43 protein-coding genes and 4 tRNA genes (1 of these 47 running past the window's edge) are annotated in these 57671 nt (G+C 39.1%); 14 read left to right on the top strand and 33 right to left on the bottom strand.

Annotation, left to right across the window (positions count from 1 at the left end; all coding sequences use genetic code 11):
• A protein-coding gene (locus tag J2X77_RS19470; protein WP_209580431.1) for a GH3 auxin-responsive promoter family protein crosses the window boundary here: on the top strand, positions 1-911 show its 3' portion. 604 nt of this gene lie to the left of the window's left edge; the window shows 911 of its 1515 coding nt (coding positions 605-1515); its start codon lies beyond the left edge, outside the window; it ends in the stop codon at positions 909-911.
• Positions 912-1124: 213 nt separating this feature from the next.
• Here J2X77_RS19470 and J2X77_RS19465 read toward each other — a convergent pair whose 3' ends face one another.
• On the bottom strand, positions 1125-1283 hold the full coding sequence (locus J2X77_RS19465) for a hypothetical protein (RefSeq protein ID WP_209580429.1): 159 nt from the start codon (positions 1281-1283) through the stop codon (positions 1125-1127).
• A gap of 324 nt (positions 1284-1607) precedes the next feature.
• Here J2X77_RS19465 and J2X77_RS19460 point away from each other — a divergent pair, with 324 nt between their 5' ends.
• Positions 1608-2678, top strand: a complete 1071-nt coding sequence (locus tag J2X77_RS19460; protein WP_209580427.1) for a branched-chain amino acid aminotransferase — start codon at positions 1608-1610, stop codon at positions 2676-2678.
• A gap of 81 nt (positions 2679-2759) precedes the next feature.
• On the opposite strand, the gene miaA is transcribed toward J2X77_RS19460, so the two are convergent.
• Genes miaA through pdxA form a run of 4 tightly spaced genes read right to left on the bottom strand, consistent with a single transcriptional unit; the run spans position 2760 to position 6924 of the window.
• Positions 2760-3695, bottom strand: a complete 936-nt coding sequence (gene miaA, locus J2X77_RS19455; RefSeq protein ID WP_209580425.1) for a tRNA (adenosine(37)-N6)-dimethylallyltransferase MiaA — start codon at positions 3693-3695, stop codon at positions 2760-2762.
• A gap of 45 nt (positions 3696-3740) precedes the next feature.
• Positions 3741-4334: an IS1096 element passenger TnpR family protein gene (locus J2X77_RS19450; protein ID WP_209580423.1), complete on the bottom strand. Its 594-nt coding sequence runs from the start codon at positions 4332-4334 to the stop codon at positions 3741-3743.
• Between the two features lie 46 nt (positions 4335-4380).
• Positions 4381-5814 carry a CCA tRNA nucleotidyltransferase gene (locus tag J2X77_RS19445; protein WP_209580421.1) on the bottom strand — a complete coding sequence of 478 codons (1434 nt, stop codon included), beginning with the start codon at positions 5812-5814 and terminating at the stop codon, positions 4381-4383.
• 54 nt (positions 5815-5868) lie between these two features.
• On the bottom strand, positions 5869-6924 hold the full coding sequence (gene pdxA, locus J2X77_RS19440) for a 4-hydroxythreonine-4-phosphate dehydrogenase PdxA (protein ID WP_209580420.1): 1056 nt from the start codon (positions 6922-6924) through the stop codon (positions 5869-5871).
• Positions 6925-7085: 161 nt separating this feature from the next.
• Between pdxA and rsmA the strand changes: the two genes are divergently transcribed.
• From rsmA to J2X77_RS19425, 3 genes are read left to right on the top strand one after another with little or no spacing between them, the layout of a single operon-like run.
• Positions 7086-7865, top strand: a complete 780-nt coding sequence (rsmA, locus tag J2X77_RS19435; protein ID WP_209580418.1) for a 16S rRNA (adenine(1518)-N(6)/adenine(1519)-N(6))-dimethyltransferase RsmA — start codon at positions 7086-7088, stop codon at positions 7863-7865.
• Position 7866: 1 nt separating this feature from the next.
• Complete coding sequence (locus tag J2X77_RS19430; protein ID WP_209580415.1) at positions 7867-9066, top strand: FAD-dependent monooxygenase; 1200 nt, start codon at positions 7867-7869, stop codon at positions 9064-9066.
• Between the two features lie 41 nt (positions 9067-9107).
• The gene (locus J2X77_RS19425; protein ID WP_209580413.1) at positions 9108-10040 is read left to right on the top strand and encodes an NAD(P)-dependent oxidoreductase; all 933 of its coding nucleotides are present in this window, start codon (positions 9108-9110) and stop codon (positions 10038-10040) included.
• Between the two features lie 95 nt (positions 10041-10135).
• Here the strand turns inward: J2X77_RS19425 and J2X77_RS19420 are convergent, their stop codons facing one another.
• On the bottom strand, positions 10136-11014 hold the full coding sequence (locus J2X77_RS19420; RefSeq protein ID WP_209580411.1) for a hypothetical protein: 879 nt from the start codon (positions 11012-11014) through the stop codon (positions 10136-10138).
• A gap of 185 nt (positions 11015-11199) precedes the next feature.
• On the opposite strand from J2X77_RS19420, the gene acs reads away from it, so the two are divergent.
• Entirely contained in the window at positions 11200-13116 is a 1917-nt protein-coding gene (gene acs, locus J2X77_RS19415; RefSeq protein WP_209580409.1) for an acetate--CoA ligase, read from the top strand.
• A 165-nt stretch (positions 13117-13281) separates the two neighbouring features.
• On the opposite strand, the gene J2X77_RS19410 is transcribed toward acs, so the two are convergent.
• The 17 genes from J2X77_RS19410 to J2X77_RS19330 form a co-directional block, all read right to left on the bottom strand.
• Entirely contained in the window at positions 13282-14274 is a 993-nt protein-coding gene (locus tag J2X77_RS19410) for an energy transducer TonB (RefSeq protein ID WP_209580408.1), read from the bottom strand.
• Between the two features lie 409 nt (positions 14275-14683).
• Positions 14684-15115 carry a nuclear transport factor 2 family protein gene (locus tag J2X77_RS19405; protein WP_209580406.1) on the bottom strand — a complete coding sequence of 144 codons (432 nt, stop codon included), beginning with the start codon at positions 15113-15115 and terminating at the stop codon, positions 14684-14686.
• A 2382-nt stretch (positions 15116-17497) separates the two neighbouring features.
• The gene (locus J2X77_RS19400) at positions 17498-17803 is read right to left on the bottom strand and encodes a hypothetical protein (protein ID WP_209580404.1); all 306 of its coding nucleotides are present in this window, start codon (positions 17801-17803) and stop codon (positions 17498-17500) included.
• 19 nt (positions 17804-17822) lie between these two features.
• A complete protein-coding gene (locus tag J2X77_RS19395; protein ID WP_310082094.1) occupies positions 17823-18626 on the bottom strand; it encodes a hypothetical protein in 804 nt (267 codons plus the stop codon).
• Between the two features lie 79 nt (positions 18627-18705).
• A complete protein-coding gene (locus J2X77_RS19390; RefSeq protein ID WP_209580402.1) occupies positions 18706-20016 on the bottom strand; it encodes a DUF4302 domain-containing protein in 1311 nt (436 codons plus the stop codon).
• Entirely contained in the window at positions 20013-21011 is a 999-nt protein-coding gene (locus J2X77_RS19385; protein WP_209580400.1) for a substrate import-associated zinc metallohydrolase lipoprotein, read from the bottom strand. Before J2X77_RS19385 ends, J2X77_RS19390 begins: the two co-directional genes overlap by 4 nt.
• A 3-nt stretch (positions 21012-21014) precedes the next feature.
• The gene (locus J2X77_RS19380) at positions 21015-22484 is read right to left on the bottom strand and encodes a RagB/SusD family nutrient uptake outer membrane protein (protein ID WP_209580399.1); all 1470 of its coding nucleotides are present in this window, start codon (positions 22482-22484) and stop codon (positions 21015-21017) included.
• 11 nt (positions 22485-22495) lie between these two features.
• Positions 22496-26122: a SusC/RagA family TonB-linked outer membrane protein gene (locus tag J2X77_RS19375; protein WP_209580397.1), complete on the bottom strand. Its 3627-nt coding sequence runs from the start codon at positions 26120-26122 to the stop codon at positions 22496-22498.
• Positions 26123-26374: 252 nt separating this feature from the next.
• The gene (locus tag J2X77_RS19370) at positions 26375-27532 is read right to left on the bottom strand and encodes a FecR domain-containing protein (RefSeq protein WP_209580395.1); all 1158 of its coding nucleotides are present in this window, start codon (positions 27530-27532) and stop codon (positions 26375-26377) included.
• 46 nt (positions 27533-27578) lie between these two features.
• On the bottom strand, positions 27579-28418 hold the full coding sequence (locus J2X77_RS19365; protein ID WP_310082092.1) for a sigma-70 family RNA polymerase sigma factor: 840 nt from the start codon (positions 28416-28418) through the stop codon (positions 27579-27581).
• Between the two features lie 209 nt (positions 28419-28627).
• Positions 28628-29290 (bottom strand): hypothetical protein, encoded by a 663-nt coding sequence (locus J2X77_RS19360; protein WP_209580393.1) that lies wholly within the window; start codon positions 29288-29290, stop codon positions 28628-28630.
• 178 nt (positions 29291-29468) lie between these two features.
• Positions 29469-30761, bottom strand: coding sequence for a DUF4302 domain-containing protein (locus J2X77_RS19355; RefSeq protein WP_209580391.1), 1293 nt, complete (start codon positions 30759-30761; stop codon positions 29469-29471).
• 6 nt (positions 30762-30767) lie between these two features.
• Entirely contained in the window at positions 30768-31658 is an 891-nt protein-coding gene (locus J2X77_RS19350) for a putative zinc-binding metallopeptidase (protein WP_209580389.1), read from the bottom strand.
• Between the two features lie 2 nt (positions 31659-31660).
• Positions 31661-33256, bottom strand: a complete 1596-nt coding sequence (locus J2X77_RS19345) for a RagB/SusD family nutrient uptake outer membrane protein (protein WP_209580386.1) — start codon at positions 33254-33256, stop codon at positions 31661-31663.
• 24 nt (positions 33257-33280) lie between these two features.
• The gene (locus J2X77_RS19340) at positions 33281-36886 is read right to left on the bottom strand and encodes a SusC/RagA family TonB-linked outer membrane protein (protein WP_310082088.1); all 3606 of its coding nucleotides are present in this window, start codon (positions 36884-36886) and stop codon (positions 33281-33283) included.
• A 228-nt stretch (positions 36887-37114) separates the two neighbouring features.
• Complete coding sequence (locus J2X77_RS19335) at positions 37115-38254, bottom strand: FecR family protein (RefSeq protein ID WP_209580383.1); 1140 nt, start codon at positions 38252-38254, stop codon at positions 37115-37117.
• 52 nt (positions 38255-38306) lie between these two features.
• A complete protein-coding gene (locus J2X77_RS19330; RefSeq protein WP_209580379.1) occupies positions 38307-38828 on the bottom strand; it encodes an RNA polymerase sigma-70 factor in 522 nt (173 codons plus the stop codon).
• A gap of 426 nt (positions 38829-39254) precedes the next feature.
• Here J2X77_RS19330 and J2X77_RS19325 point away from each other — a divergent pair, with 426 nt between their 5' ends.
• The 7 genes from J2X77_RS19325 (at position 39255) to mnhG (ending at position 45004) form a co-directional block, all read left to right on the top strand.
• On the top strand, positions 39255-41564 hold the full coding sequence (locus J2X77_RS19325; protein WP_209580378.1) for a putative monovalent cation/H+ antiporter subunit A: 2310 nt from the start codon (positions 39255-39257) through the stop codon (positions 41562-41564).
• Positions 41565-41627: 63 nt separating this feature from the next.
• Positions 41628-42050, top strand: a complete 423-nt coding sequence (locus J2X77_RS19320) for a Na+/H+ antiporter subunit B (RefSeq protein ID WP_209580377.1) — start codon at positions 41628-41630, stop codon at positions 42048-42050.
• Positions 42050-42406 (top strand): Na+/H+ antiporter subunit C, encoded by a 357-nt coding sequence (locus J2X77_RS19315; RefSeq protein WP_209580376.1) that lies wholly within the window; start codon positions 42050-42052, stop codon positions 42404-42406. Before J2X77_RS19320 ends, J2X77_RS19315 begins: the two co-directional genes overlap by 1 nt.
• The gene (locus J2X77_RS19310; RefSeq protein ID WP_209580374.1) at positions 42403-43911 is read left to right on the top strand and encodes a proton-conducting transporter membrane subunit; all 1509 of its coding nucleotides are present in this window, start codon (positions 42403-42405) and stop codon (positions 43909-43911) included. Before J2X77_RS19315 ends, J2X77_RS19310 begins: the two co-directional genes overlap by 4 nt.
• Position 43912: 1 nt before the next feature.
• On the top strand, positions 43913-44389 hold the full coding sequence (locus J2X77_RS19305; protein WP_209580364.1) for a Na+/H+ antiporter subunit E: 477 nt from the start codon (positions 43913-43915) through the stop codon (positions 44387-44389).
• Positions 44386-44661 (top strand): monovalent cation/H+ antiporter complex subunit F, encoded by a 276-nt coding sequence (locus J2X77_RS19300; RefSeq protein WP_209580362.1) that lies wholly within the window; start codon positions 44386-44388, stop codon positions 44659-44661. Before J2X77_RS19305 ends, J2X77_RS19300 begins: the two co-directional genes overlap by 4 nt.
• A complete protein-coding gene (gene mnhG / locus J2X77_RS19295) occupies positions 44654-45004 on the top strand; it encodes a monovalent cation/H(+) antiporter subunit G (protein ID WP_209580360.1) in 351 nt (116 codons plus the stop codon). The genes J2X77_RS19300 and mnhG overlap by 8 nt, the downstream gene beginning before the upstream one ends.
• A gap of 42 nt (positions 45005-45046) precedes the next feature.
• Here the strand turns inward: mnhG and J2X77_RS19290 are convergent, their stop codons facing one another.
• Positions 45047-46138 carry a lactonase family protein gene (locus J2X77_RS19290; protein ID WP_310082085.1) on the bottom strand — a complete coding sequence of 364 codons (1092 nt, stop codon included), beginning with the start codon at positions 46136-46138 and terminating at the stop codon, positions 45047-45049.
• A gap of 477 nt (positions 46139-46615) precedes the next feature.
• Between J2X77_RS19290 and J2X77_RS19285 the strand changes: the two genes are divergently transcribed.
• Positions 46616-47962 (top strand): peptidylprolyl isomerase, encoded by a 1347-nt coding sequence (locus J2X77_RS19285; protein WP_209580356.1) that lies wholly within the window; start codon positions 46616-46618, stop codon positions 47960-47962.
• 78 nt (positions 47963-48040) lie between these two features.
• Here the strand turns inward: J2X77_RS19285 and J2X77_RS19280 are convergent, their stop codons facing one another.
• The 9 genes from J2X77_RS19280 to J2X77_RS19240 all read right to left on the bottom strand — a co-directional run bounded on the left by J2X77_RS19280 (position 48041) and on the right by J2X77_RS19240 (position 57573).
• A complete protein-coding gene (locus tag J2X77_RS19280) occupies positions 48041-48925 on the bottom strand; it encodes a DUF4440 domain-containing protein (RefSeq protein ID WP_209580354.1) in 885 nt (294 codons plus the stop codon).
• A 43-nt stretch (positions 48926-48968) separates the two neighbouring features.
• Entirely contained in the window at positions 48969-50435 is a 1467-nt protein-coding gene (gene cysS / locus J2X77_RS19275) for a cysteine--tRNA ligase (protein WP_209580352.1), read from the bottom strand.
• Between the two features lie 20 nt (positions 50436-50455).
• The gene (gene der, locus J2X77_RS19270) at positions 50456-51757 is read right to left on the bottom strand and encodes a ribosome biogenesis GTPase Der (protein WP_209580350.1); all 1302 of its coding nucleotides are present in this window, start codon (positions 51755-51757) and stop codon (positions 50456-50458) included.
• Positions 51758-51931: 174 nt separating this feature from the next.
• On the bottom strand, positions 51932-53653 hold the full coding sequence (locus J2X77_RS19265) for a RagB/SusD family nutrient uptake outer membrane protein (protein WP_310082080.1): 1722 nt from the start codon (positions 53651-53653) through the stop codon (positions 51932-51934).
• A gap of 23 nt (positions 53654-53676) precedes the next feature.
• Positions 53677-56766 carry a TonB-dependent receptor gene (locus tag J2X77_RS19260; RefSeq protein ID WP_310082078.1) on the bottom strand — a complete coding sequence of 1030 codons (3090 nt, stop codon included), beginning with the start codon at positions 56764-56766 and terminating at the stop codon, positions 53677-53679.
• 349 nt (positions 56767-57115) lie between these two features.
• Positions 57116-57188 (bottom strand) — tRNA-Met (locus J2X77_RS19255).
• Between the two features lie 55 nt (positions 57189-57243).
• Positions 57244-57316 (bottom strand) — tRNA-Met (locus J2X77_RS19250).
• A gap of 55 nt (positions 57317-57371) precedes the next feature.
• Positions 57372-57444 (bottom strand) — tRNA-Met (locus J2X77_RS19245).
• Between the two features lie 56 nt (positions 57445-57500).
• A tRNA-Met gene (locus J2X77_RS19240) sits at positions 57501-57573 on the bottom strand.
• Between the last annotated feature and the right edge of the window lie 98 nt (positions 57574-57671).

The raw sequence follows: 57671 nt of genomic DNA, 5'->3' as shown, positions 1-57671 counted from the left end.
TTGCTCAAATCACGCTTAAAGAAAACGTAACGAGCCTAGCGGGTGTACCCACTTGGAATATTGTTATGGCCAAACGTATACTTGAAATTACAGGTAAAGACAACTTACTGGAGATATGGCCAAATCTCGAATTTTATGGACACGGGGGCGTGAGCTTCAAACCTTACCGTGAACAATTCCAAAAATTGATCCCGTCAGACAACATGTATTATTTGGAGAATTATAATGCTTCAGAAGGCTATTTTGGTTTACAGGACCAATCTGATTCGGAAGATCTCCTACTCATGTTAGATTATGGTATTTATTACGAGTTTTTACCTACAGAGCGAATGCAGGAAGAAAATCCGTCAACGCTACGCTTGGATCAGGTTGAACTAGGTAAAAATTATGCATTGATCATCTCGACCAACGCAGGTCTTTGGCGTTATAAAATCGGGGATACCATAAAATTTACATCATTATCCCCTTATCGTTTTCAGATCTCCGGACGCACCAAACAATACATTAATACTTTTGGGGAAGAAGTTATCGTCGACAATGCCGAACAGGCACTGGCCGAAGCGAGCAAACTGACTCAAGCTCGAATAAAAGATTATACGGCAGGACCGGTATATTTTAAAGATGCCCAAGCTGGCGCACATGAATGGGTGATCGAATTTGAACAACAGCCCAATGATTTTAAGCGTTTCTGTGAAATATTAGACGCAAAGCTCCGTGAAATCAATTCGGATTATGACGCCAAGCGTTTTAAAGATATGGCTCTCCGCCAGCCCATCGTTCATAATGCACCCGAAGATACATTTTACAAATGGATGAAATCACGCGGTAAGCTCGGGGGGCAAAATAAGGTTCCTAGATTGAGTAATAATCGCGAATATATCGACCCGCTCTTAAAACTACTCGCTAGCTAAATGATATTTTAAGTATGATTACTTCATGATACAACATGAAACATGATGAAGCATACGGCCGAAATAATAGCCTAGCCTCCGGCTGGAGATTAGCCAAAATTTCCTGGACTTTTTATTTTGGCTAATCTCATGGTACTCAATCGTTTTTGAAAAAACTACTGTGAGTTCATTTGATGTGATAAGCCCAAAAGCTTACACAATTGAGGAGGTTTGTTAGGGTTTAATTGCTGTTTTATATAAAAACACAAAAAAACCGAGGATAAAATTCATCGAAATACCTTTCTTCTGAACTTCAACGTCACGCGGTAACAATGTGTGTACATCGCCAGATGTTACTTCATTACCTTTGTCAAGACTGTGAGTCAATTCCATACTTAGTTTATTTTATGATAAGTGATTTTATAGCGTTACTGCAAACCACAAAGCCCATCAAAATGGTTGCATCCTTTACAGCCAAACTTTATGCCATACTATTGAAACCCAACATTAATTAATAAAAAATTAACACTATTAATTATGAATACTTATGCGCATTAAAAAATGCATCGAAATTCTTCCATTTCAAAAAAAAGTGTAGTAAAATGGGGAACAACTGTCCGAAATAAAAGGCATATCCATACCTGCAAATTATCCAGCTATACGTGCGACTTATATTTCATTTTTTTCCTAACTTAGCCTATGTAATTAAAAAATAAGATGAACGCGACAGAGAACTATTCAATTCGCGTAGAGCCAACTCAAAATTCAAGACTCTCGCAAGTAGATTTCGACAATCTAAAATTCGGAAAGATTTTATCCGACCACATGCTGGTCGCAAACTATGATGACGGTGAATGGAAAGATGTCAGCATCGTTCCTTATGGAGATATCAGTATTAGCCCTTCAATGTCCGCTTTACATTATGGTCAAGCGATTTTCGAAGGAATCAAAGCTTACAAATTTGCCGATGGAACAGTAAGCATTTTCCGTCCGGACAGGAACTGGGAAAGATTCAACAAATCTGCAGCTCGTTTACAAATGCCCGAGGTACCTGAAGAGATTTTTATGGATGGCTTAAGCAAGCTATTGGACATCGACCGCAATTGGATTCCAGCAAAAGAAGGCTCATCCTTGTATATACGCCCTTTTATGTTCGCAACAGAAGCAGCATTAGGTGTGCACCCTTCTAAATCATACAAATTTATTGTTATCACAGGTCCAGTTGGCGCATATTACAGCAAAGCAATTAGTTTAAAAGTAGAAACTTACTATACACGCGCTGCTGAAGGTGGTGTCGGTTTTTCTAAGAATGCCGGTAACTATGCGCTATCACTTTATCCAACACAATTGGCAAATGATGAAGGTTATGACCAAATTATGTGGACAGATGCTTCCGAGCACAAATACATTGAAGAAGCCGGTACAGCGAATCTTATTTTCCGCATTGGAGATACGATCATCACTCCACATGGCGACACAATCCTACATGGTGTTACGCGTCGGACAATCATGGAATTGGCAGAAAAATGGGGCTATAAAACTGAGCAGAGAAAGGTATCTGTACAAGAACTAATTGACGGTATAAAAGCAGGTATCGTGACAGAAGCTTTCGCAGCGGGCACTGCAGCCACCATTACAGATATCAGCCGTATCGGTTTTGAAGGACAGGATTATAATTTGCCGCCAGTCGAAGGCCGCGAGTTTTCAAATCGTGTTTTGAATTACCTTAATGATTTACGCTACGGCAAAGTAGAAGATCCGTATGGATGGAACTACCTAGTAAAATAGTCCTCCAGGAAAAATAAAAAAGCCTTGGTTATGAATAACCAAGGCTTTTTTATTTCCTATTCGTATAGCTTTTACAAAACCCTACCTCAACGCATCCCTATGGATGTGCCCAGCCAGTTCCTTTTGGATAAATTCAATAATAGCTGCAGTCTCATGGGCTAGAAACCAATGTGTACGACCATATTTTTTAAACCAGGTGATCTGTCTTTTGGCGTAACGCCTAGAATTTTGCTTGATTTTCGCTATTGCTTCCTCCAAAGACTGCTTACCATCAAGATAATCAAACAATTCCGCATAACCTACTGTAAGCAGAGCAGGTTTCGTCTTGAAAGGAAGTAAAGCTTTCACTTCATCCAGTAAGCCTTTGGTCATCATCAGATCTACACGTGAATTGATCCTTTCGTACAACTTCGCCCGGTCCATATTCAGCCCTATCGTAAGGACATCAAAAGGCCTTCTCTCAACATCTTTCTTGTGGTAGAAAGACATCGGTTTACCGGTTGCCTCAAAAACTTCAAGGGCCCGCACGACACGTTGCGGATTATCCATATCGGCCGTTTCAAAATATATCGGGTCGATACTCTTCAATCGATCTTTTAAGACTTCCAGTCCTAAAACTGCAAGTTCATGATTAAGCCTCTCGCGGACATCATCCCCTGCCTTAGGCAAATCGTCCAATCCTTCGCAAAGCGCCCGCACAAATAAGCCGGAGCCGCCTACCATAATCACGACGTCATGTAATTGAAATAGTTCTTCTAACTTCAGCAACGCCTCACGTTCAAAATCCCCTGCCGAATAATCTTGCGTGATCGTATGTGAATCGATAAAATAGTGGGGAGCAGCAGCTAATTCCTCTGGATCTGGCTTTGCAGTACCAATGGACATCTCTCGGTAAAACTGACGAGAATCTGCAGAAATTATTGCTGTTTTAAAATATTGTGCCAATGAAATAGCCATTGCAGTCTTACCAACAGCTGTTGGCCCCACAATGGCTATCAATGTTTTTCTATTTGCCATATTTTAACACTTTAAAAGCTGAAACAACCTCTAAAGTCTTCTTAATTAATATTCGTCTTCGTAGCCAGTGGATTCTTCACGCTCTTCACCTTCTTCCCCCTCTTCCTCGTCGTCACCATCACTATCGAAGCCATCCAATTCATCTTCATCATCCACGCCATATTGCGTATCATCTTCCTCTACAAATTCATCCTCTTCAACAGCATCTGCTACCGGGAAATTAGCCGCAGTCATCGTCTTAGGAACCTGTCCAATAGATTTAAATAAAGCAGGATAAACCTTTCCGTCCTCTTCTTTCAAAATCTTGATCAATTCAACCTGAAAGTCATAAGGGCGATCAAAATTGTAAACGTAGTAAAATTTCTGATGTGGGTCATCAATAAACTTGCTTAAACGGATATTCTCCATCAACAATACCTCAGCATCTTTTTTACGTTGAGTAGGCTTGAATGCAATTTCAGTTCCCTTTTTCCATTGATCATTGCTTACATAAAAAGAGGAAGATGCATCTGCATTATATCCTGTCGATTTATGGATTTCCTCATGTAGGTCTATAAATGTACTTTTAGAAGGCATGTCAATCTCACGGTACACATCTTCATAATCTTCAAAAGTAACTCTAAATCTATAAATTGCCATCTCTACTATTTTCTTCTTTTAACCTTTTTAAAAATAATACTATATTTTAAGAATTGGAAATTTCCAATGGGATTTCTTGTTTGATTGTCAAGTTCATTTCCACTGCTTTTTGAACCAGAAATTGATAGGCTTCTATTCGGGAGTTTGGAATCTCGCCCTCCAGAATAGCTTCACGAATCAAATTTTTAAGCTGTCCAACGGTACGTCCTGGTGCCAAGCCGAATAAGAGCATAATATCCTCCCCACTGATTGGTGGCTGCCAATTTCGCACCTTGTCCCGCTCTTCGACATCCTTCAGTTTTTGTTTGACAAGTTCAAAATTCTGTCGATATTTTTTCTTTTTAAACTCATTCTTTGTTGTCACATCCGCATGGCACAGCATCATCAGTGCTTCAATGTCGTCACCAGCCTCAAATAACAAACGGCGTACGGCCGAATCTGTTACAATATCTTGTGCCAATACAATCGGCCGAAGATGCAATTGTACCAGCTTCTGAACAAATTTCATTTTCTCGTGGAGCGGAAGCTTCAATTCAGCAAATAGCTTGGGAACCATCCGGGCACCACGATCTTCATGGCCATGAAAAGTCCAGCCGAGCTTTTTATCGAAACGTTTCGTTGCTGGTTTAGCAATATCATGCATAATCGCCGCCCAACGTAACCAGAGATCATCTGATAATTCGCATACATTATCAAGGACTTCCAACGTATGATAGAAATTATCTTTATGCCCCTTGCCATCAATAATATCCACACCATGTAGATTATACATCGCCGGAAATATCAATTCCAATAGACCGGTATCAAACAAGTATTTGAATCCTACCGAAGGTTTTGGGGAAAGAATAATCTTATTGATTTCATCAATAATCCGCTCTTTGGAAATAATTTGTATCCGCTCTTTGGTATCGGTAATTGCTGTAATTGCTTCGATAGCAATTTTAAAATTCAACTGCGTGGCGAATCGAATGGCGCGCATCATACGCAATGGGTCGTCCGAAAACGTTTCTATCGGATCCAAGGGGGTTCTAATGATCCGCTGTTCAAGATCTTGTACACCTCCGAACGGATCGACTAAAGTACCATAGTCAGCTTTATTCAGTGAAAAGGCCATTGCATTGATCGTAAAATCACGTCTATTTTGATCATCGGATAGGGAGCCATCTTCTACGATAGGCTTGCGCGAATTCGCGCGGTAGGATTCCCTTCGTGCACCCACAAATTCCACATTGAGGCCCTCATACACAAGCATTGCTGTGCCGAAATTCTTATATACGGCAACTTTAGTATGTAGCTTTTCACCCAGTGAAGTCGCAAATTCAATTCCACTCCCGACAACAACAATATCCACATCATTCTTAAAAGGACGCTTCATGATATAGTCGCGGACATACCCACCAATGACATAACATTCGGTATGTGTTGTCTCGGCGAGTTCCTTAATGATGGTAAAGATTGGATGTTGTAAATTATCGTACATAGTCAAAACAGCAGGTAAAAAACCAAACAGTTTGCAAAAGTAACAATTTTTTCCCTAATCCCTATCTTTGGATAATTTACGGAAAGCAAGTGGATTTTTAAGCAATTCAGCTTGTTCACGGCGACGCTTTACAATATGCAATGCGGAAAAAATAGCTTCTACAAAAGAACTTTCGGAAGCTAGATTTTTTCCGGCAATATCATATCCTGTGCCATGATCTGGCGAGGTTCTTACAATAGGTAGACCAGCGGTATAATTTACACCGGCACCTTTAGCGATATGTTTAAAAGGAATCAACCCTTGGTCATGGTACATCGCCAATACCGCATCAAATTTCTCATATGCCCCTTTCGCGAAAAATCCATCGGCCGGATAAGGACCAAAACAGAAGATCCCCAGTTCGTTGGCCTTTTCTACGGTAGGCCTGATGATCTGATCATCTTCGGTACCAATAATGCCATGATCTCCCGCATGTGGATTGAGCCCTAAAACAGCTATTTTAGGCTTTTCTACCCAAAAATCTTTCTTCAGCGAATCATTCATCAGCGCAAGTTTTTTAAGAATGGCCTCTTCGGTAATTTGAGCAGCAACCTCATGTAAAGGAATATGACCGGTCACCACGCCGATACGCAGTTCATCACATACCATAAACATCAATACATCATCGGCTCCAACTTTGGCTTGCAGATATTCGGTATGCCCCGGAAATTGAAACCCTTCCTGCTGGATGTTGTGCTTATTAATTGGAGCCGTCACCAAAGCATCGATTTTACCCGCTTTTAAATCTTCAACGGCTTTCTCTAAGGACAAGAAAGCATATTTACCGCCAATTTCGTTTTCTTCACCCAGCGAAATCTTGACGTCTTCCTGCCAGCAATTGATCATATTTGCTCTTTTGGAATGCGCCTGCTCAGCATCATTAATAACATTAAAGCTAAAATCATTTACGCCGATCGCTTTACGATGAAAAGAAGCAACCTTTGTGTTTCCATAAACCACTGGTGTAAAGAAGTCACACAAACGTTGATCCACCAAAGATTTAATGATTACTTCAAGTCCAATGCCGTTAATATCGCCTACGGTAATTCCGATTTTTAATTTATCGCTCATTCTGTTTAAATGCTTTGATTCAAAAATAGGGATTTTTTTTTAGTATTAGGTATTGTCCTTTATCCTTGTTCTTTGCCCGTTGCTCTTTTTTAACGCTTAGCTTTTCACTGCTGACTTCTAATTTCTGACTTTTAATTTTTAATTTTCATTACTTTTGCAACATGAGTACAGTAAGAGCAAAAAAACATTTAGGACAGCATTTCTTAAACGATAAAAATGCTGCACAAAAGATTGTGGAAGCATTGGATCCTAAATTGGGTTTTAGCCAAGTGCTTGAAGTCGGTCCAGGGATGGGGGTACTTTCGGATTTTCTGTTGCAGAAAGAGGAATACGAAACCTATTTAATCGATGTGGATGATGAATCCATCGCTTATTTGGATGACAAATATCCCCAATTGGGCAAAAGGTTAATCCATGGGGATTTCCTAAACCTTGATTTTTCACAATACTTCGGCGAGAAAATGGCCGTTATTGGCAATTTTCCCTACAACATATCTTCTCAAATTCTCTTTAAAATTTTGGATGAACGTCAACGTGTCGTTCAGATGACAGGTATGTTCCAAAAAGAAGTGGCTGAACGCTGTACGGCTAAAGCGGGCAGTAAGGAATATGGCATATTAAGTGTCTTTTTACAGGCTTACTATAAGGTAGAATACCTATTTACCGTCAAGGCGGGAGCATTTAATCCGCCTCCAAAGGTATTGTCAGGCGTTATTCGCATGACCCGCAATGAACGGGATCAATTGGCCTGCGATGAGAAACTGTTTTGGCGCGTTGTGAAAGCAGGTTTCAACCAACGTCGTAAAACCCTCCGGAATTCACTCTCAGGCGTTGTTCCCAAAGATAAAATGTCCGATAATCCACTCTACGAACTACGAGCAGAACGACTGACGGTAGATGATTTTGTGGGCTTAACAAATGAAATAGCAAATAGTCTTTAATATGCGGGCGGCAGACAGCACATTTATTATCGTTGGTGGAGGTATCGCGGGATTATGTGCTGCAATCGGGCTTGCAAAGCTGGGCATTGAAGCACAGGTATATGAAAGTGCTGCTGAGCTTAAAGGCATAGGTGCTGGATTTGGCCTTGCAGCCAATGCCATGCAGGCTTTAGCGTATTTGGGATTGAAAGATGAAATCGTTCCGATAGGACATTATCTTGCATCCTACCATGTCTTGGATCAAAAGGGAAATATATTGGTTGAACCAGATACCAGATCAATCAGCCGAAAATATCAACAGGACAACTTCGCTATCCATCGGGCAGACCTGCATCAATTTCTATTATCCAAAATCCCAACCACACAGATCCACCTGGGCAAACGCGCTGTTTCCTTCGAACGAGAGGGTGAAGAGATTCGAGTTTATTTCGCCGATGGAAGCCATACAAACGGACATGCCCTTTTAATTGCTGATGGTGTACACTCCCCCCTACGGCAGCAACTTATACCCGGTTCGGCACCACGTTATTCGGGTTACACCTGCTGGCGGGCCACCATTGACAATAGCAGCATACAACTCAACAAAGGGACGGAAACCTGGGGTGCGAAAGGACGTTTTGGAATGACCCCACTTGTCAATAACCGAATTTATTGGTACGCTTGCATTAATTCATCTGCACAAAATCCAGTTTTAAAAAATTGGAAAACAAGGGAGCTGCTCGACAACTTCAGCGACTATCATCCCCCTATTCCAACGATCCTGTCTGAGACTAGCGATAGTCAATTGATTGCAAATGATATTATCGACATCGCACCGCTTGAGCAGCTTGCATTTGACAATATACTGTTGCTTGGTGATGCAGGACATGCCACGACCCCAAACTTGGGGCAGGGAGCTTGTCAGGCTATTGAAGATGTCGCTGTACTGATGGACGAGCTACAAACAGCAGCTTCGGTTACCTTAGCCTTCCAACAATTCGAAAAAAGGCGATTGGATCGGGTTAATTATATTTGCAATACATCCTGGAGGATAGGCAAAATTGCACAATGGGAAAATCCATTTTTGATAGGAATGCGAAATTTTTGCATGAGAATCATGCCGAACCGCATGAAGCAACAGCAGCTAAACAAATTACTGTCTGTGGATTTTATGCAGATTAACCGTAATCATGCCCCTGGGCACAAAATCAACACGAAATAGAAGCACTATTTATTTATCGTTCCCACATAAAAAATAATTGGATGAAAACTACTATTCTGATCGTCGACGACATTCATGAGATCATGCTTGAGAAATTTGAGCAGGCAGGTATCCATTACGATTATCAGCCTGCTATCAGCCGAGCAGAAGCCGAGCAAATTATTTCTAACTATTCAGGCCTGGTCATCCGTTCCAAATTTCAGGTCGATAAAGCATTTTTTGACCTCGCGCCCAACCTCCGCTTTATTGCCCGCGCCGGAGCCGGTATGGACAATATCGACGATGCCATTGCTGCACAAAGAGCTGTGCAGTTAATTCCGGCAAATGAAGGCAATCGGGACGCTGTCGGTGAGCATATGATCGGGATGTTGCTTAGTTTGATGAACAATCTGAATCGTAGCGACCAACAAATACGATCTTGCCAGTGGTTACGTGAAGCCAATCGTGGTTACGAACTTAAGGGGCGTACTGTGGGATTGATTGGCTACGGACACAATGGGATGGCCATGGCAAAAAAATTATCGGGCTTTGATGTAACGGTACTTGCCTACGACAAATACCGGATCGGCTATACCGATCAATATGCAACAGAAGCAGACATGAAAAAAATCTACAAAGAAGCTGATGTGATCAGTTTTCACATTCCCTTAACGGATGAAACAAAAGGGATGATTGATGTGGATTATCTAGCAAAATTTGAAAAACCTATTTTCTTTTTACTCGGAGCACGAGGCGGTATTGTACAAGTACCAGCAGTGCTTAGTGGCCTTGATTCAGGCTCCATGCTGGGAGCAGCATTTGATGTATTGCCTGTAGAAAAGTTCCCAAAACTCGCTGAACAGAACTGGTATGCGGATCTTATCCGTAGAGACAATGTGATCTTATCTCCCCATGTTGCAGGATGGACATTTGAAAGTTATTATAAGTTATCAGAAATCGCCGCCGATAAGATCATTGCATTTCTGACGTCTTGAGTTTTACACGGCTCATTGGTCAAAATCTTTCGTGCAGCAGGCAGCTTCAATACATGAAGTCCGAGTAATCTATTTTTGCTGCCCCTGATAACAACTCATGCTGCTGGACTAAAGATGACTAGTAGAACAACAATCAAAAACTGTAATACCAAACTACCGTCGAGTAGATAAGCATAGTGATAATGGTCTTTTGTTTTGAATACCGCAAACTTTAGCAGGGCAAATATCAGCAAGTTTGTTAGAAGTAGTCCAATTTTTATAAGCATGGTATAGGGTGCCAGCAGGACCAGAATACAATGCAGGCCCAGTAACAAATAGGTAAGATTTTTAGCTTTTTGTTCGCCCAGCATATTCGGCAAAGTCCGTAGGTGATAATAGGAATCCTGTTGGATATCCCGAATATCAAACGGCAATGTACAGATAACCAAAAATATGAACTTCAATCCACAAAGCGCAACAAATACCCAGCGATCTATGGAGACACCTACATTGGCCAGTTCCACATAAGGTAGCACCACGCTGCTGCAGACCCACACTAAGGCAATATGAAAAATTTTGGCACCAGGAATCTGTCGAAGTCCCACTTTACGATCATGGAACTTAAATAGTGGCATCCCGTATAATAGGCTTAGGATTCCAATAAATCCTAAAAAAAGGAAAGAGTAAATGTGTATAAACCACAAGCAATACCCCAGCACAAGCAACGCTATACCATTATTTAACCACATGACCCATTCATGATTAAAGATCCAGCGTGTCCGGGGAAATTTTGATTCTTTTGGATTCTTGGGCTTGGACCACCATAGGCTAAAATTATACAGTAATAGTGTCGCTGTTCCCTCCACCAGCACAATATACCAATTGATGGATCGTTCAAAAATAATGTAAGTCAGTGCACATTGTGCCATGGCTGCCATAGCGATCAGAAGATTCGTATAAATTGTAATATAGAATAGCTTTCTCAGAAAAGACATCTTGGTAAATCTTGATGCAAGATAACAATCTTGATAGACAAAAGTAGTTTAACATTATATTAAACATCATTTTTTTGATAAAATGGGCAAAAACCGCTAAATTGTACACCGAAATCGAAATACCAAAAACAATTTCGCAACGATAACAATATAAATTAAAATAATTCATAATAATCCTAATAACGATGAGCCTACAAATAAAATCATTTGAAGAATATCAAAGTGAATATAAGCGAAGTGTAGAACAACCTGAGGAGTTTTGGGCGAGCATTGCAGATCATTTTTTCTGGAAGAGAAAATGGAATAACGTGCTAAATTGGAACTTTGAAGAACCTAATGTCAAATGGTTTGAGGGTGCCAAACTAAATATTACAGAAAATTGTCTTGATCGCCATATATATGCAAATGGAGATAAACCGGCCATCATCTGGGAACCTAATGATCCGAATGAAGCACACCGCATTCTTTCCTATAAGCAATTATTGCAAAAGGTGGAGCAATTTGCCAACGTACTTAAAAATAATAACATCAAAAAAGGAGACCGTGTCTGTATTTACTTACCAATGGTTCCCGAATTGGTCATTGCCGTATTGGCTTGCGCCCGTATTGGTGCTATACATTCTGTAGTATTTGGAGGTTTTTCAGCGCGTTCTATTGCTGATCGTATCGAAGATGCCGAATGCAAACTGATTGTCACATCAGATGGCAGTTACCGCGGAAATAAAACCATTGGACTTAAAAATATTGTAGATGACGCGTTGATGCAGTGCGATACGGTGGAGAAAGTTATTGTGTTAACACGTACACGCACCCCTGTATCAATGATCAAAGGCCGTGATGTATGGTGGGAAGATGAGATCAAGAAAGTAGAAACACAAGGAAATCCAGCGTGTCCAGCAGAAGAAATGGATGCTGAAGACACCCTGTTTATTCTCTATACATCAGGATCTACAGGAAAGCCGAAGGGAGTGGTGCATACCTGTGGTGGTTATATGGTATACACCGGTTATACCTTCATGAACACTTTCCAATATCAACCAAACGACGTATTTTTCTGCACAGCAGATATTGGCTGGATTACTGGACACAGTTACATCGTTTACGGCCCCTTATCACAAGGCGCTACCTCATTGATGTTTGAAGGTATACCAACCTTCCCGGATGCGAGCCGCTATTGGGATATTGTGGATAAGTATAACGTTAATATTATCTACACCTCACCGACTGCTCTACGTTCATTAATGGCTTTTGGTGATGAATTTGTAGACAAAAACAACCTTTCTTCGTTGCGTGTTTTAGGATCTGTGGGAGAGCCAATCAACGAAGAAGCCTGGAACTGGTTTAATGAGAAAGTCGGTAAGAACAATTGTCCTATTGTTGATACGTATTGGCAAACAGAGAACGGTGGCCATTTGATCACTTCATTGGCGGGCGTGACACCAGAGAAAGCAAGTTATGCGATGTTCCCAATGCCAGGTATTCAGCCTGCTTTGATGGACGAGAATGGAAAAGAAATCGAGGGCAATGATGTCACAGGAAACCTGTGTATCAAATTCCCTTGGCCGGGTATGTTACGTACGACGTGGGGAGATCACGACCGCTGTCGTCAAACCTATTTCTCGACCTATAAGGATATGTATTTTACGGGCGACGGATGTTTCCGTAGTCCGGAGGGCTATTACAAAATCACAGGTCGTGTAGATGATGTACTCAACGTTTCGGGTCACCGTATTGGCACAGCTGAAGTTGAAAACGCTATCAACATGCACGCTGACGTTGTAGAATCTGCAATCGTAGGCTATCCGCACGCTGTAAAAGGGCAAGGTATCTATGCTTATGTGATTGCCAATCACCACACAGATGCCGAAGCGACCAGACGCGATATCATGGAAACCGTTTCTCGTATTATCGGTCCGATTGCAAAACCAGACATTATCCAATTTGTCGATGATCTCCCAAAAACTCGTTCAGGAAAGATTATGCGCCGTATCTTACGTAAGATTGCTGAAGGCGATACCAGCAATTTAGGAGATACTTCTACCCTACAGGATCCGAATGTAGTAGAAGGAATTATCAGCGGGGCATCAGCCTTGAAAAAATAGTATAACGTATACGATACAACTAGAAATGGCTGTCCGATTTTTTTGGACAGCCATTTTTAGTTTGATTTATCTATATAACTGCTGTTACATATATATCTTCAGAATGCGCTTTCAGCTCTTTGAGATCACTTTTGCACATCCGCTAATTATACGATCTAAATAGGCCTAATTTGATAAGTGCAATTGTATGGGAAGCGTATACTTCACATTAACGGCCTCTCCACGCTGTATGCCGGGCTTCCATTTTCCTGCTCTTTTTATCACGCGAATTCCTTCCTCTCCTGTTCCGAAACCTAGGTCATTCTCTACAACTAAATCCTTTATGTTACCATCTTTGCCGACCACAAACGCTATCCTTACAACGCCAGACACCCCATTACTAATAGCGCCCCTTGGGAAGACATAATTGCTCGCGATGAAGCCCATCAGTCTCGAAATTCCACCAGGGTAATCGGGGGGACTCATAAAGTTGGAAGAATCATATTTGAAAACTTCACCCGAAGCCTTTGTTTTAATGCCTGAAATTAATTGATTATTTGTGTAAGTTTCAACAAAACTGTCCTTTCCCGACTTTCCTTTCCACTCACCCTCACGCAAATTATTTTTCATTTTCCCCTCTTCATATCCCCCGCTATAACTTAAACGGATAAAACCCGTTCCATTTTCCAGTGTTTTATTATTGAGTGAATCATAATATACGACATAAATAGGATCTCCTATTTTCAGTTTTCCCTTTTTAGCTGAACTAGTCGGATAAAAAACAATTTTTTCCAATTTATTACCTGGATAAAAGTAAAAAGCAGAATCTACAAGCGCGCTGTCGTCGCTATAGTCCTCAATACTTCTTATCGTTCCCTGTTCATACAATTCATATTTTCGCCCGCGAAATTTAAACGGGTAAAGAGGACTCGTACTGATCCCACTGAGCTTAATGGAGTCGTTGCGCGTATAAAATTCTTCGACACGGTAAACTTTATCCTTCCCAGATGCATCGATATTAACTATCCGCGTGTAATAGGCCGAATCCAAATGCTTTGTTTCGGTATCATTTCTCTTGTGATAGGTGGTAAAAGAAACCTGAGCATAAAGGTTTGATAAACAAAAATTGAATAATAAAAAACAGACTAATGACGCCCAAAAATTTAAATAACCTTTCATAAATACTTGTTTGTATAACGGTAATAATAAGAAATATACAAGATAATTAAAAAATTAATTGGTTAAAAAAACGTTTATATCTATTACGTATTCGACAAAAACAGCAATTTTAGTTTTCCACAACATGTTAATAACGTTGTTGAAAACCCAATTTACACGTAGAAAGAACAACATAATCTTATAACTAAACGCCATCCTCATAGAAGCAGTAGAGCAATTGTGCTCCCAAAAAGAAATATTACTTTCTTTTACATAGTATAAAATCAATGATAGGAGCTCAACAGAATAGGTATACTACCTTTAACGGCTTAGAAATAATTTTGGCACTTTTTAAGTGCTTAATACAACAAAAAAAGCCACATCATCCCGACGTGGCCAAAATAAACATATGAATTTAATTAAACAGTTTCTATTTATACGAGTTTACGGAACTTGCAACTTTCCAGGTACCTGATTCATTGACCAATGTCACTACATCTGTTTTGATGAAATTGTCAAACTTCATGGTGATACGTGCTACCATATAGTTTTCAGATTCCTCCAGAACTTCAGTATGCGTCCTGCAGTTCAATTTTTCACCTTTTTGTTTTTTCAGGAACGAAATAACTTCCGAACGGCTGTTGGTACGAACTGATTTCCCTTGAATTTTCTGATTAAATTCCTGAGCGAACAACTTTTCTACGCCCTGAGAAGCGCCTTCCGTCATTACGGACACATAACTATCGATGGCCAGATCAGCTGTGGATAGGTTCAATGCTTTTCCAGGATCGGTAGTTGCCATTGCGAAAGTTGATATTGTAATCAATGCTGCTGCTGCGAATGTCTTTACTAAAGTTTTCATAATATTGTACTTTATCGTGTTAGTTTTTTGTTTCTTTTCTTATTGTCGCAAGGATCTTGATTATGTTGCATCATTTCCTTTAAGATTCTGATTCAAAAGTAAGACAACGCAGCGTTCTATTTTATTACATTTCGATAAACAAAATAAAAAAGTCGGTAAATGGCAGTAATGGAGCGGTGAATGTATACAGGCTAGGATTGAAAAAATTGAAGATATATGAGTGTAAATCCCGCTAGAATGGGGCTGTCCGCAAAATTGATGCATCGAATACTGATTTACTTACCTGAAATGGGATCTTGCCTATAAAAGATATCAATCTCCCATTCATAATTGCTTACTTCTTCAAATTCTCTTTCTTTAAAATTGAAAGAAAAGGTATGATTGTATGCTTGGAACCACAGTGGATGAGTTTGTAACTTTCGATGCCAACGCTGAAAGCGTTTTCCACATCGTTATTAACATTATGTGGAAAACTAAAGTTTACTTAATTTGCCAGCTCTCCTATAAAAGATACGCGAGAATATTTACGTACAACTTATTGGCAGATGAATTAAGTCAAGACATTGATGAAATAATTGCGTCCATGTAATTTTTCCAAACCATCTATTTTATTAGAATAAAGGTACCGTTAACATAATCAAGTTTCTGCGTGCAGTAGTTTGAAAAATGATAATATTGCCTTCGCCCCTATTAGCTAGCTCCTAGGCTATTGATGTTTTTCTATTGCTGCTAGACTTATCCGAGGCTGCATAAAGTTATCCATCATCTTCTGGAACCGTGAATGTTTTTATAATATTATCAATGCGACATTATCAACTGCATAAAACAAGCAGTGGTTTACATGTCGATGCGTATTTCTTTGACAAAAATATATTTGCATCAGCTTTTGCCTCTTTTAGTTCAGCAATAGGATCGGTATACTTAGTTATAGATAGTCTTGATTTCCCTTTCTTCTAAAAAATGATTAGCATCCTCTTTTGAAATCACCACAATAGCATTGATAAAAAATCTGATTCAACCGCTCCAATTCGAAAAAAAACAACTATCTTTAAGAGAGTTTAATTTCAAAACGCAAAATAATAATCAAAATTATGAAGGCATATCTAAACAAAAAATCTCCATTAGTATTTGTATTGAATATTGTTACAGCATTATTTTTAATCAATCAGATGCCTCAACATATCCTAATACAACACGATAGTACTCTTCTAATAATTATATCGGTAATATTAGTTGATCTCTGTGCTGTTTCAATTCTTATCTATTCTTTATATAGACTTATCTTTGATCGGATAAAATTCTAGAAATGAAAACAATTTCATAAAAAAAATAGAATATTTAAATCGATTATTAAATGACAAAATGAAAGCAATTTTCTTAAAGATTATCAATTCTTCACCACAGCAACTATATTCGGAATATCTTTAGGCGGATGGCTCAAATAATAATTGCCTTCATTCTATTGGCTATAGGAATAAAGGATAAACACCATTTAACCATTTGGATCGCACTCCTATTGATTATAGAAGAATTCAATAGCAATATTTTCTCCAAAAGAAGTTCAAAAATTAGAAACGAGAAATAGTTAACTTTTATTCCAAACAACGGGCTCTCGCAGAGCTTTAAGTGGGAACAAATTAGGGTGTAGATAGGTCCTTTTCAGAAACGGATTTATATCTACTTTTCCTTACTGACAGCCTATCTATAAAAATTGGTTAGGAGAGCGGGAAATATTAATCTTTTCATCATTCTTTTCGATTAAATAGTCTGCTTTACTATATTTTTTAGGATTCATGATCCTGTTATAACAACTGATATATTTAAAATCCGAAATTATTTAACTTTTTTAGTCCTAATTTCCATGGATGTGAGCACCAACGCTCCAACTATTAAATACACAAGTGTTGCAACTATTCTAAAGACCAGGAATTCTGTCACTTCATTTCGAAAGTAAACGTCAATAAGTTGTTTAGATAGTATAATTATTAACATGATCTGGCAGTAGATAAAAAATAATTTGCGATGTGTTTTCATAAAGATCTATAAATATTAACTATTATTATTGTTTACTAATACAATAAACTATCCAAAACTAATATTAAAATTAATATACTCTATTAATAAGGCGGCCTATATCTTTTAATTATGACAATTGAAACAACAGATTTATTACATCTATAAAAGATTTACAAAAAACAAAGCCACGAGCAACCAATTAGTATTGACGAAACTTCATAGAGAAAGCGTACTATTTACACTCGATAATATGGATTTTTGGAGCAATTTGCTTTAATTTATCAATAAATTGGGCAGCATTTTCCGGATCAATGAATACATCATCAGCGAAATTATAATGCAGTATTATACCTTTCCTATAGGGTCTCAAAATTGTAAGTCGCATTGTCCGAAACCAATCGACTTTTCTGTCTCTAATTTACGTACTGACATGATATTCACCGATTTTATACCCCAAATACTCTTTATGAAAAGTTTATTATCTTCAATCCAATAACGTTTATAGAAGAAAGTGAAATACCAAGTTAATGCAAATACGAGAAACATGAGCAATGTACCCGTATAGAGCCCCTTCTCAAGTCCTTCATAAGATATTACTACGATAAATATGATCATGGCAATACCCCAAATATAACCACCAAAGTTTATGCGTGTTTTAAAGACTTCTTTCATAACGAATGATTTTAATAGATCAATTATTTTTATTCCAAACAGCCAGCTCTCGTCGAATTTTAAGCGGAAATAAATTATACACTTCACGATATTGTTCGAAATCATCTTTCGTATTCACCAATATATGATAGATATGAGGGATGACTTCGCTGCTAATATTATTTTTCATAAACATTATCTCTTCCTGCAACAATGCTGCCTTGACATTTACCAGCCAATCCTTTGCTAAGAACGCATTTATTTGCGCTGAATCTTTGAATAATTTAAGATCATTGAAATGTGTTGCTACTTGCCGAAGACTGTCTTTCTGTTGTCGATTTTTTGCCTTATAATAATTCAATAAGGTTAAGTATTCATTATAGAGTTTGTTGTTTTCTCCATCGGATACGACCGCCATTTTAATTGATTCGCCTCCATTCTTAGTCAACAATAGTTCTTGTATTTGCTCTTGGTGATAGACGCTATCAAATAACAGTTTATAATTATTGGACTCTTTTGAATCCAACCAAAATGTAGTTGACATATAATATTTTGGTGTGCCGAGCTCGGGCTGACGAGCAAATCTTTCCTTCTCTTGAGGCCTTACAATATCCCTATCCCATGAAAGGATAATTTGATAGATACCTTTTTCCAAATTCTCTACTCTTAAAGCAAAATTCAGAGATTTTATCGTATCACACAACACTTTTCGCCCTGTTTTGACTTGAAAAAGATCCATATAAATAGGGGGCGAAACATTAAATTCACCGCTTAAGTTCCATGGACCAGAAGTTTCGCAACGAGTAAACATGAGAAAAAAAGACAATAACAAGCTGTATTTCATCAAAATTTGAATTTTTATAATCAGTATTGTCTCTAGTAAGCATTAGAAACAATACTGATTTTCCGATTTTACTACATAATTAATTACTTAGTTTCACTAATTTTCCATAGAAAAACGAATTCGGATTATTTGTTTTTATCAATCCTCCTACTCCTCTTACTTTCGGATCTGAACTCGCGACATAATCCAGCTTAAATTCAGCATTTTTGAAATAGCTCTTAATATCACTATGTATCCATCCTAAATCATTTTGAACTTCGTTGGATAGTTTGATTATATTATCAGTCATTATATAATCGTAGCCGACGTCAACGCGGTAATTATAACCATTGACAAAAAACCATACTTCTAATTTAGCTTTTTGCGAACTAACGAGTCGGAAGGTCATGGAAACCATTTTCACACCCCACCCGTTGTAGGTATTGATTTGCCTTGCCCATATATCATTAAAAGCCGAATTTATGCCGCCAGGCAAAGTTGCTCCATCAATTTGAATAGAATTGTAGGTGTCGCGATAACCAAAAAATGCCGTAATTGGCAATACAGGTACAGCGTTCGACATAATTTCATAGGGTTTATTGGACGAATCTAATAACATAAATTTGCCATCTTGCATCTTTGCCTTTACAATCGTCAAATCGCCCAACACTACAGGCTCAGCAAAATTTAGTCCACCTAGATCAAAATTGTATTTACCAATCTTGGAAACAATTTCCTTACCTGAAATATATGTAAGAGAGGCTGTCCTGCTCTCATCACTAAACGATACCGAAATCTTACTTTCTAATGAGGGAATTTGTATATATAAATTGGGATTAGCATCTGTATAATTTAGCAGTTGACTTCTGCTTTTACCAAAGCCATTACTGAGATACTGTTGACTCTCACTGGCGGTTGCTTTCACCAAGATCATTGATTTCTGAAATTTACGTCCCTCAAAAAACAACGTATCTCCATGATTTTTAATATAATTAAACTCGATATCACTTCCCATCCCCTTTCCTGGCTGCCCATTGTAGGTAGCTGGGTTCGGATCTTCAAGCATAGTTAAATAGGTGTAGGTATCAAAAGAAAGTGTAGAAGTCATGATTTGACGTATCCGGTACGTCGACTCTTTCTCTTTTGAAGCCGTCTCCTCATCCAGATCAGCAACCATTTTCACGCGGTCATTTTTACCAAACTGCATATAAAAACCATAGGCTCCGGCATACTCGGTTACTAATGATCCCTTCCAACCATAAGGAGATTCGACAAGCATCTTTCTGACATAAGAAAGTGTGTCTGCAATACGGGAGTCAGGATCCTTTTCAAATTCCAAAGCAACTTCTTTCGGCTTATTACAACTTACTGTCAGTAAAACCAAACATATAACATAAAATATCTTTTTCATACGGTAATTTTCTGGGTTAATTGGCCAAATAAGTAAGAATTCAATCTCGTATACCTATTCATACTCAAAGTATATTCAGTATAGAAATCAGTACAAAAAGGATCATATTTACCTGATGAAATCATCACAGAAGTATAATCCGTGCTATGATATTCTTCAACCATGACCCTTTGAAATTCATTTTGCAATTGCGTGACGTCAATGTTAAAATACTTTATCATATAATCTCTTACAATAGACTCCTTTTCCTTGAATTTCTTATAAGCTGTTTCACCCGATTGTGATGCATAATCATCATAAAACTTTTGTCCTCGAACGACCAGATGTGAAAGTGTTTCAGCAAAGTCCTCACCAATCGACTTACGCGCATACGGACTGATAAATCCCAAAGATCTAGCTTTTGCCTCGGTATTTTCAGCCGCAGTCCACTCTGCATAATAATCTCCTACACAGACTAAACCAAATTCGCCTGGTATAAAACGATTTTGATTTAATATGTGTGTAAATTCATGGTGTATTACCTGTAGATTTCCAATCACAGAACTGGCATCGTTATCATTCAGTCCATTGAGACCGTACAATGTAATTCTTCTTCCCCCATCTGCCGTACCTCCTTTCACAGAGCCATCAGGATCATAATCACCAGATCCAAAAAGTGCAAATTGCTTCGGCGTATAGAGTTTAATAAATTTAGAGCCGCCAATTTTTCCATATACCTCCAAAAATCCCTTGAGTACGATTTTCATTTGCGGGATTACTTTCGACTCATCGGCCGGTGCTATATTTTTATTAATATCATGCATATTCCGCTGATATCTATAAATAACTTCGATGTTAAATGGATCGGTCAGATTCGCGCTGATCCAATTGTCGATAGTACCAGGAACAAAAGTATCGTAATTTTGTAAGGTATAATTTAATTTATCTTCTTTCGAACAGGAAAAAATTAATCCAATTAGACCAATCCCTGTAAATAGTTTAAAAATGATCTTCATGACTTATCTTGGGTTTAGTTCAACACCTGCTAATTTAGCTTCCTGAGGGATTTGGAATACCCTTCTAGGATCATCGGGTTTTAATTCAATAAATGTTTCTCGTTCATCGCTTCCTATGACATTGTGCTTGACCGTTATCCCTTTACGAATAATGTCAAGCCACCGTAGTCCCATGGACATAAATCCAACATGTTTAAATTGCAATACTGTTTTAACAAGAGCTTCTTTGTCATCAGTGACGTCGAAAAATTGTTTTGATTTAGCCACTGTAACAGCATAATCAGTTGAATTATAATTGTCGATCCTATTGCGTGCAAATAAATTGAGATCAGCTAGTGCCCCGTTTACATTGCCTAATTCGGCATAAGCTTCTGCTCGATTTAATAAAGCCTCATCTGACATTAGTACCGGAACCATTAACATAGGAAACCCTGTATTGGCGGTAGGGTTCGTTACGTACCAAAATTCCTTCCATATATAGGTTGTGTAATGTGGAGAGCCATAACTTACACCAAAATTGTAGAGCTTCGCTCCTGCAGCAGTCATGCTATTATAAATATTTTGTACGACACTAATTCCCATAGCATAGCGATTGTCCCACCAGCGCTGATAACCGCTATACGTTTCTGTAATTAACAAATTATAGGGTTGTGTAGCCTTGGTAATCTCTGTACGGGCAGCCTCAAAGCCTAATGATTTTAAAGTTGAGTTATAAGGAACAAGCTTGCCTACATAATTACCTCCAAAAATCTTATTTGCGTTATCCACCACTTTTTGCCATTCGCCTGTGAACAGATAAAAACGAGAAGCAAAAGCATGCGCGGCTTCGGGCGTAAAATGGTACTTCGGAACATCCCACAAACCATTCCCTTGATCCAATAAGGCCAATCCCTCTTCTAAATCTTTACGGATATTGTCATATGTAGACTTAACTGTACCTCGATCATATTGCTTTATTAAAACCGTTTCTGGATCTTTCACGTACGGTATTCCTGGAGAATCATTCGATGCATTCGATTTGAAGTCATATACTTTAGCAAAGTAAATCGCCAACATAAAATGACAATAAGCCCTGGCCACAAGTGCTTCTCCTTTATAGGCCAGAACCTCGTCACCAAAATTATTTTTTTCTATAGCTGCTAGGGCATGATTTGCTGCAGCTATTGCTTCATAACAGGAATTCCAGTACGCTGTAGGAGAGTCCGTATCATCACCTATGATATCTTTCCATTGATAAAGAGAGGGTACCGGTTGATAAATACCTCCAACACCTTTGTCCTCCACATTGTCAGAGTAGGTCTCGGCCATGGCCAATGAATTTCTTCCAGGATAGGCTGATGCGACTAATCTTTTAACTTTATCTACCGTATTGATCTGAGCACGCATATCCGGCTCTTGATCCAGATATTTACTACATCCGCTAAATAGAAAAACAGACGTTAGCAATATATATTTAATCGTATTTAATTTCATAATATAATTATTTAGAATCCTAACTTCACCGATAATGTAATTTGCTTAGGCACTGGAAGAGCGACACCTCCATTGCTGTAAAACTCTGGATCCACGCCATTCAATTTCCTATCAGCATGTAATAGCCATAAATTATTGCCCACTAGATTAAATTGAGCAGTCCTGAATTTTATACGTGACACCAATTCCTTGGGTACGTTGTAGCCTATAGAAATTTGAGACAAACGGATATAATCACCTTTAGCCACTCGTTCAGATGAATAGTTATAAGCATTATACGTGTAGTTAGCAGCATTCCTTTCGCCTAAAAAGTTCTTGACATCGAATTCGGCGGACAAAGGATCAAGTGTCGACGGGATTACGGTTAAATATTCATCCCCATGAAAAATAAAGCGATTTACGAGATCTTTCGATACATTGTACATATCCAAGTAAGACGATGAATAACTAGGCTGTAATCTGACCTTATTACCAAAAGCAAATTTCAGTAAAAAAGAAAAACTGAAATTGTTATATTCCACTCGGTTATAATAACCACCGGCTATGGTCGGATCTACTGGTCCTTCATATTTCAAGAAATCTGTTTCATTATCTTGAAGCCAAAAATAGGTCGTTCCGGGCGTACCGTCAGTACCGATGAACATCGGATAACCGCTTCTCGCATTAAGCTTATCGAAATCAATGGAGTATAATCCGCGATGGGGATTTCCAAGTTTAGCTCCTCCCTCCGCGGACACCAAGTCCCAAATATTTCTGGTAACATTCAGCTTAGTAATTTCGGTTCTATTGTACCCAAATGTAAATTGCGTTCTCCATGTAAAGCCTTGCGGATCTTTAAATGGATAACCTCCAATTTGAATATCCACACCGTGGCTTTTCATATCCGCGTAATTACCATATTTCTCAAATTGACCTCCTATTCCTGAGGTTCGGATAGGACCAATCAGATCAAAAATATTCCTTTTGTAATAATCAACATTCAGATCTATTCGGTTCTTTAAAAAACTCAAATCGGCACCAACATTGAGCTCATACATTTTTTCCCAAGTCAGCTCCGAATTTTCTAAACCGCTGATATTAATCTTCCCCTCTTTTTCTGACTCGTACGGCCGATAAGCCACGGCATTATAAAACACTGCAGATGAGTTTGAAGCATTCCCCATATTGGCGACTAGGCCATATGTACCGCGCAAACGTACATGAGAAAGAATATTACTATTCTTGTTAAAAAAATTCTCTTGATCAATATCCCAGGCTCCCGATATATTCCAGGTTGGCAACCACCGTGCGACGCTTGTGTGTCCCATTTTATTGGAGCCATCATATCGTGTGGTAAAGTTCAAAGAGTATTTATCTTTATAATTATAAGCTCCACGGACTGCATAAGCTAACTTTCGATCGTAATTGTAGGCCATTCCGAAGGGTACATTTCCACTTTCAATAGCATACTTATAATACCGATAAGTAGGCATAACAAGATTTCCATTATCATATTCGATGCCTGGGCCATTAAAATCATGGTTTTGCTTATCGGCATACTGCAATTCATAGGTTCCAAATAAATTTAAACTATGATCATTCCATTTTTGATTATACTCTAAATTATGTCGCATGTAATAGCTAATCATATTATTGTTAGCGACATTAAAGAATCCTCCATTAGGCAATAGAACATATTTATCTGTATTCGGAAAATCCGGATCGGCATATAAAAAGCGATTTCCTGCATTAACGGTTTGATCGCCATTTGCCCGATATGCTTTCGACAAATTTGCATTTTCTGTTATCGTATGCTGTCTTTCTGAATTATAATAACGGTACATTCCATTTGCAGAATAGGTTAAGGAAGGTAGAATTTTGTAAGTTATCCCTCCCTGCACCTTGATATCCATCAATTTAAGTTTGATATAGTTATTATCAATTTCATTTAAGATATTAAAAGGGGCATAATCTCGATTGAAATATTCCAAGTTTCCGTTTTCATCATAAGGAGTGATGATACGGCTAGTATTAAGAGAATAAGAGTAAGGATTAATATCAAAATCACGCGAGTAAGTACCGAAAACAGCATCCGAAACTCTATTTAAAGTACCTGGTGTACGTTGATCGCGGATATTACTTTGAAAAATAAATTCCGTACTTAGTTTATCACTAATTTTATAATTGTTTCTAATATTGCCCGTAAACCGTTTCGCGCTATTACCTATTGTAAAACCGGAATCGTTCATAAAACTCGTAGAAGCATACGTTTGGCTCTTGGTGGTCCCGGTAGACATACTTAAAGAATGATCATGAACCAGAGACTGTTTAAATAATAAATCAAACCAGTCCGTATTGACATTCGTATAACGCTGTAAAAAATTATAGCGTGAAGGAGCATCATTTCTCAGATCAAAAGAATCCGTAGCTGGATTATACTGATACATGAGATTATACATCTTATTAAAGACTCCGCCTGTCGGAGAACGGGAGACTTGCGAATGATTCAAGTAGCCTTTATTTTCCATATCAATAATTAATTGCATCTGCTGCGCAGAATTCATGATATCGAACTGGCTATAATTGGGTTTTATATAGGTTGTAAAGTTGCCTGAATAATTAAAGTTAACAACTCCCTCAGTATTACGTCCTTTCTTCGTATTTACCACGACTACCCCGTTCATCGCTGCCGCACCATACATCGCTGTTGCAGCGGCATCTTTCAATACCGTGATCGACTCAATATCATCGGGATTCAAGCCCGCTACAGAGGACCCCAGTAAGGTATTTGCATCACCAGTGGATAATGCTTCGTTGGAGATATTGACAGCCTCATCCAAAATAACCCCGTCGATCACCCATAAAGGTTTATTATCTCCCGTTAAGGAAGTTGCCCCACGAACCCGGATTTTCGGAGCCGCACCAAATGTACCAGAGACGTTTTGTACAGAGACACCTGCCGCTTGCCCTTCCAGCATCCTAGAAATATCTGGAACACCGGCACGCTCAGCTTCCTTAGCGTCGATTTTGGATGATGCTCCAGTGAATAATTTACGGTCCAAATTTTGGTAACCTGTAGCAACAACATTAACCTCCTTTAACTTAAGGTCATCAGCCGTAAGCACTACATTCACGCTTGACTTGCCATCCACGGGAATTTCTTTGGTGCCAAACCCAACATACCGTACTACCAAAACAGCTGATGAAGAAGCATTAATTTTAAAATGTCCTATATCATCAGTCTGTGTTGAAATAGAAGTGCCCTTTACGGTTACTGTAGCTCCGCTTAATACTTTTCCATCTTGACTTTTAACAGTGCCAGAAACAGATTCCTGCATGTCCAGTGGTACCTTCATACTGACATTCTTTGAATTGCTATTGATGGAGATTGTATTAGCAATAATTTTGTATTCAATATTATTGTTCTTCAAGACAACATCCAATGCTTCCTCAACGGACGCATTGTTAACGTTCACTGAAATCCGGGCCTTGGTATTCAGGTTTTCGCTGTACAGTACGCGCAGATGAGACTGCTTGGAGATCGCTGACAGAGCTTCTTCAATACGTGCATTTCGCATATTTAAGGTGACTCTCTGAGCAGTGCCTTTAGCATGTACACCGGTAACAAATGCGAATAGAAGACATGTACTAATTTTCATAATACGCAGGGGTTTACAAAAACGTGGATCTTGAGGGATCAAGAACCACCTTTTGCTAAATGGTAAGTTATTCATACATTTACACTTTGTGGTTAATTGGGATTTAATTGTTGACTTTTTAATTTAGGACCTGATAATCACATTTTCTGAACAGGGATGCGCCAACATTCCTGTTCTCTTTTTTAAGGTCTTTTGGTTAGGTATTAATTTTTCATAAGCGCCCAGGTTTAGGTTTAGTTTAGGGTTATATTTCTAGCTTTTCGTTTCTATGATCAACTTTTTCCCATCCACTTCGAATTTGAGATTACTCACATAGGATAGCATTTCCAGTACTTGAGATAATTTGACATCTCGTTCGATACTTCCGGTATACTCTTTGTCCAACTGCACATTTCCCCTGAATTTCACATCCAGGTCATACCATCTTGATAATTGATGTGAGATATCTACAATCGTCTCCTTCTTGAAATAAAACTCATTATTATGCCAGGACAGATCCCGTTGCAGATCCGCCTCTCCTTTGATTAGATTATTCCTAGACGACCATACATATTCTCCGGGCAATAGTACCACATGCTGGTTATTTCTGGTTACTTCAACTTTTCCTTCTGCAAGCGTTGTACGAACTTGCTCAGAATAAGAATTCACATTGAAATGCGTACCTAACACTTTGATTTCATTCCCTTTGGACTCAACAACAAAGGGTCGATTCGGATTATGTGCCACTTCAAAATAAGCCTCGCCATCAAGAAAGACCCGGCGTTCTGTTTTTGAAAACTGTACGGGAAATTTCAGTTGGGAAAGAGCATTGACCCAAACTTTGGTACCATCAACAAGCGTCATTCTATAAAAACTCGCCTTTGGGACTATTAATGAATTATATTGTACAGGAATAGCCCGATCTGTCCCTTTGACGATCAGCTCATTGATATTGCCAACAAGATTACTGTTTTTAGTCAATGTTTTCGTAGAATCGTTATTCAGTGCGATCTTTGTTCCGTCTGCCAGGACTAAAATTGCCCCACTTGTCGCTGGCGCGATATCCTGCTTTTGCACCGCAACAAGTGGTCTTTCTTTTGGAATATTAGAAGCAAATTCAGTTCGCCACAGTGCGAAACACACGACTAAAAAGGTAATGGAAGCGGCAATTCCTAACGCCCATTTTCCAATTGGTTGTATTCCAGTACGATTTTTATTATTTAGTTTATTCCAGGCCTTATTGACGTCCAATTTGCGGACAATAGACAAATCTTCTTCTATGTTTTTTGCTTGGCGAAAAGATTCCAGAAATTGGTTGTTCTGCGGACTAGCATTTAACCACTCTTCAAGCTGGCTTTGCTCTTCTGCGGTCAAGCTACCACTAAGGAATTTACGAAGTACTTCTGCAATATGTGCTTTGTTTTCTTTCATATATTACACTAAAGAAACGCAAGACAAAAAAAGGAGTGACAAGAATTTAAATATTTTTTAACAAAAATATAATAAGGGGAATAAATTCAGGATTTAATCGTTTTAACAGCATTTTCATTCCACGCTGTTTTTGTGTTTTCACGGTATTGATACTAATCTGTAGTTCTTTGGTAATCTCCAAATTAGACAAACCCTCTAGATAGCCTAAACGAAAAACTTGTTGACAGGCAAAAGGCATTTCTTCAATAATCCGATAGATCTCTTGAATAACCTCACTGTGGATAATATTTAGCTCTAGAGCTGTATCGTCTTCCTCTGTAAAACCTACGACGTTCCAATATTTTTGACGAACTTTCTCATGACGAATGTGATTATAACAAGCAAATCTGACAGCACTATATAGATAATTTTTTATGGCAATCTCATTATCACTTACTTGATCCGTATGTTTAAAGTAAGCAATAAAAGCATCTTGAACCAGATCCTCCGCTACTATAAGATCACCTAATATCTTCCATGCAAAATGACATAATCCATTATAGTGTGTTTTGAATAATATTTCTTCTTTCTGCATCGCTAGCTCTCTTCGTTGCCACTTATTGTATTCTATAGGTGGATATTTAGGACATACAAGTACATCTCCTGCGTTGAGATGTTTAATAATTGTGCTATAAAAATGGCTAATATTTTTTATTATTTGCAAAAAAATAAAAAATATTATTTGGATTACATTTTTTGCACTTATAAATAGAGTTTTTTCTAAAAATAAGCAACAAAAGAAAATCGTGTCAACCCGATTAAGACGAAATATATCAAGATATCGAAAAAAAGTTGTCAAAAAAATAGTTTTATGCTCACCATAAGAGAAAGTAACAAAAACTAACACCGTTTTTCAAAATAGAAAAGAATATTGTGCATAATCTTATAAAATTATGGCCCCTCCAAATAATCTTTGGAAGAGCCATTAAACATAAACTATACTTCTATCCTACCGAAACATACTTTACAGTTTTCTCTGGGTATTCATAACCTTCCAACACAACAGTTCTCTTGAGCACGCTACAATGATTAGCACTACGGAGAACATAATATTCATTATCGTCCAATTCCCCAAGCAAGTTGTAAATAGAGGTTTCCTAGCCTATCTGTAGGTACATCCGTGGCTTTCGTGCCAATAAGCTTCCATTCGTTCTTCGTAATAGCAGATTTATAACCAACTCTACATTCAGGATAAAACACTGTCCTGTTTTTATTCATTGATTTCAGTGTAATATTAAAATCTACAATAGCTGCGTTATATTCCATCTGGGTCTGATTAGAATTGGAATCTAAAAAGTCATCAAATGAACCAGATTGACCATGCTTTTGAATTGTAAAAGTGGACCATTGGACTCCAACACCAAGTTGTGGACTCAATATAAAATTGCCTGCGCGAACTGCATTACTTGCCACGTGCAAAACAAAATCGCCGGTGTTCAAGATGTTATCTTTTTTACTATTTGTGGATAAACTAAAACTCCCTCCGATTAATGTTTGCTTAATACGGTAAGCTATGCCTGCTCCGGCATTCCAGCCAAATCCAGGGAATTTTCCAGCACCTTCTTGCTTTAAGATTCTATTCAGATTACTTGCGTTATTAAATTGGACCCCTCCGAAATAGATGACTTCTAGTGGCAGACGTATCTTTCTTACCGTGTCTTGTTGTGCTCTAAGGGCACTTACCCAAAAAAGAAATAAAAGGCTAATTGTATACTTCATAAAATCAGAAACATTAAATCAAATACTTTAAATTGAACTATATTTTAGAGAAAGACAATTTATAATCACTTTTTATTACATATTTATAATATATATTAAAATAAAGTAAAAGACATCCCCAACTGAATGTTGGGGATGTCTCTGCTTAACAACTAAAATTGGCTTAACAATATTGTTATTAGTTATTCAATGGATCATTGATATCACTTAGGAAAACTTTAAATGTGTTCGTTGGAGCAGCCACATCAGTTAATAATACGGATGATGGCTCATTCACCTCATCGGATGTAATTCGGAACGTACGTCCATTCAATGGTGTGGTAAACTCGCTCAATCCACCTGTCCAATAAGCAGCAGTAAAACCAACAACATTGTATAACGAGCCCGTAAATGTTATTCTGACTTGATCAACAGTTCCTGATACTGGAGTGATATTATGTCCCACTGCTCCTTCTACGGCGCCGTTTTGCAGCACATAGTATAGTACTTCCACTCCTGCATTTCCGATGTACATATTGTTTAACGTAATACCATTTGCTTTTAATTTGGTTTTTGCATTGTTCCAATATACTTGTCCAATTGGCCCTACATTCTTATAAGACATGGACCATAGATTAGCTTTAAACCATAAATTAATCGGCGTCACCTCTGGAACAATTTTAAACGTATTACCATTATCTGTGTAATAACCATATGGATAAGTGCTTGTTGGCTCAATAAATTTTAAAAAGTCAAAGGTTACACCGGCCATTGTGTACTTTTCGTAAAATTCAAGCCCTCCTGGAACGACTCTGAAAGCCATACCTTTAGCGGATTGATCCAGCGGATTGCCAAAGACACGCATTTTAGGACTATACCCCATAACAGCAGATTCTCCATCCTTTGTTTCTAAATTAAATACGCCAAATTGTTTAAACTTAGCCGCTGCCTCTTGATAAGCTTTAGACTCGGTTTCAAACTCGCCATCTTTCAAAGGTAACATCACCAAGTAACTACCACTTTTCTTACCTTTCAAAACCACGGAGTCTGCGCTTGCATTAAGTACAATGAATTCAAAATCACCACGCATACCACTATCATCGGCACCTATCCCACCGTTATCTTTACCTGGCTCAGAAAACCAGTGAATGTTTTTATTGTAACCGTTAAATGTTAATACAGGTCCCGATTCCGGAGAAATTGAGTATGAACTGGTCTGTGATCCAGAAAAAGGATCAGATGCAACCGTAACTTCAGCATTCGAAATAAATTTACTAAAGAGTGTATATCCTCCAAATTCCTGATTATTGCTTGGATAAAACTTCATTATCCAACCCGCTTTATTCGCTTGCAAAACAGTGTAGGTTTTTTCTACAGCTTCGGTTATTCTAACCGTTGCATTTGCATCAAATATCCGATCCTCGTCCCGCTTACATGATGTAACTAATAAAAACGGAAGTAATATTAAGACAATTAAATATTTTAATTTCATGATTCCTTATTTTAAAGATGTTTGATCAAAATTAGGTAGATCCGCTTGCCTCGCTAGAATCTCATCACGCAACTCATCTAAGTTGATATTCCAAACATTTTGGAAATACGTACGTATGATGTCAAGTTTAGCCTCAATCAATGCTTTACCTTCCTCTCCTCCTCTGCTGATACGCTGGTTCCATTGCGCTGGCGACAATGTGATATAAAAGGAGTAAGTCTCTACAAAATCTTCATTGGGTTCTTTGGAAGCATATGGAGAAACGAATCCCAATGCGGTAGCTTCTGCTTCACTCTCATAGACATCACTCCAGGCATCCGATACATAACTCCTACCTGTAATCTGTTCAAAAGAAGCGGGATACCCTTTAGTCTGGTGTAAAATATGACCAAATTCATGATGCATAGTATGAAAGTATGTATTATTTAAAAACGCAATATCCTTTCCTGTGTTTGCATTCAATTGATTCAACAGATAAAGGGTGATTTTAACACCACCTTCCGCTGTTCCCAATACAAATGTTCCATTATTGCGATAAGCTGGAGAACCAATGTAATTCAACAATTTTGGAAAATATTTTCGAATAAAATCCTTACTACCAGTGACTTTATTATAAGGCTCAATACCGAGATGATATAATAATTTGGTCATTCTGACGGAACTTTCATAACTTGCAGGACTCAAATTATAATCTAAATCAGACTCCTTTTCAACAAATTTGTAAAGAATTGCAATATTATAATCCTTCGTATAGGTTTGATCTATATAATTGTCCAGTTCATTTTTTTCCACTTTCTGATCCACAAATATACTTTCAGGGTTCAGCTTTTCTTCAGAGCACGAAAATAAGAGCACCGAAGAAAACAACAATACATTAATCTTATTTAATATTTTCATAATTATCTTGGATTAGGTGTGTAACCGGCGGCAATAACTTCAGCAGGAATTTGCAAAGCCGCCCTTTTGTCACGCGCAATTAATTTTGTATCTGTTTCTACGGAAGCTACTGCACCAGAAGAACTCAATACACGTCTTTCTACTTCAATACCATAGCGTTTAACATCAAACCAACGCAGTCCCATGTGAAGAGTTTCTACACGACGTAAAAACAACAGTGCATGGAGCATATTCTCCTGTGTACCAACCTCAAATGGAATCATCTGCGGATTCAATGCTTTCTTTGCTGTGGGTGATTGAGCAGAAGAATAATCTATTCCATTTGCCCATGTATTGATACTAGCTACCGTAAAGTTTACTGGCGGTCTTACCAGGGTATTGTCAACCCAACGCTTCATATCGACCGCAGCATCATCGTATCGTTTCAGGTGAATAAGAGCTTCAGCACGAACCAACATCGTTTCTTCTGTAGTAAATGGTACATAAGCACCACGGGCATATCCAATTCCTGCGACAGGGTCCGTATACTCGAACATATACGAAACACGGGGAAACAATACTTTATCTAAATTTGTTCCTGCATAAACAGAAACACGTAGTACATAACCAGTTGCACCTAATTTTCCATAAGGCCCTTGCGCCATGGCTGTTTCATTGTTTGCCAAAAATGCGCCATGGGAATACCTCGAACCATAGGTATAGGGGCCAAATATTACACCATGTTGCGTTGCGGCAGTGGCTACCATTAAATTGGCCTTTTCTTCACTCTTTGTATAGGATATTGCTCCATTTGGAAATCCTCTACTTCCAACTGCGTCAGCGGCAATCCTTTCATAATTTCGAAGTAAACTCGTTGGATTCGTTCCAATCGCTGCATTGGCAAAACTGACGGCTTTTTCCCAATCTTGCATATATAGGGCGACTCGAGCGCGTAAAGCGTTTGCAGCCCTAGAGTTCATATGATATTTGGGGGTGGATCCGAACGAAGAATCATCAATCAGCGGAATAGCTTCATCTAGATCAGCTACGATATAGTCATATACTTCCTGGACTGTATTCCGTTCATATTTCGGGTCGAGATCTTCCTCTGCGGTGGTCATATAAGTAACTCCTAAATCTGTTGCCGCATTTGCTTTCGTATAATGCTGCGCAAATAAATTAACGAGTGTAAAATGATTATAGGCTCTTACAGCCAAGGCTTCTCCTTTTTGAGGATTTAAACTGGCTGGATTCCCCATTTCTTCGATTGCTTTTAATGCCGCATTTGCACTAGCAATCGCTTTATAACAAGCTTCCCAGACGTCTTTAGGTCCCTCATCCTGATTGTCTGTAACATCTTTCCAATGGAATAACTCTTCCATAAAACGCTGACTATTGGGATTGGTAGGGCCATAATCATCGACATTATCTGATGAAAGTTCAGCACTCATCAAATAGGCCACCTCTGGATAAGCAGAGACCAACAACTTATCAATTTTAGCCTCAGTATCAAGTGTTGCACGATTGTCAGGCATTTCATCTAAAAACTTATTGCAGGATGATAAACCCAAGCTACAAATCAATGCAACTGCTATATATAATTTTCTATTTCTTTTCATTTCAATTACGATTTAAAATTTTGGTTACAAGCCTAAACGTAAGGTCAATGTATATTGTCTCGCAATTGGAGCAGCTACCCCTCCAGCATTGACAAACTCCGGATCTTGTCCATTCAGCTTTTTATCCGCATAAATCAAGAATAAATTAGTTGCATTAAAACGTAATCCTAAGGAGTTAATATTCCACGCTTTCACTAAATCCTTCGAGAATTCATAGCTTAATGAAACATCTTTCATACGAATAAAATCACCTTTCGCCGTACGTACTGATGAATAATTATAGGCACTATAGGCATACTTCAAATCGTTGGCATATGCCCTGTTCTGCCCGGTTGTAGCAATAATAGGTACGTTCGTGAAGGCTTCATCTCCCGCCACCATCCAACGGTCCGCAAACTCCTTGGTTGATGCCGTTAAATCTGAATATTCGTTGGAAAATACGGGATTAAGTCGTACAACATTACCAAATGAGTAAGTAATAAATACATTTAAACCAAAGTTTTTATAATTAAACATATTCCCCAAACTTCCTGTATGAATAGGATCACTTGGCCCTTCATATTTTAAAAAGCCAATTTTATCCCGTTCTTGAAAATTTAAATCCGTAACAGTTTCCTGATTATTTGTATTTAAAAAGACCGGCAATCCTTCATCATTCAATCGTACGAATGGTATAGAGTAGAGTCCACGAACGGGGCCTCCTTCTAGGGCAAATCCAGTACCTGTGATGAGATCCATCACTTGGCTTCTAGTGTCCAAACGCGTCACCTTTGTTTTCACATTAGAATAAATAAAGTTTGACGTCCATTTAAATGCCTGATCGCGAAAGATATGGCCAGTTAGGCTCAACTCAGCTCCGTGCGATTTCATATCAGCCACATTACCAAATTTAGAAATCTGCCCGCCTAACCCTTGGGTATTGATAATACCGATCAAATCAAAGTTATCGCGTTTAAACCAATCAAAATCTAGATTTATCCGATTATCTAAAAATCCCATGGACGTTCCAATATTCAACTCATGCTTTTTTTCATAAGTCAAACCATTGTTGGCCAAATCTGCTATTTCTAAACCAGATTCGGCATCTCCCGCCGTAGGGCGCCATGGAGTATAGGAACGATAAACCGCATACGAATTTGTGACAGTCGATGGTCCTCGATCGCCCGTTAAACTATAAGAGCCTTTTAAGGTAAAATGTGAAAAAGCTGGTCTCAAGTTTTCAAAGAAGTTTTCCTCATGTGCATTCCATGCTCCGGACAGGTTCCAGCTAGGCATCCATCTCGCAGAGGTTGCTTCACCTAATTTATTTGCACCCTCATATCTAAATGTACCATTCAATGTATATTTCCCTGCATAGGAATAGGTCACATTTGTAAAAAAAGCAGCTTGTTTGTAACGCGTATTTGAAGGGTCATTTTTATTGTTCCGGTTGACGGAAAAATAAGGTGAATTCTCTTCTTGACCACGCTTAAAAACCCTATAATCGGTAAAAGGACTTTCTCCTAAATCATATTGGATTCCCCAGCCTCTAAACCAGGTATTGTTGCGTTGCGATGAGGTAAGTTCGGATCCAGCAAACACATTAAGAATATTGTTTTGATCAAAGGTCTTATTATATTGAGCAGTAAAACGGAATAGCTGCTCAAACATGGTGTAGTCAGTCCGATTATAAATTCCACCTTCTGGTAATACCGAAATAGGTCTTGCATAAGGATCATCCGGATCCGTATACAGGAAAGGATTTTTATCACGAATGGTCGTGTTTTCAGGTTCTGAGATACCCGCGCGATAAGCCATTGCTTGGTTCGAACGATCCTTGATATAGTGGTGCTGAGTCGTAGACTGATAACGAACTGAACCAAAAGCTCCTAACTCTAAGCCAGGAATAACTTTCCATTTCAAATCCCCTTGAAAACGTAGATCGGCTACATCAATATCCATATAATTGTTTTCCAATTCATGCAGAATATTAAACGCAGCGTAGTTACGGGTGTAGAAGGTATTTGGATCTAACGTACGCGATGTATTCATCGCATATGCATATGGGTTAATATCAAAGTCACGCTTTACTTGGCCAAAGACCACATCTTTAGATTGACCAAGGGTACCCGGTGCCTGTTGTTTACGATATGACCCATTGGTAATAATATTAAGCTTAAGACGATCTGAAATATTATAATTAGCATTCAAATTTCCAGTATAGCGATTTACTTTACTACGTTTCGTCCAGCCCGGATCTACAAGACCACTGATGGAAGAATAATATTGCGATTTTTCAGTTCCAGAAGACATACTCACAGAATGGTTATGCTGTAGGCTTGGTTGGAACAGTTGACCAAACCAATCTGTATTTCGAAATTCAGCTTCTTTAAGGAAGTTATTGACATTATGTCTATCGGTGAACAGATCATTTGGGATCTCGCTTCGTTGGATGCGCCTATATAAATCGCCATAAACACCACTATTACTAGCGACCGGTAAATCAGCAAATCCAATATATCCTTTATTGTACATGTCGTCATATACAGACATTTGCTCTTGCGAATTCATAATATTGAATTCGGAATATCGAGGTGTAGCACGTGTCGTGTATTCTCCTGTATAGTTAAGCGAACTGCGGCCCGCTGTACCTTTTTTAGTCGTAATTACGATAACCCCCGCCATAGCCCGAGCTCCATAAATTGAGGTTGCCGAGCCATCTTTTAAAATCTGAAAGGATTCAATATCATGCGCATTTAGACCTGCTACCGCAGAACTTATTAACGTCAATGCGTCACCAGAGGACAGTTCATCTGAGTTAACGTCGGCAACATCCTCAATAATCACTCCATCAACGACCCAAAGTGGTTTTGAGCTTCCATAAATAGATGTAGCTCCACGGACACGGATTTTTGGTGCTGTACCGAAAGTTCCTGTTACGTTTTGAACCGAAACCCCTGCTACTCTTCCTTCTAAACCACGACTAGGGTCAATCTGTCCGCCGATTTGCGCTGCTTCACCTGAAATCTGTGAAGTAGCTCCAGTAAATAACCGTTTATCAAGACGTTGTCCCATACCAGTGACAACAACTTCTTCAATCTGTTTTTCATTTGAAGCCAAAACGATCGCAATAGCACTTCGTCCTTTAACCGCGACTTCGACAGTCTCATAGCCAACATAACGAACAACCAAAGTGGCATCTGAACCGGCATTTATTCGAAAGCTGCCATCAGGAGCTGTCTGCGTAGTAATATTTGCACCCTTCACGGACACAGTGGCTCCTGCTAAAGTGCTTCCTTCTTTACTCCTGACTGTCCCTGAAATCCCTTGCTGAATTATATTGCTAGATGCAGCACCTTGAGTTTTGCCATTTACAGATATCGTATTCGCAATAATCTTATAATCGATATGATTATTGCGTAAAACAGAATTCAAGGCTTCTTCAACGGTTGCATTCTTCAAATTTACACTGACACGTGATTTAGAATCGATATTCTCCCCGTAAAATAGCTGTAGGTTGGACTGTTTGGAAATCGCGCTGAGCGCTTCTTCAATCCGTGCATTTTTCATTTTCAACGTAACTTTCTGCGCAATGCCGTTGGCTTGGACTCCGGTCACAAAGGCGAAAAGAAGGCAGGTACTAATTTTCATAATACGTAAAGGTTTACAAAACCGAGGGTCATGAGGTATCAGTCGCCACGTTTTGCCAAATGGTAAGTTATTCATACATTTACTCTTTGTGGTTAATAGGGTTTACTTAATTCGCATTTTTAATTTTTTAGGCCTTTTAATCATTCCGGAACGGGGATGCTGCAACATTCCTGTTCTTTTTTTGTATAAGGCTCGTAGGTTAGGTATCAATTTTTCACATAAGCACTTTTATTTATTTTCTATAATTAATTCTTTTCCACGAAGTTCAAACTTCAAATCACAAACATAGGTCAGCATTTCCAAAACTTGCGATAGCTTGACATCACGCTTAAAATTACCTGTATACACTTTATTCAATGCGACATCTTGCTTAAATTTGACCTGGATGTCATACCATTTCGAAAGCGTGGAAGCGATTTCCACAATTGTCTCTTTCTTAAAATAAAACTGATTATTATGCCAAGAAAGATCATGCTCTAAATCTGCCGTTCCTTTATGAAGCTGGCCAGCAATAAGGTTAGCATATTCTCCAGGCTCCAGAATGATCACATCCCCCGAGTTACTTACTTGTACTCTTCCGGAAGACAATGTCGTTCGAACATTATTACTATAAGCATTGATATTGAAATGTGTACCTAACACCTTCACTTCATTCCCCTTGGATTCTACAAAAAATGGACGCTTGGCATCATGGGAAACTTCAAAATAAGCTTCACCCTCCAAAACGACACGACGTTCTTTATCGGGAAATTTTACAGGAAATTTAAGTTGAGAGTTTGCATTCACCCAGACTAGGGTACCATCTTCTAAAGATAGTTTGTAAAAATTCCCTTTGGGAACGACCAATGTATTAAATTGCAATAGTACGTCTTCTGCCGGAACGTCCATTCGAGCGATATTATCTGCAACGAATTTTGGATCTACAGTTTTGCGCGACTTCTCCAAAGGCATAATCGATCCATCAGCCAAAACCAATAGAGCCCCCGACTCGGCAGGTGAAATATCTGTTTTTACCAAACGAGCAGATGATGCTTGATCAGAAACTATTCCTTCCTCATGGAGGATATAAAAGAGCGACGTCGCCATCAATATTAAAATAACGGCTGCAGCACCAAAAAGAGGAATATAATTTTTCTTAATTCTCTTTGGGGTCCGCTGAATGTTACGCCAAGCAACGTCTTCATCCAAATCACCAAAAAAGGTAAGATCTCCCTCTATATTCTTTGCGTCCTGAAAGCTTTCAATTAAATCATCATTGCGCTTATCAGATTTTCGCCAATGTTCAATTGCCTCCCGTTCCGCTATGGTTTCGTGACCTCGAAGCAATTTATTAATGAGTCTGGCAATGTAATTGGTGTTGGTGTTCATATCTATAGGTTAGAAACCCTATAGAATGGCGAAGGGTGACAATAAATTAAAATTATTTTAACAAAAAAATAATAAGGGGTAAAAACTCGGGATGTAGCCTCTCCATCAAGATTTTCATCCCACGTTGTTTTTGGGTCTTAACTGTGTTTACACTAATTTGAAGTCGTTCTGTAATTTCAAGATTTGACAACCCCTCCAAATAGCCCATCTTAAAAATCTGTTGACAAGCGGAAGGCATTTGGGCAATAATTCGATAAACTTCATTGATCACTTCGGTATGAATAATGGAAAGCTCAACGGAATGCTCATCTTCCTCATTGAATTCAACCCGCGTCCAATACTTTTCCTTTACTTTTTCATGACGTAAATGCTTTAAACAAGAAAACCGCACAGCAGTATATAAATAGTTTCGCACAAACGCTTCGGATTCATCCATCCGCTGTTTTTCTCTGAAAAAGGTAACAAAGGCTTCCTGTACCAGATCTTCGGCAACAGAAGATTCTCCCACAAATTTCCATGCAAAATGACATAAACTTTTATAATGCTGTCTAAATAACTTTTCTTCAGGTCCCATACGATAAAGCGAAAGTGGGTGTAATAAAAAAATTGATCAGTTACTATTAACGGAGTCCGATAAACTAGTCTAGCATAAAGATAGAGATTTAATCTTATTTTAACAATTATTAACATATTTATTACCTATTTTGCAAAGACCATCAAGATAATTACAATGAAAATACGTAGTTAACTAACCTAAAATATTTATCTCGGCTATCATTTTATCATTAACAAATTCCATTACGAGCAAATCCATTCTTATATTTTTTACGTTCATTCGATACAAAACACATAAAAATCTCGGTTTTTCCGAGTTTTTTTACTATATTGGAAACTTTCAAAAAACCTTCATCGCCCTATTAGCGTTGACTAAGATGAAATATCGAAGGTTCTAATTGACAAGTAAAACAAACACTTCAATAAAAATTAAAACAAAGACTAAATGCTATTTACTGTTCTGTCAGGATTAATAACATCGAGCCTTATTGTTCCATTTGGTCGTTTCCTAAAAACCAAATGGGGTTTTATTCTCGCATTCTTACCGGTACTTCTATTTCTATATTTTGCTCAATATATTGTACCTATTGGTCGAGGCTCCTATTTTGTACAGTCAACCTCGTGGGTGCCCTCTCTAGGTATCAATCTGGATTTTAAACTGGATGGGCTATCCCTACTTTTCGCCTTATTGATTACCGGTATCGGAGCCTGTATTTTCTTCTACGCGAATGCCTATCTTAAAGGGCATCGGTATATCGATCGATTCTTTGGCTATCTCTGCTTATTTATGTCAGCGATGCTGGGGCTTGTCCTATCGGACAATATGTTATTATTATTTATCTTTTGGGAACTGACTTCAATCAGCTCATTTTTTCTCATTGGATTTAACAATGACAACAACGATTCACGCAAAAGCGCATTGACCGCTCTATCCATCACGGGTCTAGGTGGCTTCTTTCTACTGGCAGGTTTCATTTTACTGGGTAATATCGCAGGTACTTATCATATTACAGCACTGCTCGACAAAGTATCACTCATTCAACAACATCCACTCTTCCCCTTGGTATTTGGCTTGGTCGCACTTGGAGCAATTACAAAATCTGCACAGTTCCCTTTCCATTTTTGGTTACCTGGTGCCATGAAAGCGCCAACGCCAGTCTCGGCCTACCTCCATTCTGCAACCATGGTCAAAGCAGGTATTTATCTTTTGGCCCGCTTTTCGCCGATTCTTGGAGGGAACCCCATCTGGATGTACTCCCTGATGGCCATTGGTGGCTTTACCATGCTCTACACCGCCTTTCATTCGCTGTTCAGAACAGACTTAAAAGGCGTTTTGGCCTATTCAACGATATCCGCACTAGGAATTTTGGTTTTTTTATTGGGTCTTGGTACAAAGGACGCCATTATTGCAGCATGTGTCTTTATACTTGTACATGCCTTATATAAAGCCGCTTTATTCCTTATTACGGGAATTATAGATCATGAAACCGGGACAAGGGATCTGACGGTTTTACGGGGACTGCGTAAGGTTTTGATGCCTGTCGCTATCGCAGGTTTTCTTGCTGCACTTTCCAGTGCTGGTATTCCGCTTACTTTTGGATTTATTGGAAAAGATCTGATCTATGAGGCAACACTACACGCAGCACCGGATTTATTTCTCTATTTGACAGCGGCTGCGGTCGCAACAAATATATTATTGGTCTCCGCTGGATTTATGGCCGGTATCAAACCTTTTATGGGGAAGTTGCCCGAACAATTCAGTAAAATCCATCTGCCTTACAAAGCCATGTGGATCCCACCATTACTTTTAGCCGTTCTTGGTGTTATTTTTGGCTGTATGCCCGGACTTATTGGTGAGTGGATTGCAGGCCCAACCGCGGTAAGTATACTTGCCAAAACGGAAGTTTTTCAGCTAAAAATCTGGCATGGCTTTAATTTAATCCTGCTCCTAAGTGCAATTACAATTGCTGCCGGTACGCTACTCTATTTCGTAAACAGACCAAGTAATAACAAATTGACCTGGATTGCGAAATTCAATAAGATTTCTCCAGAATATATGATCAATCTGTGTGCACAGGAAATTGTATTGTTCTCCGCTTTCTTCACAAACAAAATGCACAACGGCTACTTGCGTTCATATTTATTAAAAATCATCTTATTTGCGGAAGTATTGATCGCCTACCAGCTATATCTCGGGGGGCCACTCCATATCAAATGGGAAACACTATCGCCCGTGAGCTTCTACGAAGTAACTACGGTCTGTATTTTGATCGGTGCTATTGTATTGACCATACGAACCACATCCCGGTTGACAGCAGTCGTGGCCACTAGTGTCGTAGGCTATGCCATATGTCTTATTTTCGTATTTTACAGTGCTCCAGATTTAGCAATGACCCAGTTTACAATAGACACCCTCACGGTAGTACTCTTTGTCTTGGTACTGTTTAAACTCCCTTCCTTCCTGAATCTGGCAAACAGACGCACCGTCATTCGTGACGCCATAGTCGCTGTAATTTTTGGCGTTTTGCTGTCCATGGTAGCACTCCGTGTCCTGCATGAACCAACAACGACTAATATCAGTGATTTCTACGGCGACTATGCTTATGTGCTTGCTAAGGGTAAAAATGTAGTCAATGTACTGCTTGTGGATTTCAGAGGCTTTGACACCATGTTTGAGATTGTCGTGTTGAGTATTGCTGCATTGGGTGTATACAGCTTATTAAAATTACGTTTAAAACCTTCGGATAAAGAATAATGATGTTTAACAGCTATGGGTCCGTAAACGGACATAGCATAATGCATAGCTAAATAGTAACAAATGAACAGTACAATATTACAGACCGCAACGCGATATCTATTACCGATACTCTTACTTTTCTCGGTATTCCTGCTATTAAGAGGGCACTATTACCCTGGGGGAGGGTTCGTGGGGGGCTTGGTCGCTTCTATTGCCTTTGTTTTGCATAGTTTTGCCTTTGGCCCACAAAACACCATGAAATTGATTCAATATAAACCCTTATCCCTCATCCCCATAGGACTGGGTGTTTCGGCGATAAGCATGTTCCTGCCCGTTTTCTTTGGCTATCCCGTGATGACGGGACTGTGGCTTGAGGAAAAAATTCCAGTCATCGGAATGATCGGAACAGCATTGTTTTTTGACCTTGGTGTATATTTTGTTGTTATTGGCGTCGTGCTTACAATTTTATTTACAATTGCGTTAACTACTGAAGAAGAAGAATAATGGAACTGATTCTTGTCTTATTAATAGGCATTTTATATGCCGCTGGGATATACCTTATCCTCCGTCGAAGCATGGTAAAACTGTTGTTGGGTATTATGTTACTGGGCAATGGCACCAATATACTGATCTTCTTATTGGGCAATATTATTAAAGGAAAACCGCCTATTATTGCACCAGATCTGAAAGTATTCACCGATATTTATGCGGATCCAATTCCGCAAGCTCTTATTTTAACAGCCATCGTGATTAGCTTTGGCCTAACCTCCTTTGCCATCGTTCTGCTCAAGCGTGTCTATGCATTGCTGGGTACAGACGATTTGGATGATTTGAACACCCCTGAGGAAGAAGATATATGATAGACAACCACATTATTGCCACGATCATCGTGCACTTATTTATTGCTATTGTCCAACTGATGTTTTGGCGCAAATCTACTGCACAACGTTTCCTGAGTGTTGGTGGAAGCTTGCTCGTTCTTATTCTTGCTTTTAAATTATTCTTCAAGGTCTACGAAGGTGGTATTTTAACCATGAATGCGGCCAATTGGAAAGCTCCCTTTGGAATTGTCTTTGTTGCGGATCTATTCAGTAGCACCCTTGTCCTTCTCACATCAATTGCAGGTCTTGCTGTCTCCATCTTCTCCTGTGTCGGCGTGGGCCGCCAGCGTATTCTCTACGGATATTTCCCGATCTTCCACTTTTTAATGATGGGACTGAATGGAGCCTTTCTCACTGGTGATATCTTCAACTTGTATGTATGGTTTGAAGTCATTATCATTTCTTCGTTCGTACTCATGACATTGGGTGGGAGAAAATCCCAACTGGAAGGGGCTGTAAAATACATGGCCATGAATATCTTGGCGTCCACATTTTTCTTAACAGGGATAGGCATACTTTATGGTATTTCAGGATCATTGAATATGGCCGACTTAGCTTTGCGTATCCCAAAGATACAGAACCAAGCGTTAGTAGAAATCACAGCGACATTTTTTCTGATCGGTTTTGGTATTAAATCTGCCGTATTTCCACTTTACTTCTGGCTACCATCATCTTATCATACCCCGCCCTCGGCAGTAGCGGCGACTTTCGGCGGCCTATTGACAAAAGTAGGTATCTACGCATTATTCAGAGTGTTTTCTTTGCTATTTATTCCCAATCATTTTACCAAAGAACTACTGATCGCACTAGCCATATTGACAATTTTGACCGGTGCCTTTGGTGCATTGATCAAAACCAATATCCGAAGGTTGTTTTCCTATTTAATCGTTTGCCATATCGGCTTTATGATTGGCGGGCTGGGCCTATACAGTAAATGGGCCTTACTAGGAGCAATATTCTATCTCATCCACGATATCATGGTTAAAACCAATTTATTCCTAATTGCTGGTGTTGTACGTCAACTCCGCGGTACCATGGATATGAATAAATTGGGTGGACTGTATGCACAATACCCCAAAATTTCTTTACTTTTTGCCCTTGTTCTTTTTTCTCTTGTCGGCATACCGCCCCTATCGGGTTTCTGGCCCAAAATCTATTTATTCCGGGACGCGTTCCAGCTCGAAAAGTATGCCTTTGCAGGAGCCTTGATCATCGGTAGTTTTATCACTTTGTTTGTCATCGCCAAAATGTGGGCACAGGTATTCTGGAAAGATGCACCTGACCCAGAAATAGTTGAAGATAAATTTGCAGATATGGTTGGGTATAAAAAAACAATGCTCATACTCCCGGTTGTTATTTTGGCATCTGCGTCGCTGTATATCGGGCTCAATGCCGAGGCTATCATTCATGTGGCGGATCAGATTGCTACACAATTATTGGACACATCACCTTACATAAACGCTGTACTAGGAGGGCAGAAATAATATGATAAAGCAGTTTTTAATGAACCTCATGTTATCCTTTATCTGGGTTGCACTGACGGGATCAATGTATTACTCGAACTTTCTATTCGGTTTTATGCTCGGATTTGGCATACTCTGGTTGATGAACAGAAATGAAGCCGATCAGCGCTACTTCTATCGGGTACCTAAAACATTGAGTTTTATTCTTTTTTTCCTTTGGGAAATGATCGTTGCTAATATTCAGGTTGCCTATGATGTCATCACACCGAAATTTTTCATCAAACCGGCCATTGTGAAATATCCTATGGATGCAAAAACAGATTTAGAAATCAACCTACTTTCAACTTTTATTTCGTTAACACCAGGCACACTTATACTCGATGTAAGTGAAGATAAAAAGACGATCTTTATCCATGTGATGTACATGAAGAACAGGGAACAGTTTGTCTCTACCCTTAAAAATAATGTTGAACGAAGACTTTTAGAACTCTTAAGATGACTTTAAACAGCTATTTTGACTATGTAATTCTCCCAATCTTGACTATTTCAGTCATATTGGCTTTTATTCGCCTGTATAAAGGACCTCAGATATTTGATCGTGTTATTGCCTTAGATCTTATTATTACCATTGGAATCGGTATCATTACCGTCTATAGTATACGAACTTCGCAGGAAGTATTTTTAGATATTGCCATGATATTAGCACTTATCGCATTTCTTGGCACAATCGCATTTTCATTTTATTTAGAAAAACAAAGCAAAGATGAATGATATTACTTTAGCCATACTAAGCACTATAGGGGCACTGGCCATATTGTTTGCTTCTATTGGCATCTTGCGGATGCCGGATTTTTATTTACGTCTTTCGGTAACCGTCAAGGCAGCAACACTCGGTGTTGGGCTATTGCTCATTTGTGCTGCTGTCACTTTCCCGGATGTATCCGTGACTACAAAGGCCATAGCTATTGGTTTCTTTCTGATTCTAACGGCGCCAGTTGCAGCACACATGATTGGCAGAGCCGCATACATACAACGCGTAAAAACATGGAAGGGAACCACCTTAAATGATCTAGAAAAAGAGGGAAAATTAGATTGCAGAAAAGAAGATTTTTAAGAAAAGTCCATTGAGCCTTTCTTAAAAATCTTCTTACCTTGATTAAAATAGAATAAAAACAGGAGCAGGCACAGAAATTTCTTTCCCGGTATCTGTTAACAAACCAGTTTTCGTATCCCGGCTAAACAAAACAATGTTGTTCGTGTATTGATTGGCAACTAAAAGATATTTACCATCTGGAGAAAGATTGAAATTGCGCGGTCCCTTACCTTTTACCGAATTATTGGCTATTTTCTTTAATTCTCCATCTTTCTCTACCGAAAAAGTAGCTATCGTATTGGCATCGCCCCTATTGGTTGCATACAAAAATTTGCCATCAGCAGACATCTTGATATCTGCCCCACCGTTACTTCCTTTAAAACCTTCCGGATTGATATCAAATGTACTTTGATACATCCAGGCATTGCCATCTTTCTTATAAAAGGCAATTTGACCCGTCATTTCCAATACAACATACAAGAATTTCTCTTTCTTATCAAAAACGATATGTCGCGGGCCGCCCCCAGCAGGAGTAAAGATATCTTCCGATTCCTCAGCGAGGCTATAGGTATTTCCAGCTTTATTGACTGAATAAATTGAGACCTCGTCCAGGCCAAGATCTTGGATATACAACTTATCGCCCTTTTTAGAGAAAAAAGTAGAATGTACATGTGGTTTTTCTTGCCGAACTGGGTCAACTCCCTTACCTTCATGTTGTATCAGTCGCGCTCTTTTACTCAAGACACCATTACTTTCTAGATCAAATAGAGCCGCAGATCCGCCCGTATAGTTTGCTACGGCCAGCAGGCTTCCGTTAGGATGGACCTCGACAAAACAAGGCGCCCCTCCACCTGAAGGGAGTGAGTTTAGAAATGTTAAATGCCCGTCTTTAAAAGAATAAGCAGAAACTGTCCCTTCTTGATTCGGAACCTCATTAACAGCATAGATAAAGTTGTTACTCCGGGCGAGAAATGAAGGGTCTTTACTCTCCTGTGTACTCAACAACGTTGCATTACCAGTTTTGACATCAAAATTATAGACATAAATACCTTTGCTTTCAGTTTTGCTAGTGTAAGTACCGACAAACATAGGAGTCTGTTGTGCAAAACTAGCGAAAGGTAAAATTGTCATTAAGTAAATAAATGCTTTTTTCATCGAAATTATTTTATAAATTGATACCCATGTATTTAATGAGATCGTTGCTACGGGTTTGTGTATACACTATTTGCGACCTCGATTAAATTTATGTATTCATTTTTCGGTGCTTAAATTCAAAAACCCGCAACCATTTTATCGGCACAAATATCGTCAATAGACTTGTTAAATTTGGTTAAAACCGCCCTTTCTAATAGGCAAATGCGTATTTTAGCGCATCAATTTTAACAATTCCAAAATCACCCATTTAAAATATTGGGAGTGCAAAAATATTGTTAAATAAAAGTACGAATAATTCATATAATCTGATAATTTTGTGCTGTTGTTCAAAAAAGTATATATTGAATATAATTAGCTTACATATCTGCAAAGGCCTGAGCCTTTAATAATGAATAAATCATGAACAAATGACCGAGTGAAAAGAGCCCATTTAAACAAATGGTGGACACTCATAAATATCATAAATAATTTATACGAATGAAAAAAAACATTTATATATTGTTTTTATTGCTTTTAGCTTCAATTCAGGCTAGTTTAGCGCAACGTCAGGTGATTGACCGTGTTGTCGCAACAGTTGGATCGGGCATTATCTTACAGTCCGACGTGGATATGCAATATTCGCAATGGTTAGCGCAAGGAAACAAACCTAATGAAAACTTTAAATGCGGTGTACTTGAGCAATTAATCATTCAGAAACTGCTTTCCCAACAGGCCGTAATTGACTCTATTGATGTAACAGAAACCGAAGTTGACGACAACCTTAACTCCCGTTTACGCCATATGTCACAACAGGCTGGAGGTCAAGAACGTCTTGAGAAATTTCTCAACCGCTCGTTATTACAATACAAGGAAGAAATGCGTGCAAGTGTTTTTGAGCAGTTGAAAGCGAACAAAATGCAGCAAAACATTGTTCAAAAAGTTGACGTAACACCATTGGAAGTAAAACGTTATTTTGAAGGCCTGAATCAAGATAGCCTCCCTTATTTCAATACTGAAGTCGAAATTGGTGAAATTGTCATGATGCCGAAGTTGACAGATGAGGAAAAAAAAGAACAACGAGACAAAATTGAAGGTATCCGAAAACAGATTGTAGAGGGCTCTGATTTTGGTACAATGGCTCGTATATATTCCCAAGACCCAGGATCAGCACCCTACGGTGGCGATTTGGGTTTCGGTACGCGCGACAACTACGTCAAGGAATACTCTGCAATGGCATTTAAATTAAAACCTGGAGAAATATCGCCCATTGTAGAATCTAAATATGGATTCCATATTATTCAGGTACTCGAAAGACGTGGCGAAGAGGTTCACACACGCCATATTCTAATGAAGATTAATCCTGGTGCCGCAGCGTTAGAACGGACTAAAAATAAACTGGACAGTATCTATAAATTAGTCGTTGACAAAAAAATGGATTTCTATCACGCTGCCACAAATTATTCGGATGCAGAGGAAAGTAAATTCAATGGTGGTATGATCCTTAATCAAGAAGGCTCAAGCCGTACCACAGTAATTCCTATGGATGGCTTGGAAAAATCAGTATTTACAGCAATCGATCAGCTAAAACCGGGAGAATACTCCAAACCAGCGCAATTTACAGACAAAATGGGCGATGTTGGCTATCGCTTCAATTATTTAAAAACGCGTATTCCTCCACACAAAGCTAATTTGGACGAGGATTTTACCAAAATTAAAGAGGCGGCCAGACAAGATAAAATCAATCGCAATCTGAGCAAATGGTTTGACGATAAATCCAAAACAACATTTATTGATATCAGTGACGAATTTGGTTCATGTGATGAATTGAAAAAATGGAGAAAATAATAAGCTTAAAACACTTATCACCTAAAAAGGGCTTGAATATCAATTATTCAAGCCCTTTTTATTTTCCAGTCTCCGTTATTATTTCTCAAACATCATCTCAATCAGGATATTCCAATTGGCCTTCTTCACATCATCTTTCGCCAATTCACTGAGTTGCCAGATGCGAATATAATTATACTTGACAACTTTATCCTTCTGTCTCACCGTTGCCGTTCCTTTTGTATAGGCAAAATCTCCACTATACGAACGTTTTACTTCTTCGGGGACTGTTTCTATCGTCATTCGTTGCTTTTTGAGATAGGCCATCATAGTAGCCTTTCCTTCCATCGGACTAGTCCAGGGAAACAAAAACCGTACATCCTCACTTAAAAACTCCTTATAAGCGGTTGGGTTGTCGGCTTTCAATACTGTCGACATTAACTTGTCTGTTTCTAAAACAATATCTTCCCGCTGATTTAAGCGTACTTTAGAACGATGTTTCAGATACCAAGAATCGGTAGGTTCGATATATTCCAAATCAAATTCACCGTCGTTCCCATTGTTTTCCACTTCGGCGCGAATATCGACCAGCCACTTGCCCTTCTTATTCCGCTTCCATACGGTGAGATATTCTCCGTGTCGCAATCGCGCACCTACCTTCTGAAAATCCATAGACCCCGAAGTCACGCCGAACTCCTGACTCTTCGCAATCAGCGCAAACGTAGGTTGCCAATGCAAGACATCCGGAATATTTGGTCTATTATTCAGATAATTATAAGCATTTACTGCCGACGGAACATAAAACGTAGATTCTTTATCAATAATCGAAAGAAATGCCTGGTGCGGTGTAGATGCTTTAGCCAATGCTGCTGCATCCTTATCTGCCTGCAGTAGGCTGCCAACTTTCTCGGGTATCTGTGCATGTAGTGTTGTACCAACAACACTCATCATTGTTACAACAGATAGCCTATTCCAAAAATTCATACGCAAAATGATTTCCTCTTTTATAAATTCGATTTCTTCTCTATCAAATCTTATTCCAAAGTGTTCCTTCTTTACTATCTTTCAATTGAATTCCAATAGTATTAAGCTCATCACGAATACGATCTGAGGTAACGAAGTCTTTATTTGCTTTTGCTTCATTACGTAGCTTAATAACCAGATTCATGACATCGTCAATATCATCAGATGCGGATGTCTGATCGTTTCTAAGCCCGAGGATATCCTCGACAAATTCTTTCATGAATACTTTCAAGTTTTCCAATCCTTCAGCCGACACTTTCGCTTTACCATCATAAATTGAGTTGATGATACGTACAATTTCAAATAGCTCGGCGATGAGTACTGGACTATTAAAGTCGTCATCCATAGCGGCGTAACACTTGCGGCGGATTTCAGCTAAATTAAATGAATCAGCACCTTTCGATACTTTCAATTTATCTAAGAGGCTTATAGCAGTCATTAGGCGCTTATAACCCTTGTCGGCTGCATCCAGTGCCTCATTTGAAAAATCCAAAGTACTTCTATAATGCGCCTGTAGCATAAAGAAGCGTACAGCCATCGGCGAGTATCCTCTATTCAGTAAGGGATGATTTCCTGTAAATAACTCGCCCGGCAAGAATCCGTTTCCAGCAGATTTAGACATACGGGCACCATTTACAGTCAACATATTGGTATGCATCCAGTACTTTGCAGGACTCGTATGGTTACATGCTTCAGACTGTGCAATTTCATTGGTATGATGTGTAGCAGCCAAATCCATTCCACCACCATGAATATCAAACTGATCGCCCAGGTACTTTCTGCTCATGGCTGAACACTCGATATGCCAGCCCGGAAAGCCAACGCTCCAAGGAGCGGGCCAACGCATGATCGTTTCGGGTTTTGCTTTGATCCACAAGGCAAAATCCAAACGCCCCTTTTTCTCATCCTGACCACTCAATTCACGGGTGTTATTGAGCATATCCTCTAATTTACGATTGGTCAATATCGTATAATCATATGTTTCAACGTATTTTTCAACATCAAAATATACGGTACCATTCCTTTCATAAGCATAGCCATTCTCCATAATCTGTTCGATCATCTCGATCTGCTCGCAAATATGCCCTGTCGCCGTAGGCTCAATACTTGGCGGCAAGGTATTAAAAAGACGCAATACGTCGTGAAAACCTATCGTATACTTTTGTACAATTTCCATAGGCTCCAACTGTTCCAATTTTGCCTTTTTTGCAAATTTGTCATCTCCCTCATCACGATCGCCTTCCAAATGCCCCGCATCCGTAATATTGCGCACATAACGCACTTTATAACCAAGATGACGTAGGTATCTAAAAATCAAATCAAAAGACACGAACGTCCGACAGTTACCCAAATGTACATCACTGTATACAGTCGGGCCACAGACGTACATACCAACGAGATTGGCATGAATGGGTTCGAATTTTTCTTTTGTTCGCGAAAGTGTATTGTATAAAACGAGATTATGGTCCATGTCTAATCGCTGCTTGAAAGCTATTTTTGTCTAAAGTATATTTGAATTGGCACACCAGTAAAGTCAAAATTATCACGTAATTTATTCTCTACAAAGCGCTTATATGGATCTTTGATATATTGTGGTAAATTACAGAAGAACGCAAACATCGGTGTTCTTCCTGGCAATTGTGTTACATATTTAATTTTGATGTATTTGCCTTTTAAGGATGGTGGTGGATAGTTTTCAATAATATCCAGCATCACTTCATTCAGCTTGGACGTTGGGATTTTCTTTGTTTTGTTAGCATATACCTTATCAGCAACCTCCAACACCTTAAGAACACGTTGTTTTTCAGTCACCGAAGTAAAAACAATAGGTACATCAGTAAACGGCGCTATTTTTTCTTTGATGCGATCTTCGAACGCCTTCATGGTCTTATTATCTTTTTCGATCAAATCCCATTTGTTGACAACGATCACGATACCTTTGCGGTTTTTCTCTGCCAAGTTGAAAATATTAACGTCCTGCGCCTCTAATCCATCTTGCGCATCGAGCATTAAAATCGTCACATCAGAATCTTCCAACGCTTTAATAGTACGCATGACCGAATAAAACTCGATATCTTCATTTACTTTGGATTTGCGACGAAGACCTGCAGTATCGATCAATAAAAAGTTGTGTCCATATTGATTATAATGAATACGGATTGAATCACGTGTTGTACCAGCCATTGGCGTAACAATATTGCGATCTTTACCGATCAATGCATTTGTCAAAGAGGATTTACCCACATTTGGGCGACCAACAATCGTATATTTAGGTAAAGCTTCATCTTCTTCCTGCTCTTCTTCAAAATGAGAGACAACAGCATCCAACAGTTCTCCTGTACCCGATCCTGTAGCGGAGGAAATATTGAAAACCTCTCCTAATCCAAAGGCATAAAACTCAGCCGATTCATGGTGCAATTTTGCGTGATCGACTTTATTCGCCACCACATAAACAGGTTTGGAACTTCTTCTCAGAATATCAGCGATTTCGTCATCCAAATCCGTAATTCCGGTAGTGACATCTACCATAAAGATCACGACCGATGCTTCTTCAATAGCGATATAGACCTGATCACGGATTGCCTCTTCAAAGACATCATCTGAACCATGTACAAAACCACCTGTATCAATTACTGTAAATCTCTTTCCGATCCACTCGGCTGTTTCATAATGACGGTCGCGCGTCACCCCACTAAAGTCATCGACAATCGCTTTTCTACTTTCTGTAAGACGATTGAATAAGGTAGATTTACCAACGTTTGGACGACCAACAATTGCAACAATATTTGCCATATTTATTTTATTTGATCCACCCACTATCACAGCAGGTGGCACTTTTATGCTAAAATTATACTTAAGGGAACAAAGATACGGATTCGAAAGGGATAATTGAGACACAAAAACAAAAATGGCTTTACCGTGAAGTAAAGCCATTTATATTGATTAAATGATCGTATACATTTAATTCTAATTAGACGTTGGATTCTGTGTCAACTTACCAGGATATGAGTTTATCGCATCTTGTGGTATAAAATAGGTTACTCTAAAATCTGTTGGTGCAATATCTTCGAACTGCTTCTGCGGTCCAGGATATGTTCTATTTAGAGGTTCTCCGTTGCGAAAAACATCGTAACTGCGTTCCGCCTGATAGGCCAGCTCCAGTTGACGTTCTTTATCAATCAATTTAAATGCATTACTTGCATCGAGCGATGCGTAGCCACCATTTACAATAGAACGATTTCTGATAGTATTCAAATCATTTAAAGCAGCGCCATAATTACCTAATTTTGCATTAGCCTCAGCACGGTTTAAATAAATTTCACCTAAACGGCTGATGACTGGTGAGTGCAACTGTGATTCCTCGCCTTCACGTGAGCACTTCACAATATAAAACTGTGGATAAGCACGGTTTAAGGAAATATAATAATCAATCATACCTACATATGTTTTACCATCTGCATACGAAATTTTATAGGTTTGCTGTGCAGCATTGACAGCAGTCAATGTATAGACATTTTCACCATCTTTACAAGTAATGGTATTACCGCTAATAGTAACAGGAGCCTGCACATAACTCAATGTAACCGGATCACCTGCTTTTTGGGGCACATCCTGCTTAATAAATCGAAACACCGTCGAATATTTCCCGGCATCATCTTTTGAATAAGTAGGTTCAATAAAGGCTGCGCGCGCATCGACAATCGTATAATGATCAGGTCTCCAGTCATTGCGACCAGTTTCATTCAATAAATCAATGTACTTGGCACTGGAATACATCTCACCCCAGCCCATACCACCGATATTCGAGTACATACCACCAATACCATAATAGTGATCATCGCCCGAAAATTCAGAAGCCACGCGTTTCACTGCAAAGATGGTCTCCTTGTTATCTTCAGGTCTAAATGTATTGTATTTCATAAATTGCTCACGGCCCAATAGGACATATTTGCCTGAGTTAATCACTTTATCCGCATATTCTACAGCAAGACGCGCATATTCCGCATTTGGATTTTTATACGTACCACTCATATACAGATAGATACGGGAAAGCATGGCTTGCGCTGCACCCTTAGACGCATATGCTGCCCCTTTATCAATTGTCATTAAAGCTTCTGCTTTTTTCAGATCACTGATCGCTTGCGCGTAAGTATCTTTTACAGACGCACGGTCTGGTAAATTCAAATCATTGAAAACATCTTCAGGTGTACCATTGACAATCGGAACGCCTAAATTTGTTTCTGGACTTTGGTAGTAAGGCTTCCCGAATGCGCGACAAAGGTAAAAATACATCATCCCGCGGATATAGTAACATTCACCTATTTTATTATCCATTTCTGGACTCTGACCTTCAGCAAACATCTTGATCAGGTTCGACGATTGGGCAATCGCTTTATAACCGCTATCCCAAAAGTTCTGCAAACGGTAATTATTCGGTGTTCTTGCATAGGAGATAAATTCGTAGAACGCATCTGTGGATGACCCGCGGATCATCATATTATCACCGGCATATTCACCAAGACGGTGCATCGGATCAGACCAAGCTTTTAACTGCGCATAAGTACCTGTTACCATTGCATCAGGATTACTTGCTATATTTTCTTCGTCCATCGAAGTATAAGGAAGACGATCAATATCGCAGGAGGATACTGCCGCTGCGATCAAAAGTCCGATTAATATCTTTTTCATTATTGGTTTTCTAAACGTTAAAATTAAAATGTCACACTTGCGCCGAACATGTATTTACGAACCATTGGATATACAGAAACGCCTGTAGATCTGATCATTTGACCACCCCCGCCTTTACCATCTGGTTCAGTCAATGGAAGCTCCGGATCAACACCCGAGTAGTTTGTAATCGTAAACAAATTCTCTCCAGCTAAGAATACACGTAAATTTTTGATGTTATACTTTTTCAGATCGAAGTTGTAACCCAAAGTCAAGGATCTCATTTTTAAGAAATTGTTACTTTCCAAGAAGCGTGTTGACGGTGAATTGCCTTTATCTTGGTTATCGTATCTTGCAATCGGGTGAGTGGCAACATCGCCAGGTTTTTCCCAACGGCTCCAACCATCCTGTAACTTCATCTGGTTACGATCCGTATAGGTTCCATCCGAATCAAATTCCTGACGCGAGTAATTATATAATTTACCGCCCAAGGAGAAACCGAACACGGCATTCAGGTCAAACTGCTTATAACTTAAAGCCGTACTGAAACCGCCGAAAAGATCCGGATTTCCTTTTCCTACATTACGGAAGGTTGCATTGGAATAGTTCGACGTCGTTGTCCTTGTTTCATTGCCATTGGCATCTGTCTCGTATCGATACCACATTGGCAAACCATTATCTACGTTAACACCAGCCCACTCTTTTAAGTAATAGGTATCTATCGGAAAACCAGGTTGAAGCAGACGTTGCGCTGATCCAGCGATACCCGATCCGTCACCTGCGATAATTGGTTTTGAAACTAGATTACCATTGGCATCTTTTGTCGCAAATAGCTCGGTCAATTTATTCATATTGTGACTCAAATTAACATCCAAGCTCCAATGTACATTGTCATTTCGAACGATGTCGCCACCAATGGTCAATTCAATCCCCCGGTTTTGCATCTTACCAATATTTTTCCAGATAGAAGTGACACCGGTCAGACCGCTGATTGGCACTTGATAAAGTACATTATCAGTCTTCTTGTCATAATAATCAACATTGAATCGCAATCTATTCTTAAACAAGGCTGCATCAACCCCAAAACCAGTTGTGTAGGTTTTTTCCCAAGTCAGATCTTTATTACCGATTTGGCTAATTAATGCCCCTGGTATACCATTGTAACTTGATGATGCAGACACCGAGTAAAGACTATATTGCGGATATAATGAACTTGGTCTATTACCTACCGATCCATAAGCCGCCCGCAGTTTCAAATTATCTACCCAATCAGCCTTGAACCACTCTTCCTTATTGATATTCCAGCCACCACTAACGGAAAAGAAGTTTCCATATTTTGCATTGGTACCAAAATTGGATGCTCCATCTCGACGGAACGACACCTGTGCCAGATATTTATTATCGTATGCATAGTTTGCATTCGACAAGAATGACTGTACTGCCCATTCGGAAATTCCGCCTTTCGTACGTTCTGGCTTTGCAACAACATCCAATACCTCGAAACCATTGACAATACCCGTTCCGTAAGCATCTAAAGTTTTTGTCCAGTAGTCGTTAAATTCGTATGCAGCCAATCCATTCAGACTATGTTTATCCCAGGTCTTGTTGAAACGCAAGATTTGGTTGGTATAACGACGCGCAAACTCCATGCGGTAATCCGTCACACGCCCAATTACACTTTCACCGCTGTTTGATCGCGGATCTTGATAACCACTGTCAGAATACGTATTGTAGCGATAATTGTTGACAGAAGAGAAGGTCAACCAATCCGTTAATTTGACATCGAAATCTAAGTTACCCATAAATTCATAATTGGTATTGGCACTATGATTCCATTGCAAGTCATACAAGTAATTCGTGCTTGCATTATTGACCCAGCCACTATAACGGTGTGGCACTAAATTTCCATTTGCATCGTATGGACTATCCCAAGGTAGGTTTCCATACATGGCATTGACATCATATTGACGATCATCTACCGCACGTCTCGAACCGGCAATAGATGGCTTGATGGTCAACCAGTCAAAAGGCTTATAGTTAGTACGTAATCTAAAGTTATAACGATCGTAATCATACCCTTTTACAGCACCGGCTTCGTTGTAGTACCCTAAAGACAAATAAGACTGTAGTTTATCATTTCCTCCCTGAATGGATAAATTGTGGTTTTGAACAAATCCAGTCTTCGTTGCCAGCTTCCACCAATCAAAATTGCTATTGCGCAAGTCCGAATTCCAACGTGGGAATTTGATATCAGCGGGATTCGAAAATGAAGCAAAGTAGTCATAAAGTTCAGCCCCGTCCATCATTTCCATGTGTCCATTGGAAAGTTGGTTGATACCCATTTTTGTAGAAAAGCTAATGCTTGTTTTGGAAGCCGAAGGATTTTTTGTTGTAACGACAACAACACCATTTGCACCTTGAGAACCATAAATAGATGTTGAGGCAGCATCTTTTAGTATAGTCAATGATTCAATGTCATCTGGATTGATATCACCTGGGCTTGAGCCAACGATAACACCGTCAATAACCCACAACGGACTCGTCGTACCGCTTAGGGTTGCCTGACCACGAATCACAACACCACCATTTGATCCAGGTTTACCAGCTCCTGGTGCAACATATACACCGGCAGCCTTACCATTCAGCATATTCTCAACCGATGGCGTAGTGACATCACGTAATTTGTTTCCTTTAACCGCCTGAAGAGCGCCAGTCAAACTTTCTTTTTTCTGTTGTGTTCCATAACCAACAATAACAACTTCCTGGAGTGCCTCACTATTAGACTCCAGATTGATATTGACAACCGGTCCTGTCACTATCACTTCTTGTGCTTTATACCCCACACTCGTAATGACCAGTACATCACCATTTTTAGCATCTATTGTAAAACGTCCATCTGCTCCTGCCGATGTCGATTTACCGCTCCCCTTAACGCTAATAGTTGCTCCAGCCAATGGGCCGTCCGTCGACTGCACTTTTCCATTCACTTTTTGTTGATAAACAGCGCCATGCAACAATACATTTTGGCCCGCAACTGGAAGATCATTAGCATTTGCCAAGTTGTGCGAACTTGATAGGAGTAAAGCTATTGATAACAGACTCAACTTGTGATTTTCAAGAATCTTTGAAATCATAATATTTTATAGTTAGTTTAAAAATTGATTAGCTTACTAATCAAAATTTAGGTACATGAATGCTAAAACTAAAGTAAGATGGTAGGATATCAAAATTTACAAACAACGAAATCGATTGCGCCAATTGGACAAACGATTGCATAAACACGCATTATACAACCTATCACACGTGCACGAAGAAGAAGCATAAAGCTGTATCAAAAATTGATCTTTAAATAAATGTGGACAACCAAACAATGGGAAATTAGATGAAAGGAAAGTGCGCCTACCCTGGAGGATATACCATGGCTACAATAGATTAGTAGCGCATAAAAAAAGCCAAGATATTCATCTCAGCTTTTTCCTTTAGTAGCGGGGACCAGACTCGAACTAGTGACCTTCGGGTTATGAGCCCGACGAGCTACCAACTGCTCCACCCCGCAATGTATTTTGAATCTCTTAAAAAGAACCGGCCATTGCAACCGGCTCTTCCTTTAGTAGCGGGGACCAGACTCGAACTAGTGACCTTCGGGTTATGAGCCCGACGAGCTACCAACTGCTCCACCCCGCAATGTATTTTGAATCTCTTAAAAAGAACCGGTTATTGCAACCGGCTCTTCCTTTAGTAGCGGGGACCAGACTCGAACTAGTGACCTTCGGGTTATGAGCCCGACGAGCTACCAACTGCTCCACCCCGCAATGTATTTTGAATTTCTTAAAAAGAACCGGCCATTGCAACCGGCTCTTCCTTTTAGTAGCGGGGACCAGACTCGAACTAGTGACCTTCGGGTTATGAGCCCGACGAGCTACCAACTGCTCCACCCCGCAATATATTTTGAATTTCTTAAAAAGAACCGGCCATTGCAACCGGCTCTTCCTTTTAGTAGCGGGGACCAGACTCGAACTAGTGACCTTCGGGTTATGAG

This window comes from Sphingobacterium sp. 2149 (assembly GCF_031455655.1).
Lineage (GTDB): Bacteria > Bacteroidota > Bacteroidia > Sphingobacteriales > Sphingobacteriaceae > Sphingobacterium.
This window is presented reverse-complemented; position numbering and strand designations above follow the sequence as displayed.

Bases quoted from the DNA above. Each gene is read 5' to 3' on its own strand.
- cysS (WP_209580352.1), bottom strand. From the start codon at position 50,435: ATGGACCATAATCTCGTTTTATACAATACACTTTCGCGAACAAAAGAA.
- J2X77_RS19375 (WP_209580397.1), bottom strand. From the start codon at position 26,122: ATGAAAATTAGTACATGTCTTCTATTCGCATTTGTTACCGGTGTACAT.
- J2X77_RS19345 (WP_209580386.1), bottom strand. From the start codon at position 33,256: ATGAAAAGAAATAGAAAATTATATATAGCAGTTGCATTGATTTGTAGC.
- J2X77_RS19460 (WP_209580427.1), top strand. From the start codon at position 1,608: ATGAACGCGACAGAGAACTATTCAATTCGCGTAGAGCCAACTCAAAAT.
- J2X77_RS19425 (WP_209580413.1), top strand. From the start codon at position 9,108: ATGAAAACTACTATTCTGATCGTCGACGACATTCATGAGATCATGCTT.
- J2X77_RS19450 (WP_209580423.1), bottom strand. From the start codon at position 4,334: ATGGCAATTTATAGATTTAGAGTTACTTTTGAAGATTATGAAGATGTG.
- J2X77_RS19340 (WP_310082088.1), bottom strand. From the start codon at position 36,886: ATGAAAATTAGTACCTGCCTTCTTTTCGCCTTTGTGACCGGAGTCCAA.
- acs (WP_209580409.1), top strand. From the start codon at position 11,200: ATGAGCCTACAAATAAAATCATTTGAAGAATATCAAAGTGAATATAAG.
- pdxA (WP_209580420.1), bottom strand. From the start codon at position 6,924: ATGAGCGATAAATTAAAAATCGGAATTACCGTAGGCGATATTAACGGC.
- J2X77_RS19400 (WP_209580404.1), bottom strand. From the start codon at position 17,803: ATGAAAGAAGTCTTTAAAACACGCATAAACTTTGGTGGTTATATTTGG.
- J2X77_RS19315 (WP_209580376.1), top strand. From the start codon at position 42,050: ATGGAACTGATTCTTGTCTTATTAATAGGCATTTTATATGCCGCTGGG.
- J2X77_RS19280 (WP_209580354.1), bottom strand. From the start codon at position 48,925: ATGAATTTTTGGAATAGGCTATCTGTTGTAACAATGATGAGTGTTGTT.
- J2X77_RS19350 (WP_209580389.1), bottom strand. From the start codon at position 31,658: ATGAAAATATTAAATAAGATTAATGTATTGTTGTTTTCTTCGGTGCTC.
- mnhG (WP_209580360.1), top strand. From the start codon at position 44,654: ATGAATGATATTACTTTAGCCATACTAAGCACTATAGGGGCACTGGCC.
- J2X77_RS19380 (WP_209580399.1), bottom strand. From the start codon at position 22,484: ATGAAATTAAATACGATTAAATATATATTGCTAACGTCTGTTTTTCTA.
- J2X77_RS19320 (WP_209580377.1), top strand. From the start codon at position 41,628: ATGAACAGTACAATATTACAGACCGCAACGCGATATCTATTACCGATA.
- rsmA (WP_209580418.1), top strand. From the start codon at position 7,086: ATGAGTACAGTAAGAGCAAAAAAACATTTAGGACAGCATTTCTTAAAC.
- J2X77_RS19410 (WP_209580408.1), bottom strand. From the start codon at position 14,274: ATGAAAGGTTATTTAAATTTTTGGGCGTCATTAGTCTGTTTTTTATTA.
- J2X77_RS19360 (WP_209580393.1), bottom strand. From the start codon at position 29,290: ATGAAGTATACAATTAGCCTTTTATTTCTTTTTTGGGTAAGTGCCCTT.
- J2X77_RS19335 (WP_209580383.1), bottom strand. From the start codon at position 38,254: ATGAACACCAACACCAATTACATTGCCAGACTCATTAATAAATTGCTT.
- J2X77_RS19370 (WP_209580395.1), bottom strand. From the start codon at position 27,532: ATGAAAGAAAACAAAGCACATATTGCAGAAGTACTTCGTAAATTCCTT.
- J2X77_RS19430 (WP_209580415.1), top strand. From the start codon at position 7,867: ATGCGGGCGGCAGACAGCACATTTATTATCGTTGGTGGAGGTATCGCG.
- J2X77_RS19465 (WP_209580429.1), bottom strand. From the start codon at position 1,283: ATGGAATTGACTCACAGTCTTGACAAAGGTAATGAAGTAACATCTGGC.
- J2X77_RS19405 (WP_209580406.1), bottom strand. From the start codon at position 15,115: ATGAAAACTTTAGTAAAGACATTCGCAGCAGCAGCATTGATTACAATA.
- J2X77_RS19395 (WP_310082094.1), bottom strand. From the start codon at position 18,626: ATGAAATACAGCTTGTTATTGTCTTTTTTTCTCATGTTTACTCGTTGC.
- J2X77_RS19265 (WP_310082080.1), bottom strand. From the start codon at position 53,653: ATGAAAAAGATATTAATCGGACTTTTGATCGCAGCGGCAGTATCCTCC.
- J2X77_RS19300 (WP_209580362.1), top strand. From the start codon at position 44,386: ATGACTTTAAACAGCTATTTTGACTATGTAATTCTCCCAATCTTGACT.
- J2X77_RS19260 (WP_310082078.1), bottom strand. From the start codon at position 56,766: ATGATTTCAAAGATTCTTGAAAATCACAAGTTGAGTCTGTTATCAATA.
- J2X77_RS19325 (WP_209580378.1), top strand. From the start codon at position 39,255: ATGCTATTTACTGTTCTGTCAGGATTAATAACATCGAGCCTTATTGTT.
- J2X77_RS19385 (WP_209580400.1), bottom strand. From the start codon at position 21,011: ATGAAGATCATTTTTAAACTATTTACAGGGATTGGTCTAATTGGATTA.
- J2X77_RS19330 (WP_209580379.1), bottom strand. From the start codon at position 38,828: ATGGGACCTGAAGAAAAGTTATTTAGACAGCATTATAAAAGTTTATGT.
- J2X77_RS19305 (WP_209580364.1), top strand. From the start codon at position 43,913: ATGATAAAGCAGTTTTTAATGAACCTCATGTTATCCTTTATCTGGGTT.
- miaA (WP_209580425.1), bottom strand. From the start codon at position 3,695: ATGGCAAATAGAAAAACATTGATAGCCATTGTGGGGCCAACAGCTGTT.
- J2X77_RS19390 (WP_209580402.1), bottom strand. From the start codon at position 20,016: ATGAAAAAGATATTTTATGTTATATGTTTGGTTTTACTGACAGTAAGT.
- der (WP_209580350.1), bottom strand. From the start codon at position 51,757: ATGGCAAATATTGTTGCAATTGTTGGTCGTCCAAACGTTGGTAAATCT.
- J2X77_RS19285 (WP_209580356.1), top strand. From the start codon at position 46,616: ATGAAAAAAAACATTTATATATTGTTTTTATTGCTTTTAGCTTCAATT.
- J2X77_RS19290 (WP_310082085.1), bottom strand. From the start codon at position 46,138: ATGAAAAAAGCATTTATTTACTTAATGACAATTTTACCTTTCGCTAGT.
- J2X77_RS19445 (WP_209580421.1), bottom strand. From the start codon at position 5,814: ATGTACGATAATTTACAACATCCAATCTTTACCATCATTAAGGAACTC.
- J2X77_RS19310 (WP_209580374.1), top strand. From the start codon at position 42,403: ATGATAGACAACCACATTATTGCCACGATCATCGTGCACTTATTTATT.
- J2X77_RS19355 (WP_209580391.1), bottom strand. From the start codon at position 30,761: ATGAAATTAAAATATTTAATTGTCTTAATATTACTTCCGTTTTTATTA.
- J2X77_RS19420 (WP_209580411.1), bottom strand. From the start codon at position 11,014: ATGTCTTTTCTGAGAAAGCTATTCTATATTACAATTTATACGAATCTT.